General features: G+C 41.8%; 49 protein-coding genes (1 of these 49 only partly in view). 33 read left to right on the top strand and 16 right to left on the bottom strand.

All coding sequences use genetic code 11. From position 1 onward, the window contains the following. Positions 1-143 precede the first annotated feature (143 nt). The 3 genes from E0F88_RS29240 (at position 144) to E0F88_RS29250 (ending at position 2,261) form a co-directional block, all read left to right on the top strand. Entirely contained in the window at positions 144-1,121 is a 978-nt protein-coding gene (locus E0F88_RS29240; RefSeq protein WP_131961889.1) for a hypothetical protein, read from the top strand. 143 nt (positions 1,122-1,264) lie between these two features. Further along, entirely contained in the window at positions 1,265-1,846 is a 582-nt protein-coding gene (locus E0F88_RS29245; RefSeq protein ID WP_131961890.1) for a hypothetical protein, read from the top strand. Positions 1,847-1,913: 67 nt separating this feature from the next. Continuing rightward, a complete protein-coding gene (locus E0F88_RS29250) occupies positions 1,914-2,261 on the top strand; it encodes a hypothetical protein (protein WP_131961891.1) in 348 nt (115 codons plus the stop codon). A 57-nt stretch (positions 2,262-2,318) separates the two neighbouring features. Here E0F88_RS29250 and E0F88_RS29255 read toward each other — a convergent pair whose 3' ends face one another. Then, complete coding sequence (locus E0F88_RS29255) at positions 2,319-4,268, bottom strand: acetoacetate--CoA ligase (RefSeq protein ID WP_131961892.1); 1,950 nt, start codon at positions 4,266-4,268, stop codon at positions 2,319-2,321. A gap of 283 nt (positions 4,269-4,551) precedes the next feature. Between E0F88_RS29255 and E0F88_RS29260 the strand changes: the two genes are divergently transcribed. Continuing rightward, positions 4,552-6,216: a pseudouridine synthase gene (locus E0F88_RS29260; protein ID WP_131961893.1), complete on the top strand. Its 1,665-nt coding sequence runs from the start codon at positions 4,552-4,554 to the stop codon at positions 6,214-6,216. 75 nt (positions 6,217-6,291) lie between these two features. On the opposite strand, the gene E0F88_RS29265 is transcribed toward E0F88_RS29260, so the two are convergent. After that, positions 6,292-7,836, bottom strand: coding sequence for a Do family serine endopeptidase (locus E0F88_RS29265; protein WP_131961894.1), 1,545 nt, complete (start codon positions 7,834-7,836; stop codon positions 6,292-6,294). A 214-nt stretch (positions 7,837-8,050) separates the two neighbouring features. After that, complete coding sequence (locus E0F88_RS29270) at positions 8,051-8,479, bottom strand: Hsp20/alpha crystallin family protein (protein WP_131961895.1); 429 nt, start codon at positions 8,477-8,479, stop codon at positions 8,051-8,053. Positions 8,480-8,765: 286 nt separating this feature from the next. Between E0F88_RS29270 and E0F88_RS29275 the strand changes: the two genes are divergently transcribed. After that, on the top strand, positions 8,766-10,304 hold the full coding sequence (locus tag E0F88_RS29275; protein ID WP_229213950.1) for a sensor histidine kinase: 1,539 nt from the start codon (positions 8,766-8,768) through the stop codon (positions 10,302-10,304). Between the two features lie 50 nt (positions 10,305-10,354). Continuing rightward, on the top strand, positions 10,355-11,053 hold the full coding sequence (locus tag E0F88_RS29280; RefSeq protein WP_131961896.1) for a LytR/AlgR family response regulator transcription factor: 699 nt from the start codon (positions 10,355-10,357) through the stop codon (positions 11,051-11,053). 2 nt (positions 11,054-11,055) lie between these two features. On the opposite strand, the gene rnc is transcribed toward E0F88_RS29280, so the two are convergent. From rnc to E0F88_RS29295, 3 genes are read right to left on the bottom strand one after another with little or no spacing between them, the layout of a single operon-like run. Further along, on the bottom strand, positions 11,056-11,802 hold the full coding sequence (rnc, locus tag E0F88_RS29285) for a ribonuclease III (RefSeq protein ID WP_131961897.1): 747 nt from the start codon (positions 11,800-11,802) through the stop codon (positions 11,056-11,058). 14 nt (positions 11,803-11,816) lie between these two features. Then, positions 11,817-13,070: a beta-ketoacyl-ACP synthase II gene (fabF, locus tag E0F88_RS29290; protein WP_131961898.1), complete on the bottom strand. Its 1,254-nt coding sequence runs from the start codon at positions 13,068-13,070 to the stop codon at positions 11,817-11,819. 45 nt (positions 13,071-13,115) lie between these two features. Next, positions 13,116-13,352: an acyl carrier protein gene (locus tag E0F88_RS29295; protein ID WP_015813362.1), complete on the bottom strand. Its 237-nt coding sequence runs from the start codon at positions 13,350-13,352 to the stop codon at positions 13,116-13,118. A 229-nt stretch (positions 13,353-13,581) separates the two neighbouring features. On the opposite strand from E0F88_RS29295, the gene kdsA reads away from it, so the two are divergent. The 4 genes from kdsA (at position 13,582) to E0F88_RS29315 (ending at position 16,358) form a co-directional block, all read left to right on the top strand. Continuing rightward, positions 13,582-14,394, top strand: a complete 813-nt coding sequence (gene kdsA / locus E0F88_RS29300; protein ID WP_131961899.1) for a 3-deoxy-8-phosphooctulonate synthase — start codon at positions 13,582-13,584, stop codon at positions 14,392-14,394. After that, positions 14,391-15,122: a phosphatase PAP2 family protein gene (locus tag E0F88_RS29305; protein ID WP_229213951.1), complete on the top strand. Its 732-nt coding sequence runs from the start codon at positions 14,391-14,393 to the stop codon at positions 15,120-15,122. The genes kdsA and E0F88_RS29305 overlap by 4 nt, the downstream gene beginning before the upstream one ends. Positions 15,123-15,260: 138 nt before the next feature. After that, positions 15,261-15,719 carry a GyrI-like domain-containing protein gene (locus E0F88_RS29310; protein ID WP_131961900.1) on the top strand — a complete coding sequence of 153 codons (459 nt, stop codon included), beginning with the start codon at positions 15,261-15,263 and terminating at the stop codon, positions 15,717-15,719. Between the two features lie 99 nt (positions 15,720-15,818). Beyond that, positions 15,819-16,358, top strand: coding sequence for a DNA-3-methyladenine glycosylase I (locus tag E0F88_RS29315; protein ID WP_131961901.1), 540 nt, complete (start codon positions 15,819-15,821; stop codon positions 16,356-16,358). On the opposite strand, the gene E0F88_RS29320 is transcribed toward E0F88_RS29315, so the two are convergent. The 3 genes from E0F88_RS29320 to E0F88_RS29330 form a co-directional block, all read right to left on the bottom strand. After that, on the bottom strand, positions 16,355-16,894 hold the full coding sequence (locus tag E0F88_RS29320; protein ID WP_131961902.1) for a hypothetical protein: 540 nt from the start codon (positions 16,892-16,894) through the stop codon (positions 16,355-16,357). The two genes, E0F88_RS29315 and E0F88_RS29320, sit on opposite strands and share 4 nt — an antisense overlap. Positions 16,895-16,993: 99 nt before the next feature. Further along, complete coding sequence (locus E0F88_RS29325; protein ID WP_131961903.1) at positions 16,994-18,637, bottom strand: glycerophosphodiester phosphodiesterase family protein; 1,644 nt, start codon at positions 18,635-18,637, stop codon at positions 16,994-16,996. A 176-nt stretch (positions 18,638-18,813) separates the two neighbouring features. Beyond that, on the bottom strand, positions 18,814-19,731 hold the full coding sequence (locus tag E0F88_RS29330; protein WP_131961904.1) for a PfkB family carbohydrate kinase: 918 nt from the start codon (positions 19,729-19,731) through the stop codon (positions 18,814-18,816). A 240-nt stretch (positions 19,732-19,971) separates the two neighbouring features. Between E0F88_RS29330 and E0F88_RS29335 the strand changes: the two genes are divergently transcribed. The 4 genes from E0F88_RS29335 to E0F88_RS29350 all read left to right on the top strand — a co-directional run bounded on the left by E0F88_RS29335 (position 19,972) and on the right by E0F88_RS29350 (position 23,467). Continuing rightward, the gene (locus E0F88_RS29335) at positions 19,972-20,358 is read left to right on the top strand and encodes a DUF5618 family protein (protein ID WP_131961905.1); all 387 of its coding nucleotides are present in this window, start codon (positions 19,972-19,974) and stop codon (positions 20,356-20,358) included. A gap of 78 nt (positions 20,359-20,436) precedes the next feature. Beyond that, positions 20,437-21,939: a cysteine--tRNA ligase gene (cysS, locus tag E0F88_RS29340; protein WP_131961906.1), complete on the top strand. Its 1,503-nt coding sequence runs from the start codon at positions 20,437-20,439 to the stop codon at positions 21,937-21,939. Between the two features lie 3 nt (positions 21,940-21,942). Further along, complete coding sequence (locus E0F88_RS29345; protein ID WP_131961907.1) at positions 21,943-22,458, top strand: DUF192 domain-containing protein; 516 nt, start codon at positions 21,943-21,945, stop codon at positions 22,456-22,458. Further along, entirely contained in the window at positions 22,442-23,467 is a 1,026-nt protein-coding gene (locus E0F88_RS29350; protein ID WP_131961908.1) for a M28 family peptidase, read from the top strand. Before E0F88_RS29345 ends, E0F88_RS29350 begins: the two co-directional genes overlap by 17 nt. A 138-nt stretch (positions 23,468-23,605) precedes the next feature. Here E0F88_RS29350 and pbpC read toward each other — a convergent pair whose 3' ends face one another. After that, positions 23,606-25,927 (bottom strand): penicillin-binding protein 1C, encoded by a 2,322-nt coding sequence (gene pbpC / locus E0F88_RS29355; protein WP_131961909.1) that lies wholly within the window; start codon positions 25,925-25,927, stop codon positions 23,606-23,608. 600 nt (positions 25,928-26,527) lie between these two features. Between pbpC and glpK the strand changes: the two genes are divergently transcribed. From glpK to E0F88_RS29390, 7 genes are all read left to right on the top strand, one after another. After that, complete coding sequence (glpK, locus tag E0F88_RS29360) at positions 26,528-28,027, top strand: glycerol kinase GlpK (RefSeq protein WP_131961910.1); 1,500 nt, start codon at positions 26,528-26,530, stop codon at positions 28,025-28,027. A 168-nt stretch (positions 28,028-28,195) separates the two neighbouring features. Next, positions 28,196-29,005: a 3'-5' exonuclease gene (locus E0F88_RS29365; protein ID WP_131961911.1), complete on the top strand. Its 810-nt coding sequence runs from the start codon at positions 28,196-28,198 to the stop codon at positions 29,003-29,005. Between the two features lie 145 nt (positions 29,006-29,150). After that, positions 29,151-29,504 (top strand): NADH-quinone oxidoreductase subunit NuoK, encoded by a 354-nt coding sequence (nuoK, locus tag E0F88_RS29370; protein ID WP_131961912.1) that lies wholly within the window; start codon positions 29,151-29,153, stop codon positions 29,502-29,504. A 59-nt stretch (positions 29,505-29,563) separates the two neighbouring features. Further along, entirely contained in the window at positions 29,564-31,480 is a 1,917-nt protein-coding gene (gene nuoL / locus E0F88_RS29375) for an NADH-quinone oxidoreductase subunit L (protein ID WP_131961913.1), read from the top strand. A gap of 45 nt (positions 31,481-31,525) precedes the next feature. Beyond that, on the top strand, positions 31,526-32,974 hold the full coding sequence (locus tag E0F88_RS29380; RefSeq protein ID WP_131961914.1) for a complex I subunit 4 family protein: 1,449 nt from the start codon (positions 31,526-31,528) through the stop codon (positions 32,972-32,974). Between the two features lie 102 nt (positions 32,975-33,076). After that, positions 33,077-34,474, top strand: a complete 1,398-nt coding sequence (locus E0F88_RS29385) for an NADH-quinone oxidoreductase subunit N (protein ID WP_131961915.1) — start codon at positions 33,077-33,079, stop codon at positions 34,472-34,474. A gap of 151 nt (positions 34,475-34,625) precedes the next feature. Then, a complete protein-coding gene (locus E0F88_RS29390) occupies positions 34,626-35,714 on the top strand; it encodes an SDR family NAD(P)-dependent oxidoreductase (RefSeq protein ID WP_131961916.1) in 1,089 nt (362 codons plus the stop codon). Here the strand turns inward: E0F88_RS29390 and E0F88_RS29395 are convergent. Further along, positions 35,704-36,489: an L-fucose dehydrogenase gene (locus tag E0F88_RS29395; RefSeq protein ID WP_131961917.1), complete on the bottom strand. Its 786-nt coding sequence runs from the start codon at positions 36,487-36,489 to the stop codon at positions 35,704-35,706. The genes E0F88_RS29390 and E0F88_RS29395 overlap by 11 nt on opposite strands. A gap of 454 nt (positions 36,490-36,943) precedes the next feature. On the opposite strand from E0F88_RS29395, the gene E0F88_RS29400 reads away from it, so the two are divergent. The 5 genes from E0F88_RS29400 to E0F88_RS29420 all read left to right on the top strand — a co-directional run bounded on the left by E0F88_RS29400 (position 36,944) and on the right by E0F88_RS29420 (position 41,625). Beyond that, positions 36,944-37,717 carry an alpha/beta fold hydrolase gene (locus E0F88_RS29400; RefSeq protein ID WP_131961918.1) on the top strand — a complete coding sequence of 258 codons (774 nt, stop codon included), beginning with the start codon at positions 36,944-36,946 and terminating at the stop codon, positions 37,715-37,717. Between the two features lie 137 nt (positions 37,718-37,854). Continuing rightward, complete coding sequence (locus E0F88_RS29405; protein WP_310589736.1) at positions 37,855-38,499, top strand: CBS domain-containing protein; 645 nt, start codon at positions 37,855-37,857, stop codon at positions 38,497-38,499. Between the two features lie 90 nt (positions 38,500-38,589). Beyond that, positions 38,590-39,462, top strand: a complete 873-nt coding sequence (locus E0F88_RS29410) for an NAD kinase (RefSeq protein WP_131961920.1) — start codon at positions 38,590-38,592, stop codon at positions 39,460-39,462. A gap of 11 nt (positions 39,463-39,473) precedes the next feature. After that, complete coding sequence (locus E0F88_RS29415) at positions 39,474-40,484, top strand: dipeptide epimerase (RefSeq protein WP_131961921.1); 1,011 nt, start codon at positions 39,474-39,476, stop codon at positions 40,482-40,484. Between the two features lie 34 nt (positions 40,485-40,518). Then, complete coding sequence (locus E0F88_RS29420) at positions 40,519-41,625, top strand: aminotransferase class I/II-fold pyridoxal phosphate-dependent enzyme (RefSeq protein WP_131961922.1); 1,107 nt, start codon at positions 40,519-40,521, stop codon at positions 41,623-41,625. On the opposite strand, the gene tatC is transcribed toward E0F88_RS29420, so the two are convergent. Beyond that, positions 41,622-42,500: a twin-arginine translocase subunit TatC gene (gene tatC / locus E0F88_RS29425; RefSeq protein ID WP_131961923.1), complete on the bottom strand. Its 879-nt coding sequence runs from the start codon at positions 42,498-42,500 to the stop codon at positions 41,622-41,624. The genes E0F88_RS29420 and tatC overlap by 4 nt on opposite strands. A 224-nt stretch (positions 42,501-42,724) precedes the next feature. Continuing rightward, positions 42,725-43,756 carry a pyruvate dehydrogenase (acetyl-transferring) E1 component subunit alpha gene (gene pdhA, locus E0F88_RS29430; protein WP_131961924.1) on the bottom strand — a complete coding sequence of 344 codons (1,032 nt, stop codon included), beginning with the start codon at positions 43,754-43,756 and terminating at the stop codon, positions 42,725-42,727. Between the two features lie 128 nt (positions 43,757-43,884). On the opposite strand from pdhA, the gene recF reads away from it, so the two are divergent. Further along, positions 43,885-44,970 carry a DNA replication/repair protein RecF gene (recF, locus tag E0F88_RS29435; RefSeq protein WP_131961925.1) on the top strand — a complete coding sequence of 362 codons (1,086 nt, stop codon included), beginning with the start codon at positions 43,885-43,887 and terminating at the stop codon, positions 44,968-44,970. A gap of 290 nt (positions 44,971-45,260) precedes the next feature. On the opposite strand, the gene E0F88_RS29440 is transcribed toward recF, so the two are convergent. Continuing rightward, entirely contained in the window at positions 45,261-45,503 is a 243-nt protein-coding gene (locus E0F88_RS29440; protein WP_131961926.1) for a hypothetical protein, read from the bottom strand. 119 nt (positions 45,504-45,622) lie between these two features. Continuing rightward, entirely contained in the window at positions 45,623-46,690 is a 1,068-nt protein-coding gene (locus tag E0F88_RS29445; protein ID WP_131961927.1) for a mannose-1-phosphate guanylyltransferase, read from the bottom strand. 326 nt (positions 46,691-47,016) lie between these two features. Here E0F88_RS29445 and E0F88_RS29450 point away from each other — a divergent pair, with 326 nt between their 5' ends. Continuing rightward, on the top strand, positions 47,017-50,049 hold the full coding sequence (locus E0F88_RS29450; RefSeq protein ID WP_374756332.1) for a carboxypeptidase-like regulatory domain-containing protein: 3,033 nt from the start codon (positions 47,017-47,019) through the stop codon (positions 50,047-50,049). 88 nt (positions 50,050-50,137) lie between these two features. Here the strand turns inward: E0F88_RS29450 and upp are convergent, their stop codons facing one another. Beyond that, complete coding sequence (gene upp, locus E0F88_RS29455) at positions 50,138-50,782, bottom strand: uracil phosphoribosyltransferase (protein ID WP_131961928.1); 645 nt, start codon at positions 50,780-50,782, stop codon at positions 50,138-50,140. Positions 50,783-50,908: 126 nt separating this feature from the next. On the opposite strand from upp, the gene E0F88_RS29460 reads away from it, so the two are divergent. The 5 genes from E0F88_RS29460 to recQ all read left to right on the top strand — a co-directional run. Then, complete coding sequence (locus tag E0F88_RS29460) at positions 50,909-52,663, top strand: hypothetical protein (protein ID WP_131961929.1); 1,755 nt, start codon at positions 50,909-50,911, stop codon at positions 52,661-52,663. A gap of 91 nt (positions 52,664-52,754) precedes the next feature. Then, the gene (nadC, locus tag E0F88_RS29465; RefSeq protein WP_131961930.1) at positions 52,755-53,618 is read left to right on the top strand and encodes a carboxylating nicotinate-nucleotide diphosphorylase; all 864 of its coding nucleotides are present in this window, start codon (positions 52,755-52,757) and stop codon (positions 53,616-53,618) included. A 22-nt stretch (positions 53,619-53,640) separates the two neighbouring features. Then, positions 53,641-54,357, top strand: a complete 717-nt coding sequence (locus E0F88_RS29470; RefSeq protein ID WP_131961931.1) for a ComEA family DNA-binding protein — start codon at positions 53,641-53,643, stop codon at positions 54,355-54,357. After that, complete coding sequence (locus E0F88_RS29475) at positions 54,354-55,757, top strand: hypothetical protein (RefSeq protein WP_131961932.1); 1,404 nt, start codon at positions 54,354-54,356, stop codon at positions 55,755-55,757. The genes E0F88_RS29470 and E0F88_RS29475 overlap by 4 nt, the downstream gene beginning before the upstream one ends. Positions 55,758-55,787: 30 nt before the next feature. Next, positions 55,788-57,671 carry the 5' portion of a DNA helicase RecQ gene (gene recQ / locus E0F88_RS29480; protein WP_131961933.1) on the top strand. The gene runs 267 nt beyond the window's last position, so only the first 1,884 of its 2,151 coding nucleotides appear in the window; it begins with the start codon at positions 55,788-55,790; the stop codon falls past the right edge of the window.

The following is a 57,671-nucleotide window of genomic DNA, read 5'->3' on the forward strand; positions in this document are numbered from 1 at the left end:
AATGGTTGATGTATTGACAGTGAGCTTTTTATCATTTAGGTTTACCAAAAACAAAGCCGCCGGATAGCTTTCGGTTGGTCCCCACAGCTAAAGGCGGCTTTGCGACAGTTTAACTATTTCCACAATTAAACTAAGGTAAAATTATGAAAAAATTAGCCACCTTAATCCGTCATTCACTTATTCCTTTTGTCCTGCTGCTTATTTTAAGTTGTCAAAAAGAATTGGTTACTACTGAAACAGATTTATTAAATAAGTCACATGATTCGATATCAAATTTATCCATAGAGGAAGCAAAAAGGTATTTTGATACCAACTTCAGTTCGGCAACAATTAAAAAAAGTCATTCTTATAATGCAGAGCAGTTATTTGAACATAAATCAAGTAAATGGGAAAAAGCAGGGTACAAGCAGATATCATTTGGGGATGCGGTTGTTGTGCCCATGAGATTTGAAGAGTTAAATTTAGTCATTGATAAAAAAACTGGAGCTTATGTTCCATACGATCAGTTAAATTATTTGATGATGTATAAGGACAAGCAAAAAAACATAGTTACTGAATGGGTAACTCTGCTCCCCGATTCATCCTGGCTTTATGGAAAAAGAGACGTCTATACGGGTGATATAATGGTCAGAACATGGGAAGGGGAATATCTTAAAATGTACCGGTACAGCAAAGATGGTCAGGTTAAGGCATTCAACATTAATCCTTCAACTTTGCAGAATAGTAAAACTTCCGATTATAGTGCAGGAACATATACTGAGTGTATGCGTGTCAGAATAGCAGCAAACTGTACATGCATTGACAAATTTGACTGCGACATGTGTCTTATCTGCGCACCCGAATTTTGCTATACTGTCACCCTGGTAACAGATGATCCGGAGCCTGCTGGTGGGCAAGGTGATACCGGAGGCACTGGAGCTGGAAACACTAACAACAGCGGCGGAACCGGGACCTCATCTGGCAATGGAAGTAATTACACGCCTTCCTGCAATCCCAACATACCACCGGGAACCTGGGTACCAAGCAATCAGTTACCACCTTGTAATCCAACGACGCCTGTTGGACCAATAACGGTTAGATACCCAATTGATGAATCTTTTTTTACAATGATTCTGAGCTAGAAACAATTATTCAAAATTTAAATGACCCTATTACCGGGCAAGGTATTTCACTATTTCTTATTGAAAATTTCCGAGGCGCGAAATCAATAAAGGCAGTATATCGGCAAGTTGCCGGAGAGGAGTTAACTGTAGGAAGTTACACTTTGGCAAAAAACTATGACGTCAATGGCAACCTAATTAGTTACTATGCCTGGCGTAACTCTACTTATGGAATAGAATTTATGATCAAAGCTGACCAATTAAATTCATTTCAAGAAAATATTGAATATTATACTTCCGCAGCCAATTTGATATATCTGAATGGACCACCATCCCGGGCAATGATTGCTTTAATGAATGAGAACTATTTGGATGGTCTCCTTTCTATGTGGGATGAAGCTTTAAGAAGTCCATCTTACTACGTTTATGCTGCTAACATACTCGTAATGACTTCTACAAATTTAAAACCTAATAATATAACATTCACACACGTAACAAAAGGAATAAGCTCACCTAATTACTTAATTACTAGCCATTCTTACAGTCAATACAAAAATTTAATTCAACAAAAGCATGGCGGTTCCTGGCAAACAGTTGCTACCACTCCACAAGGACCTATTCAAATTTTAGAGGTCGGAGGAATTAAGTATAATGCTCGTCCAGTCGCTAGCAACCCTTATTATAAACTTACCATAGATTATTTTAGGGGCGGGAAAAAATTAGGAGAGTTTAGATTTAATAATTAGTAAATTAATCAGTATTGTGATGGCCAATGTCTTAAAGAAACAAGAGATTAACAATTTCGAGCTAATTATGGAACTGATTGCTACAGATCCTTTCTTCGAAAATATTAGTGATATTATCTTTTTACTGGATAGGCATGATAAATTAAGAGAATTGGAAGACCCTGAGCTAAAAAGAGCCGTATTCACAATTGTGCAAGAAATCATTGATAATGGAATTGCTAAACCTATTTTCGGATACTCTCCAACCGGGCCAATGCCGGATCCTATTCCTGAACGTGCAGAGGAGGTACTCAACTATCTTGACAAATACTGGGGAAAACCAACCGACCAGCATAATGACATCGGAAGGGCGTATCTGATTTTTTTCGCAAAAAAGGACGGCGACTTAGAACATAACTCCTTTAAGGCAAAATAACTATAAAAATAAAGGCGAGTCTGGTTGGCTCGCCTTTGCTGGTTTAATAGAAATATCTCAAACAAATTCCCCCAAAGACTCCGGATTGCGCATCGTATCAGGATTTACAACTTTGGCTGGATCCATTCCCATCAATATTTTTTTAACAGGTGCCTCCATTTTTTTTCCGCTGATCGTGTAAGGAATATCTTTCACCTGCTCGATGGTGTCCGGAATGTGGCGGGGACTATACTGGGTCCGAAGAATGTCTTTTATGCCGCCTTTAAGTTCTTCTGTTAATTCTTTGTCCTTTGCCAGCACAACAAACAAGGAAATCGTACCGCTGCCATCTTCTTTTTCAAGATAAACCGCCAGGCTGTCCTTGATATCCGGAATGCTTTCAACGGCGCTGTAAATTTCTGCGGTTCCAATTCTGACGCCGTCACGGTTTAGTGTAGCATCGGATCTTCCATAAATAATGACCGATTGCCGCGACGTAATTTTGATCCAGTCTCCATGCCTCCAGACGTCTGGATACATCTCATAATAACTGGCCATGTACTTTTCATTATCCACATCTCCCCAAAAAAGTACCGGCATGGAAGGCATTGGCTGGGTAATAACCATTTCACCCGTTTGATCAATTACAGAATTTCCGTCTTCATCAAACGCCTCAACCTTTGCACCCAGCATCCGGCACTGAATTTCTCCTGCATGAACAGGCAGGATCGGACAGCCTCCCACAAATGCACTGCAGATATCCGTTCCGCCGCTCAGTGAAATGAGCCAGACCTCTTTTTTTACATGACTGTAAATCCATTCAAAAGCTTCGGGTGTCAGAGGAGATCCTGTTGAACCTATTGTTTCCAGATGTTTAAGCCGGTCGGACGTGATACTTACGCCTGCTCTCATGGAAGCGATAAAATAAGCCGCCCCGCTTCCAAAATGTGTAATTTTAGCCTTTTCTGCCAATGACCAGAGCACTTGTGAAGAAGGAAAAGCAGGGGCTCCGTCATAAAGAACAAGTGTAGCACCGCAAAGTAAAGAGCTCAACGCATAATTCCACATCATCCAGCCCGTAGTCGAATACCAGAAATAGCGATCTCCGGGTTTAACATTCTGGTGCAGAACAAGTGCCTTCATGTGCTCAGTCAGGCAACCGCCAACACTATGCGTAATTGCTTTCGGCTTGGCTGTTGTGCCGGAAGAGTAAAGTATCCAAAGGGGATGATCAAAAGGAACGGCGTCAAAATCCAGACCGTGATTTGGCAAATGAAGTATATCTTCCCAGGAAGTAAAACGGTCGGGCTTAAATTCTGAGGTAATATTATCAATAAGAACAATATCTTTCAGGGAAGGCAGGGAAGAAGCGACCGACTGGATAAAACTTGTGCTGTCGTACGTTTTTCCATTGTAAACATGCCCGTTTGTTACAAATAGTACTTTTGGTTCTATTTGCTGAAACCGATCGATAACGGCGGATTTACCAAAATCAGGAGAACAGGACGACCATATTGCACCCACGGAACTCACTGCTAAAAATGCAACCACTGCCTGTGGAATGTTGGGCAAAACACCGCCAACACGATCACCTGGTTTTATTCCCCGCTGCCTCAGCCAGGTTGATACGGCGGCAACGTCGGCTTCAAGTGTTTCCCAGGATATTTCGGTTAAAGTATTTTGTTCCGACTGAAAAATGATGGCCGGACGATCCTTTGTTTTATTTCTGAAAATATGTTCGGCATAATTAAGCTTGGAACGGGTAAACCATTTCGTCCCGATCATCCCGCTTTTTGGTTTCTGAATTACTTCCAGATAAAGATCATGCGATTTGATATGAAAATAATTCCAAAGACTTTCCCAGAAATCTTCCAGGTCTGTCACCGACCATTCCCATAAATCTTTATACGATCTGAAATAAAGCCCCTTTTTAACAAACAGCCAGTCAATATACTTTTTGAGATTGGATTGCTCCATCAGACTCCGGCCTGGTTTCCAAAGTGGTGATTCTTTTGTTTCCGTTGACATATTCAGGTGAAGGATATTGGCTCTAAAAATCAGCTTTCGTTAATAGTATTTATAAACGCTGTTTGCTAAGATTTGGCATAAATTGAGACACAAATATTTAATTAGAAAATTATCGTATCTTTGCACCCTAATATATAAACAACTAGTACTCTGATCATCAGATACGTTCGTTAATGCGTTTTAGCATAAGGTTCAAACAGCAACGGCTGTGCCCCGCTAATCAATTGCGCGCTTAAAATTTGTAAAGAGGAAACAAAAATCCAGTAGTGATACTGCATTCCTAATGAGAAAAAGAATAAACAACTCCAAGGACTCGAGCTCCTCGCGTCCTTCAGGCGACGGACAGAAGTCTTTCCGTCGTTCATCCGGCAAAGCCCGTCCTGAGGCAGAAAGCCGTTTCAGCAAACCAAGTATTAAAAAGTCCAGTTTAAGAGTTGCAAGCGGTGGCTCAGCATCGGATAAACCTGCATCCTTCCGCCCACGTGCGTTCGATAAGGACACAAGTCCGCGTGATTTCAGGACAGATAGCAGAGGTGGAGCGGACAAACAGGGCTTCGATAAGCCGGGCCATGATAAGCCAAGATTTGACAAACCTCGTTTTGATAAACCGGGTATCGGCAAACCAAGATCTTCTGACAGCCGTGAGTTTAAGCCAAGAACCGGCGGAACAGACAAGCAGTCTTACGACAGACCTAACTCTGAAAGATCAGGTAGCGACAGACCGGGTCACGACAGACCACGTTACTCAGATCGTGACGCAGGTGCACGCCCGTTCCGTGCTAAAAGCGATTTTACCCCAAGAGAAAGAACAAACAGAGACGAATCATCAGAGAGACGTCCTGCAAGTGACAGACCTGCATACGATAAACCACGTTCATCCGACCGTGACAGAGCTCCCCGTGAGTTCAAACCACGCGGAGAATTTAATTCAGGTGAAAGATCTGGCTCAGAACGTCCGGGCTTCGATAAGCCGGGTTTCGATAAACCCCGTACGTATGGCAGTGACGCAGATCCGCGCGACTTTAAACGTGATGGTGAACGCCCTGCTTTTACAGGAAGAAGCGAAAAGCCAGGCTTTAAAAAAAAAGATGAGTCGGAACTAGATCAGGATTTTGCCCGTGAAGAAATGCCTTCGGACGAAGGCGCAAACCGTCGGGTTGGAAGATTTGAAACCGCACCTCACTATAAATTAGGGACTTACGAAAAAAAGAACGGTCTCAAAAAACGGAAGGATGAAAATCCGGAAATTCGTTTGAACCGGTATATTGCCAACGCCGGTATTTGTTCCCGACGTGAAGCTGATGATCTGATTGCAGCAGGACAGATTTCTGTTAACAATAAAATCGTCACAGAAATGGGTCACAAAGTGCTTCCGACCGATGTTGTAAAATACGGAAAGAAAACGCTGAACCCAGAAAAGTTTGTTTATGTGTTGATCAACAAACCAAAGGATTACATCACAACAACGGATGATCCGGAGGAACGTAAGACGGTTTTAGATTTAATCAAAGGAGCCTGCTCCGAACGTATCTACCCGGTGGGACGTCTTGACAGAAATACAACCGGTTTACTTTTGATGACCAACGACGGAGCGCTGGCGAAAAAATTGACGCACCCGTCTGGTAACGTTAAGAAGATTTACCAGGCCGAACTGGATAAAGCAATTACGAATGAAGATTTTGAAAAACTTCAAACCGGACTGACTTTGGAAGACGGTTTTATCCGTCCTGATGAAGTAGGTATCGTAACAGCAGACGCAATGGTGGTAGGGCTTGAAATTCACAGCGGACACAACCGGATCGTTCGCCGTATGTTCGAACATCTTGGTTATGAAGTTCAGAAGCTGGACCGTACTGTATTTGCGGGACTTGATAAAAAAGACCTGCCTCGCGGAAAATGGCGTTTCCTAAGTGAAAAAGAAGTTATCAAGCTGAAATACATGATGTAATCAGCCAAGGTGATGTAAAACAAACGGCCCGTCAGAAATTCTGAACGGGCCGTTTGTTTTTGCTTTAATCTAATATTATAATCTGAATCCGAAAGAGAAAACATCATAAGGAGCATCCGGATATAATCCTTCAAACTGAACCATAGATTCTTCTTTTCCTGCGATAGCACTTTCAAGTTCTTTTACTGAACGTACCGCTTTACCATTTACTTTGGTAATAATAAAACCTTCTTCAACCTGAGAACGGGCAAATTTACCACCCTGAATCGAAACGACTTTCACACCGCCATCTACTTTGTAACGAGTCAGACGTTGCTTTTCCTGGTCGGAAAGGTTGCCAAACTGCGCACCCAAAGTTGCCATTACAGCTGCAGACTCATCCTTTTTAAGTACATCCGAACCACCTGTGCGATTACGCAGCGTCACAGTCAGTTCTTTCTCTTTTCCGTCACGATTTACAGTAAGGTTTACTTTATCACCAGGCTTGTGCATACCGATTGATTGCTGCAGCTCAGGAACAGAATGAATATCAATTCCGTCAACTTTCACAATCACGTCTCCTTTCAGAGCGCCACCAGCCTTACCTGCGCTGTTTTCTGTAAATTCACGAACGTATACGCCGTCATTTACTTTCACTCCATATTCTTCCGCTTTTTTACTATCCAGATCGTCCAGGTAGATTCCAAGATAACCACGCTGCACATTACCAAATTTGATAATATCGCTTGAAACCTTTTTCACAATGCTTGTAGGCACAGCGAATGCATAACCTGCAAAACTTCCTGTCGGGCTGGCAATCGCAGTATTAATTCCAATCAGCTCACCTTTAAGGTTTACCAACGCACCACCACTGTTTCCCGGGTTTACAACTGCATCTGTTTGTATAAAGGATTCCAAAGGCGTATCGCCTGCTGTCATCGCTGCATTGGTTGCTCCGCCACGGCGATTTGACTGACTCCCAATAATACCCAGTCCGCGGCCTTTTGCACTAATGATACCTGCAGTAACTGTAGATTCCAGATTAAACGGATTACCAACTGCCACCACCCATTCTCCGACTTTGACTGCATCGGAATTACCTAAAACAATAGCAGGAAGATTTTTTGATTCAATTTTGATTACGGCGATATCCGTAGAAGGATCAGTTCCGATAACCTTGGCACTGAATTTACCTTTATTGTGCAAGGTAACTTCAAGTTCCTGCGCACCTTCCACAACGTGGTTGTTTGTAACGATATATCCATCCGGAGAAATAATCACACCGGAACCTGACGCCTCCTGAGGCTGGGATCTTCCGCCAAAGTCTTCACCGAAACCACCGCCAAAGAAATCACGAAGCGCGTCTTCCATCTGACTTTGTCTTCCGCCGCCACGGGATTGAGCTACTACTTTTGATTTGATGTGAACTACCGTAGGGGTGGTTGCCTCCGCTGCATAAACGAAATCTCCGGGAGCACCAGCCGGCATGCCTGTTGAAGTAAAGCGGGCAAGCGATTCCGCAGGCGCTTCTTTGATAATTACGTCGTTACCGCTATTTGTACCTAATAGTTTAAAACCAGCAAGAGTTGATGCACTTGAAATCAACCCAACCAGGACTAAACCTTTCCAATTTGTTTTCATATATAATGTTGGGGTTTTAATTTTTCGAATCAATAACGCAAAGTAAATAATAATCTATTCCTGTATTCCGCTCATTTAACATATTTTAACAAAGATATGTGATTCGGAAATTTACTAAAAATACTGTTCCTGCTTACAAAACAATTTATTAAAAACCTGGTTCACAAGAAAGGGGCGTTATCGCAAAATAACGCCCCCCGCCCAAATTTTAACCTTATGCTATTTCAATTTCACGGGCTGGTTTCTCTTTTGCTTCTTCACGTTTTGGTAAGCTCACGCTCAAAATACCATCAGCGTAGTTTGCAGCAATTTTTTCACCGTCCACAGAGTTTGGCAAAGTAAATGTGCGTTGGAAAGAAGCATACTTGAACTCCCTTCGGGTATATTTTTCGTTGTTATCTTCTTCCTTCTGTTCTTTCTGTGCAGAAATTGTCAGCTGGTTTTTTTCAAGATTTAATTTGAAATCACCTTTCTGTAAACCAGGAGCTGCCACTTCAATTTTGAACCCCTCTGTATTTTCTACTACATTAACTGCCGGCACACTTCCCGAGAATGCAGGGTTGTACAATTCATTAAATAAATCTTTTCCAAAGAATCCGTTGAAGTGTTTAGGCGCGAATTGTGTTTTTACTAAAGTGCTCATTGCTGTATGATTTTGTGTTTTTAGATTTTAACTTTTGAATACCACATCGGGTATGCGTAGATATTAACAACTTTTGTACCGTGCTAAAAAAATTAGAATTATAATGCCAAAATGTCTTCTTTTATCTAAAAAATGAAATTATCACGACAAAATGGCCGATTTCTCTCTTTTATTAGTGATCAAAACGACAGAATCTTAAAATTCACACCATCTTTCTGGCCGTTCACGTCATTTTATTCTTCCTTTTCTTTCATCTAAATACATTTGAAGAAAAAATCTATTAGTCATGAAAGAATTACAGATCGTCCGCAGGTATGAATGGGTGTTGGTTTTAGCTTCTACTATTGCTTATGTAGTGATAAGCCTGATGGGCAATGCCAGAAATTTTGACAATTACGTTGGGAGGTTACAGGAAGCAGGTGTACGTGTTTCTGTAATACTAAGTGATCTTCACACTTATGACAATGTACTTGACTACAACATTCCGGTAATCATTTCCGCCATTTTAACCTTTGCCGGATGGTCTGTATTTCACTACCTCGCATACCCGAAACTGGAAACCGACCGACGGAGTATTTCAGGCGGTTATTTTTTCGCTCTCACGGTTTTTCTGATTTTTTTAAGCAGTTTTATCCTTCTCCGTACCACACTTTATTTCGATTTTCGTTATGACGGCGACCATAATCCGGTTGGATTTAAAATTATGTCAGATTACCGGCTCCTCTCCGTGGCAACTGCTGCTTTATCTACGCTTACACTTTTCTTTTTATATGAAGTGTTATCACAGCTTTATTATAATTTTTGCAACCAACAGCGTTGGGAGGCTAACGCTAAATATTCAAACTATGTGATTATTGCCTGTGTATTAGCGCTGGATCTGTTCATTATTTTCAGTGGGGTGGTCAGCGCCATATTCGACTTCGGATTTCGACAAATGCTTAGTTTGTTTTTGGGAGCGATTATGATTTATGAACTCCGTAATTTTTTTTCCAAAGCTGTTATTATTCAAATGCATTCAAGCCCGGCATTTTCGGGTTATCTAAAAAACATGGCAGTTTATATTGTTCTTTGTCTTGGATGTTCTGTAATAGCCTGGGGATTATTTTCAAATTTTGGGCAATCCGTAAAACCTGGTGTTTTCTATGCATTCGCATTTATCGTACTAACCCTGGCGCCTATTTTACTTTCTTATATCAGCCAAAAAGAGAAAATTACACTCCAAACCTCGATCTCAAATAAATCAGCAGAACTATCCGGGCTTCGCTCGCAGATTAATCCGCACTTTCTATTCAACGCATTAAACAGTTTGTACGCAACCGCACTGAAAGAAAACAGTGAAAAAACAGCAGATGGAATACAAAAACTGGGAGATATGATGCGGTTTATGCTGCATGAAAACAATCATGACCGAATCCCGCTAAGTAGTGAAATTACCTATTTGCATAATTATATTGAGATTCAGCGAATGAGACTGGATGAATCCCAGAATATTGAGATCAGGATAAATATTCAGGAACCCGGCCCGGAAATATCGATTGCGCCGATGCTTTTAAATCCATTTATAGAAAACGCCTTTAAACATGGGATTAGCCTCAGAAATCCGTCATGGATTTATATCACACTGACTTTTGACGAAAACAGGATCTATTTCAAAGTACATAATTCTGTTCACGTGATGTCCGGTGGCGACCCGGAAGAAAAAAACAGTGGGATTGGATTGGAAAATGTAGAAAAACGACTAAAACTGATTTATCCGGCACGTCATGAATTGTACATCCAAAAATCAGCACAGGACTTTTTTGCTTCTCTTACTCTTGATTATTGATTTAAAATAAAATTGAAAGCGTAATTTCCCTTATCCATCCAACATGCCGTATGACCTTGAATGCAATTGCCATTGACGACGAACCCAAAGCACTGGAAGTAGTAAAAATGCATGCGGCGAAAGTGCCCTATTTAACTCTTAAAGCTTGTTTTACAAATGCATTTGAAGCAATTCCCTACCTGCAGACAAATCAAATAGACCTGATTTTCCTGGATATTAAAATGCCAGATATCTCCGGAATCGATTTTATCAATTGCCTGCAAAAAGTTCCTATGGTTATTTTTACCACAGCCTACTCAGAATATGCAGTACAGGGATTTGAGCTGGATGCGCTTGACTATCTTTTAAAGCCGTTTTCGCTTACAAGGTTTACCAAGTCGTGTAACAAAGCGCTGGATTTACATTTGCTGCGTAAACCGGTAAATCAGAATTTTATTTTTGTAAAAACAGGCTATGAGGAAGAAAAGGTACTTTTAGATGATCTCCTTTATGTAGAAGCAGAAGGAAATTATATTTCTTTTATTTTAAAAAATAAAAAATTGCTCAGCCGCCAATCGATGACCGAAGTAACATCACAACTTCCCGAAACCAGATTTATCAGAATTCACCGCTCCTACTTAATCGCAATCGATAAAATTGAAAAGATTTCCCGTCAGGAGTTAATGATAGCAGGTCAGGCGTTGCCGATCGGAGCGTCTTATGAAGAAAAAATCAATGAAATTCGTGAACGGATAAAAGAAAGAAAATAATATTATTTCAGTTCCAGAAGTAAACAGGCCTGTTCAGATGCAGACTGCTCGGCCTTTTTCTTTGTAAAGCCATTGCCGGTTGCGAAAGGCTCGTCGTTTACCAGAATCTGCGAAATGAATTCTCTGTGATGGCGTGTGCCTCGTTCTTCAAGAATTTCAAAACGAATTTCCTTTCCTTCTCTTTGTGCCCACTCAATGATAAGGCTTTTGAAGTTGGCATTATTCTGAATAATACTATCCAGATCGTAGTGGGTAATGAGTTTACTGATGATAAACTTTCGCGTAAAACGGAATCCTTTATCAAGATAAATTGCTCCTACAAATGCTTCCAGCGCATCACCGTACATAGATGAACGCGGAGACATTCCTCTGCGATTGCCATCATACTCGATTAGATTATCAAGACCCAGCTTGCGGGAAATTTGGTTTAACGACTCACGGTTAACAATACGTGAACGGATTTCGGTAAGGAAACCTTCGTCTTTATACGGATATTTGGTGAAGAGGAATTCAGCAACCACCATACCTAAAACAGCATCTCCAAGGTATTCAAGTCTTTCGTTAGACTCTCGAAAACCTTTTATGGCTGTCTCCCGGGAGGCAGAGGTATGCCTGAATGCCAATTGGTAAACACCCAGATTAGAAGGGCGGTCGCCAATTACATGGGCAATCGATTCTTTAAATTTTTTATCCTCAGCACTTCCTGTTCTGAAAAGAGAGAGTATCGGTATAAGAATTCGCTTTGCCAAGGTTAAATTTTTAATCAGCCTTCATACTTTTTGAAAATGACGGAAGCATTGTGACCGCCAAAACCGAAAGTATTACTTAGGGCAATATTGACCTTGCGTTTTTGTGCTTTATTGAAAGTGAGGTTCAACCGTGGATTGATCTCAGGATCAGGCGTAAAATGGTTAATCGTCGGCGGAATGATCTGATCACGAATGGCAAGGATACAAGCCGCAGCTTCAATGGCCCCTGCACCACCCAGTAAATGGCCCGTCATTGATTTTGTTGAGCTGATGTTCATGTTATAAGCATGTTCACCAAAAAACCTTTCAATGGCCTTTATTTCCTGCGGATCTCCGATTGGCGTGGAAGTACCATGGGTGTTGATATAATCGATGTCCTCAGGCTGAATGCCCGCGTTTTCGAGTGTATTCTTCATTACCATATAGGCACCTCTTCCTTCCGGATGCGGAGCTGTAATGTGATAAGCATCTGACGACATACCGCCGCCTATCATTTCTGCATAAATTTTTGCTCCTCTGGCTTTTGCATGCTCATATTCTTCAAGAATCAGAGCCGCTCCGCCTTCACCTAAAACAAAACCATCACGATCCTTGTCATAAGGACGGGAGGCTGTTTCGGGAGAGTCGTTTCTTTCCGATAATGCTTTTAACGCATTAAATCCGCCCATTCCGGCATTGGTAACGGCCGCTTCGGAACCGCCAGATATACATACATTCATCATACCCAAACGGATATAAAGAAAGGCATCAATCAAAGCGTTCGTGGCAGAAGCACAAGCTGAAACAGTTATGAAAGTAGGCCCGCGGAATCCGTATTTTATCGAAATAACACCGGATGCGCTGTCTGCAATCATTTTCGGAATGAAAAATGGATTAAAACGAGGATTCTTCCCGCCTTCGGCAAAGTTTAAAACTTCGTCTTCAAAAGTTTTTAATCCGCCGATTCCAGACCCCCAAATTACACCGGCTTTGTCAAGATCAAGCTTATCTGTGTCAAAGCCGGCGTCCTTCATTGCTTCATCTGCTGCAATTACGGCATACTGGGTGAATGGATCCATTTTACGTGCTTCCTGCCGAGGGATGTAATCATTGATATCCAGCCCTTTTACCTCACAGGCAAAACGGGTACGGAACCTCTCTGCGTCAAACCGGGTAATGGGAGCAGCACCGCTGACACCAGCAACCAAATTTTTCCAAAAGGTGGGAATATCATTACCAACAGGCGTTAATGCGCCCATTCCTGTGATTACAACTCGCTTAAAACTCATAAAATAAGGGACAGAAAGAAGATGATACTGTAAAGGAAACCTGAATTACTTCACGTTTTCTTCAAGGTAGGCAACCGCCTGACCAACTGTACCAATGTTTTCTGCTTGATCGTCCGGGATAGAAAGGTTAAATTCTTTCTCGAATTCCATGATCAATTCAACGGTATCTAGAGAGTCCGCTCCCAAGTCGTTCTGGAAGTTTGCTTCTGGCGTAACTTCCGACTCTTCTACGCCGAGTTTCTCGACGATAATTTGCTTAACTCTTTCTGCAATTGCTGACATTTTATAAACACTTTTTGGTTAAAATCGCAACAAAGAAAGATATTTCAGTTCACTTTGTCAAAATTTTTTTAACCCTTTAAATTTATTGTACACAAACAGGCCTAAATTAAAAAAACAGAAAATCAGTTGATTATCCGTATACGTTTCAATAAATCTATCAATTACCTAGAGAACATTATGGATAACTGTACATTCGCAAAAGATTTGACAACATCCGAATAAGCTGAATATGATTTCGATACCTAAATTAAAAAATACAGATTCACCTCTTTTCTTCCTCATGGCAGGTCCTTGTGCGATTGAAGGACGTGACATGGCTTTGCGCATCGCAGAACAAATTGTTACACTGACAGACCGCCTGAAAATTCCTTACATTTTTAAAGGATCCTACCGCAAAGCGAACCGTACCAAAATCGATTCCTTTACCGGAATTGGTGATGAAAAGGCATTAAAGATATTGCAGGAAATCAGTGAAACTTTTGGCATACCAACTGTAACAGACATACATGAGTCGCATGAGGCCGCATTTGCTGCTGAATATGTAGACGTACTTCAGATACCCGCTTTTCTTTGCCGCCAAACAGAACTACTTGCCGCTGCTGCAAGAACAGGAAAAGCAGTCAATGTAAAAAAAGGGCAGTTTCTTTCCGGCGCTTCGATGAAGTTTGCTGCTGAAAAAGTACATGAGGTCAATCCGGACTGCCAGGTGCTGCTTACCGACCGCGGCAACAGTTTTGGTTATGGTGATCTTGTTGTAGATTATCGCAATCTTCCTGAAATGCAGGCTTTTGGTGTGCCGGTAATTATGGATTGCACGCATTCCTTACAGCAGCCTAACCAAACTTCCGGTGTTACCGGCGGCAAGCCAAAATTAATTGAAACCATTGCCAAAGCCGCTATCGCCGTGGGTGCAGATGGACTTTTCATCGAAACCCATTTTAATCCCGCTGAGGCAAAATCTGACGGAGCTAATATGTTACCGCTCGATCAGCTGGAAGGGCTTTTGGAAAGACTGGTACGTGTAAGAGAAGCTATTTTATGAAAAATACGGCATTGGAAGAAGTTCGGAAAAGTGTTACAGAATTCAGATGTGGTCTGCGCTTAAAGTCAGGCGGTTCACTATTTTTTATGGTTCTGTTTTTTTGTCAGCCAATAACTTCTTCCTCTGCCTTCGCCCAATCTGATTCTACAAAACTTTGGGTTGTGAAGCCAATGGATGTTATTCCGCCGGTTTCGCTTGCTTTGGCGGGGTTAATAACACAGGGAAGAATAAGCCGTTCGCTGCAAAGAAACGTAGTGAAAAACTACCCTGGTTTTCATACCAATGTTGATGATTTCCTGCCGTATGCACCCGGTGTAGTTAGTTTGAGTCTTGCTGCTTCGGGAGTGAAGGGAAAACATAAGCTGGGGGATCAGATCATACTTGCTCTCTTATCTAATGTGATTGCACAGGGCGTTACGCAAAGTTTGAAAAGAATAATCGCCTATCCCCGTCCAAATGGTGAAGACAATCATTCATTTCCTTCCGGCCACGCTACAACTGCCTTTACAAATGCAACGATTCTGCATGAAGAGTATGGTGAAAGAAGTGTTTTATATAGTATCGGCGGATACACAACTGCCACTGCCGTTGGAACGATGCGTATCCTGAATAACAAACACTGGCTTGCGGATGTACTGATGGGTGCAGGTGTCGGAATTGGAGCGACAAAAGTTCTTTACATCAGTTATCCCTGGATGCAGCAAACCGTTCGCCGGGTGAAACACTGAAGGATTTTAAACTACCTGTGACATTTGAGATCACCTTAGCTCTTTATTTTTTTACAAAAACTAGAATTGAAAACACTGCTGACACAGGGTTGTCATTCACTGCTATTTAATTTGTCGTGATCATTAAACTTAAATTTTATGCAAATCAGGACAATTCAACCAATGCAGATATTCTGCTTCGAGACTGAAACGACGCTTAAGGATATTTCTCAATACATTCGTGTAATTGCCCGGCAGCTCTATTCAGAGGCAGTTAAAAACGAACTGGAAATTACCGGCCCGGTTTACTGGATCTACGACGGAGCAGATGGTCAGCCTGATACGAAATTTCGACTTACCATTGCTTTACCAATTTCACAGAATAAAACCCTTATAACCAATTCTGATTTTAAAATAAAAACACTCGATGCTTTTCGCTGCATGTCGCACAGACACGAAGGTTGCTGGAAAAGCCTGGGAGAAGCCTATGGTCTGCTTATTTTTGAAATACAGGTTAAAGATCCCGAAATGAGCGGTCAGAACAGGGAGATTTATTTAAATATGGATTTTGAAAACCCCGACGCAAACATCACCGAGGTACAAATCGGACTTCTTTAGTTGTAAGTAAACCATGATTTTAGATTTGAAATTTATATAACGTACGGAAAATCTATGTCAACAGCCTTTTTACTTTAAACTTTTACCCGTTCATCAGCGATGTCCTATTGTAGTTTTATACAAAATAATATTTCAGAACAATCTGATTATCTGCTAAATAAGCATTATCACGATAATCAGTACGGATTTTCCATAGAGGATGATGACGAACTTTTTGGGCGTTTTATCCTGGAAATCAATCAGGCAGGCCTGAGCTGGACGCTGATGCTCCGAAAACAGGAAAGTTTCCGGGTTGCTTATGATCAGTTTTCAATTGAAAAAATAGCTGCCTACACCGAATCAGACCGGGAAAGATTGCTGCTTGACCCCGGAATTATTCGTAACCGGTTGAAAATAAATGCAGCCATTGTAAACGCACAAAAAATACTGGACTTAAAAAAGGAATTCGGAACGTTCAAAAACTGGCTGGATTTTAACCGGTCTTTATCAAAAGTAGAATGGATAAAACTTTTCAAGAAGACTTTCAAATTTACCGGAGGTGAAATCGTCAATGAATTTTTAATGAGTACAGGATACCTGCCTGGAGCACATACGGAAGACTGTCCGGTGTATAAGACTATTTTTGGAGACAAAACTTAATACTCAATCTGATCCGGCGAAAGTAAAGCTAACCCCTTATCAATAGTTTTCAGGGCGCCGGGATGCATCTCTTTATTTCTCACAGCCTCTTCCATCAGATTATAATAACGGCAAAGAATGTGTCTTTTATCCCGGTGATGCCAGATTACTAACCAGGCAGTAGTGGCCCCTTCCTCCCCAAACTTGCTAAGTCCGGGCCAGCCATGATACTGAATTATTTTATCCAATAACTTTAAGTTCGCTTCATCGTTCGCTTTCAATTTTTGCAAATAAAAGGCTTCATGCTTTTTATCACCTATTTCCAAACTATCACGATACTGCTGATCTGTCTTGACCATCAGTTTTAACAGATTTTTCACTTCATTGATATTCATATTTTCAACATCTACCGAAGAATTTATATCTGCACCAATTTGGTTAAAAAGGCTTTTTGTCAACACAGAAGTATTAAGCGATTTTGTTTCAATCTGTTTTTCGGACTTAGAATTACAATTCCAAAGTATTAAAGCAAGAATTGAAAAGATTAGCTTTTGCACAGAGTTGCTGTTTAGGGATTTGAACAAAGTAACATTAAATCACATTGTAAATCAAACACTTAAACCTGATTTCTTGTAACAACGGCAGTACCTGGCAGCTCATTTCGCCGGATAAGTTTTTTCAAGCCAAACCAACAACTTACTCATCACATCGACCATGGAAGCTGCGCCCATGCCGTGTTTGTCGTGCGGATATAATTCGTATTGCGCAGGAACGCCCAGATCAATCAGCTTTTTATACAGATTTTCTGCCTGACTTACATGAACAAGCGGGTCTTCTCCGCCGTGAAAAAGAATTGTAGGCACGCCGGTTTCTTTTTTTAAATGGTAAGATGGACTGGCATCTTTGGCAATCTGCGCCTGCGGATCTTTTTCTCCCAAAAATCTTATTACCGTATTATCGGCATCGCTGCCGTCCGCCCGCACCATTTTGTCCGTCAGGTCTGTTGGCCCCCAAAGATCGATCACCGCTTTTACTTTCTTTTCAGGATCATAACCGTAAGCGTATAACATAGCCAGATGCGCACCCGCACTGCCCCCCATCAAGGCAAATTCATTTCCATTGTATTGATATTTTTTGGCCTTACCGGATAAAAACAGCAGCGCCTTTTTCACATCTTCAATCTGCGCCGGGAAACGGTCCTTACCTTCTTTTACCAAACGATAATTTATTGAAACTACGGCGTATCCGCGTTTCTCAACCAGTTCATCTATCAAAATTTGAGGAAATTCACTCTTATCACCACGGCTCCATGAACCACCGTGGATGTATACAATCAGTTTGGTCGAGTCTGTGTGATTTCGTGGGACAAATGCATCCAGCAAATTCTCGGTTCCTGGTGCATCGCCATACTTAACATCTTTGAGCGTTATGTACGTCGATTTTTTTCTGGAGATATCGGTCTTTGCAGAAACAGGCATTCCGTCGCGCCAGCCATTTTCTTTTAGATAGGAAATCAGCTCCGCTGGTTTATCCGTTTGAAGTCCCTGAACTCCTTTTTGCAAAGCTTCTTTCCACGAATCCGGACCTTCGGCAGGGTTTTGCACATCAAGCCAAACAGCTACGCCATTTTGATTTGCAACTGAAACCATTTCCGGATCGGCAATATTATCCAGCACCTCAATCTTTACCTGGCCCAGAAACATTCCGAGCTGTTCTTTATTTTTAACCTCATCAAAAAGACTGGTCATTAACGGAACCTGCGGAGCAATGTTTTTCCATTGTTTGTATTGAGAAGTTTTATTCAGATACACCACAACCTGCTTCTCCATTCCGCCTTCCCTGATCTGCTTCCAGGTTTCTGCTACGTCGGCTTCCTTAAAATCCAGATAGATGTTGATTTTTCCTTTGCAGACTTTCAAAACCTCTGAAAATTCAGGAATGTTGTAAGATTTTTTACTCCCGCTTTTTAGTTTCAATCCTTTCAAATCAGCCCGGGACATATCTGAAACATTGCCTTTGCCGTCTGTGGTCCGATCCACGGTTGCATCGTGCATTACAACCAAATGACCATCTTTGCTTGTCCGCAAATCAACTTCTACATAATCTGCGCCTGCTTTTATCGCTTCCTGAAACGAAGCAAGTGTATTTTCCGGAACCTCAACATGGTTGCCGCGATGCGCAATAACTACTAATTTATTTTTGCTTTGAGGTAAAAGCGCCTGTGATTTTACACTTGTCCAAGGTAAAAGGATAAGTATAAAGAAAAACGTAATATAACTTTTAGTGAAGAAGTTAAACATTCCTAATTTGTTTATGAAGTTATCAAATCAGGAGAAATACTGAATTAGTGTCCGGAAGGACTATTGGCGGGTAAATCAGATTCTCAAAGAAAATCAAAGGGAAAATGAAGAGTAGTTTGGTAGCTTATCTATGCATGGACTTAAATTATCCATACATAGATAAGCAAATGTTAAAATCAGTTGATTTCGAAACTCGACAGGTTCACGAATTGCTGTACACGTTCGTTGATTTCTTCCTGTGTAAGATTAACCAAACGCTCTGAACCAAATTTTTCCACGCAAAAAGATGCCATCGCAGAACCATAGATAATGGCGCGTTTCATGTTCTCGAAAGAAATGTCGTCCGTACTGGCAAGGTATCCGATAAAACCTCCTGCGAAAGTATCTCCTGCTCCGGTTGGATCAAAAACTTCTTCAAGCGGCAATGCCGGCGCAAAGAAGATTCGGTCGCCCTGGAATAACAATGCACCGTGTTCTCCTTTTTTGATGATCAGGGTTTTAGGTCCCATTGCCATAATTTTAACAGCAGCCTTGCGAAGCGAGTACTCGCCTGAAAGCTGGCGTGCTTCCTCATCGTTGATCGTCACCACGTCGACCATGCTGATAACCTCTTTCAAATCGTCAAGCATAATGTTCATCCAAAGATTCATGGTATCAAGCATGATCAGTTTCGGACGGTTTGCCATACGCTCAATAACCAGCTTCTGAGTTGCAGGAACTGTATTTCCCAACATAAGAAACTTTGTGGTCTGATACGATTCAGGAATGATCGGATCAAAATGTTCCATTACGTTCAGCTGAGTTTCGAGTGTATCCCGGGTGTTCATATCTTCATGGTATCTTCCCGACCAGAAAAAAGTTTTACCATCCTGAATAATCTCCAAACCTTCCGTATTGACACCGTGTTCTTCAAGCAGACTAATCATGCTTTGAGGAAAATCGCCGCCGACAACCGCAACCAGATTGTTTTCTTTTGTAAAATAAGATGCGGATAAAGTAATATAGGTAGCAGCGCCTCCAATGATTTTATCTGTTTTTCCAAACGGGGTTTCAAGAGCATCAAATGCGACAGATCCAACTGTTAGTAAACTCATAAAGCAGTATTGTATTGATTTTAAGTAGGTTTCAAATATAAATTTAATCCAAAAAACGCTGCGAAGATAAAGAAAACAGCTGAATAGCATATTCCTTATAATGGTATTGTGATAAACAGTTGGCAATCAATCATTGGTATTTGCTATTTTTGTGAGATTAGGGCGTTATGGAAAGTTGATTGACGTTACAGGAATTTTAAAAAATAAAATTTTATCAACGAACAAACACATACTTGTAAAATGGAAGCAATTTCAGAAGCTAAACGACACATTGACAACGCCAAGGATTTTTTAAGGAACCAGGCCAAAAAGGAAGACGGTTTGTACCATGACAAAAAGTATGTAAAGATTGCTGGTCATACAGCTTACACGGGTATACTGGTTGCGCTTGATGAACTCTTGGGAGAGAAAAAGAAGAAGACCAGAAAAAGTGTAGAATGGTATCAAAAGGAATTATCAGGTCTAGATAAAAAAATAACTTCCGATTTTGCAACTGCCTATGAAATTCTGCATTTAGCCATGGGATATGATGGCGCCCAAAGTGCAAAATTGGCTAAAATCGGCATGGAAGAGGCTGAAAAAATAATCGGCTGGGTTGAAAACAGACTTACAAATCAAACAAGATGAAAAAGCAATATTGTTGTCCGGGCTTCTGATAAACATACAGTTACCCAAAATTGATTTTTAAAGAAAGTAAAAATATTCATGGCCCAAACAACTTACCAGCCGCTCCGGATTTTCAATACACTTACGCGTAAAAAAGATTTATTCGAACCGCTTGCGCCTCCCTACGTAGGCATGTACGTCTGCGGACCGACGGTTTACAACAATGTTCATTTAGGAAACATACGTACCTTTTTATCTTTTGATATACTTTTCCGTTACCTGACGCATATTGGCTACAAGGTGCGGTACGTCCGGAATATAACCGACGTTGGCCACCTCGTGGGCGACGGAGAGGTTGGGGAAGATAAAATCGGTAAAATGGCCAAGCTGCAAAAGCTCGAACCGATGGAAATTGTGCAGCGGTATACCAATGATTTTCATGATGTGTCGGCTATTTTTAACCTTTTGCCGCCAAGTATCGAACCTACTGCAACAGGTCATTTAATTGAACAGATCGAAGCCGTTCAGAAGCTGATTGATAAAGGAATGGCTTATGAATCGAATGGTTCGGTCTATTTTGATATCAACAAATACCAGGCAGAAGGCAACGATTACGGAAAACTTTCAGGACGGGTTATTGAAGACCTTCTCAATGAAACCCGTGAACTCGATGGCCAGGCTGAAAAACTGAATCCGCTGGATTTTGCTCTTTGGAAAAAAGCAAGTCCTGAACATATCATGCAATGGGATTCCCCCTGGAGCATGGGCTTTCCTGGCTGGCATTTGGAATGTACCTGCATGAGTGCTAAATATTTAGGAAAACAATTTGATATTCACGGCGGTGGTATGGACCTGAAATTCCCGCATCATGAATGTGAAATTGCACAGGGAAAAGCACTTACCAACGTGGAGCCGGTAAGATACTGGATGCATACGAACATGCTGACCGTGAATGGACAGAAAATGTCAAAGTCTCTGAATAACTCGTTTTTACCGGCGGAACTGTTTTCCGGAAATCACGATTTGCTGGAACAGGCATACAGCCCGATGACGGTCCGCTTTTTCATGCTGCAAAGCCAGTACAGAAGTACGCTTGACTTTTCCAATGACGCACTCAAAGCTGCTCACAAAGGATATAAAAAACTCGCGAACGCACTGAGGATTATCAAAAGGATGACCTACTCAGAAGATGCCAACGCACAGGCGGACGAGAAGAAAATAGCGGATATTGAAAAATCGATTCAGGGTTTTTACGCTGCGATGAATGATGACTTGAACACAGCGGTGGCTTTCGCAAACCTTTTTAATATGGTGAAGTATGTAAATATGCTGAACCTGGGACAACTTCATACTGCTGCGCTCGGAGAAGAAGTTTTCACAGAACTCAAAACTAAATTCATCATATTCTTTGAGGACGTACTTGGTTTAAAAGAAGAGTTAAGCGAAGGAAACGCGGTGCTTGACGGAATGCTTAATTTATATCGTGAATATAAGTTAACCCGGAATTATGAAAAAGTGGATGAAATTCGCTCTTACTTTAAAAAGCAGGGACTGGCAATTCATGATACCAAACTAAGAATTGACTGGGCTTATGAGGAATAAATTATGAGAAATCGTCAGTCCATATTTGCCTATATTTTGCTGGCTGTTTTCCTGCTTGGTGGTCTAGCTTATATGCTGGCTCCGTGGCTGAACAAAAAAACGGTTTCAGAAAAGCCAGTTGTTTCCACAGAAATACCCTCAACTGTTTTTACAAAAGAAGGTGAAGTTGTTTTTAGCCGCGAAGGAAAACAGATCAGGAAAATTGACGTTGAAATCGCAGAAAATGATGCTGAACGTAACAAAGGATTGATGTACAGGCCATACATCCCGGACTCAACCGGGATGCTTTTTATTTTCCAGGAACCTCGTGAACTGGGTTTCTGGATGAAAAATACACAGATCCCGCTGGACATCATCTATGCAGATGCAGGCAAAAAAATCATTTCCATTCAAAAAAATACGAAACCTTTTTCCGAAGAAAGTCTTCCCTCCAACGGCGTAGCCAAATACGTGGTTGAACTAAATGCAGGATTCAGCGACCGTAATGATATAAAACCAGGCGATGCCATTTCCTTTTAATATTGTGTTTATAAAAAAGTTACCTCTTCTCTTTGCCGCGTGTTTTTTCTTTTACGGCTGTAAATCCAAAACCAATTCTGACGAAACGACCCAACAGGTTTTCAAACTCGCAGATAGTCCCGTTTTTAACGAAGATTCAGCTTACGCTTTTGTTCAAAAACAGGTTGATTTTGGTCCGCGTGTGCCCAATACTTCGGCTCATAAAAAGTGTGGGGATTTTTTGGTAAAAACACTTGAAAAATATGGCTTGCAGGTTACAGAGCAAACTTTTGAAGCAACAACCTACGACGGTAAAAAGCTCAATGCCAGAAATATCATAGGAAGTTTCAACCCAACTGCTTCAAAACGGATCCTGCTTACTTCGCACTGGGATTCCCGCCCTTTTGCTGATCAGGATTCATTAAATAAAAACAAACCGGTTCCGGCGGCTAACGACGGAGCAAGCGGCGTAGGTATTTTGTTGGAAATTGCAAGAACGTTATCTGTTTCAGCTAATAAACCGGATCTGGGTGTAGATATCATCTTTTTTGATGCCGAAGACTGGGGAAATTCTGATAAAGCAAAGGATAAGTTTAGTGGATATTGCTTAGGTTCTCAGCATTGGGCAGCCAACAAACATATACCCAATTACACTGCCTATTTCGGTATTTTACTCGACATGGTTGGCGCCAAAGGAGCCACTTTTCCAAAAGAAGGATATTCGGTTCAAATGGCTGAAAGTGTGGTGAAGGAAGTTTGGGATATTGCAAGAGAGCTGGGTTACAGCAATTATTTCCTGGATCAGCGGGGCTCCGGAATCACCGACGATCATGTACCTGTAAATGAAGTCGCCAAAATTCCAATGATCGATATCATTCACACACAACCGGATAACATAGCCCAAACTTTTTTCAAAGACTGGCACACTACAAACGATACGATGGAAAACATCGATCCAAAAACTTTAAAAGCGGTTGGACAAACGGTTCTGCAGGTTTTGTATCAGGAAGGTTCGCCGCAGGCTATGTAAACAGTCAGGGATTGTCACTAATAGCCGGGATGATCATTTGTGGTCGGGTGTAGTCATTAATTGTTTAGGAAAGCCGGAAACTATAAGTGACAACAAGTGACTATTTCCTGACAATTCCTGACTAACTCTGACATTTCCCTACATCCTGCTAACCTTAATCCACATATCGGAATTCCTTCCCTTATCATCACTGCATGAAATTTTAACACGTCCGAGAGGCGGATTGATAAAAACAGCTTCATTAGGTCCTGCCCTTTTGGCGAGTTTATCATTGATATACCAAAAAACCTCCTGAACATCGTTGGCTGGCTGACAAACCAGCTGAATTTGCTGTGGCTCATCTTTGCGTATATAATATTCGCTGCCCTCATTCGGACTCACGATCAGCGGCGCTCCGTCGTGAAAAACACGTTCGCACCTGGGATTATGCGGCGGTATTTTTTTATAGGGAATTTTCTGCTGTTCATAATAAGCGATCAACTCCGGAGCCAGATTGGGATAGGTCCTTTTTTCAAAATTGTTTTCCGGCAGACAATAGGTACAGTAGGAAATTTTGGCTTGCAGATCTGTGAAAACGTAACGCAGGTGCCTGCATTTATGATAAGCCGAAACGCCCATGATGTAATAACCTGTGATCTGGTGATCACAAAAATCTTCCGGGATATCTCCGCTGACCGCACAAACTTTCCTCAACGCAACATTCGGCGGCACCGCGTACCAGCCTTTTGGTGAATTGTAATCCAGTGAATTAAAAATGGAAAATAATAATGGCGTTGCTGTATTGGCGCCACTCAGTTCAGGTACACCTTCTCCGGAAAAATTGCCAACCCACACCCCGACCGTGTAGCGCTTATTATAACCAATGCTCCATGCATCCCGCTTCCCGTAAGAAGTTCCGGTTTTCCAGGCAATTTTTGGTAAATGGTAAGTATTGTCAAAATTGCTGGGAAGATCAGGCCGGGTGATCTGGGTTAATATGTCGGTTATCAAAAAAGACGCTTCCCTAGAGACAATGAAGGGTGGCTTTTGACTTTTTGGTTTGTTTGCCAGATAATTTAAAGGCCGGAATTCACCTTCATTTGCAAAAGATGCAAAGAGCCTGGTCAATTCTTCAAGCGTAACACCGCAACCACCCAGTATCATGGAAAGTCCAAGATCTTTTTCCTGTTTTTTGATTGTCTGAAAACCGGACTTTTTCAGTTGTCCCACCAATGTGGATGTACTAACCTGTTTTAAAATTCTGACTGCCGGAATGTTCAGAGAATTAGCGAGCGCAAATTCAGCAGTGACCGGACCGTTAAAGTGCAGGTCAAAATTCTCAGGTTCATAGCCGGCAAAATTTCCGGGAACATCGTTCATGACATTTTTCGGGGTAATGATCCCTTTATCAAAAGCAGTTGCATATAAAAGCGGTTTCAATGTACTCCCTGGTGAACGGACAGCACGAATTCCATCGACCTGTCCGCCGTCATAGGGATTATTAAAATCGGCAGAACCAACGTATGCCTCAACTTCCATCTTTTCATTGTTAACCACCATCACTGCAGCATTGTGAATATTCAAACCCTGCAGACGATTTACATAGTTTTTCACCTGTTCTTCAATCTGCCTTTGCAGCTGAATTTTCAGGGAAGTTTGTATCACAGGCTGGTTCGGAAAATCCTTTTGCAGCCTTAATGACAAATGTGGCGCCTGCCGCGGAGAATACTGTCTTTTAATGCTTAAAGGTTCAGTCAGCGCATCTTTAATAATATTTTTTTGAAATAAACCTTCTTTTTGAAAACGCAGCAACCATTCATTTCGGGCTAAAACCAGTGCTTCGTTACGCGTTCCGGGTCGCAGGCTGGAAGGTCTGTTTGGAACGATGGTCAAAGCAGTTATTTCAGCCAGGCTTAATAACTGTGGTGGTTTTCCAAAGTACAAAAGTGACGCCGCTTTAATACCTTCAATGTTTCCACCATAGGGCACCAGATTAAAATAAAGCTGCACGATCTCATCCTTGGAAAAATGAAGTTCAAGCTGCAATGCGCGGAAGGCTTCAATGATTTTGTTAAAATAAGTACGAGGTCCGGGTTTCAATAAACGCACCACCTGCATCGTGATCGTGGAGGCGCCGGAAGTTCGCCTTCCTGTAAAAATATTTCGAAAAGCTGCCCTTGTGATGGCAAAAAGATTGATTCCCGGATGATAGTAGAAATATTGATCTTCCTTGTAAATCAATGTTTTACGCAGTAGCGGAGTAATTTCATTATTGTTTGTATAAAGTCTCCACTTGTCGTCTTCACTTAAAAAGGCATGAATGACCGTACCATCTTTGTCGGTGATTTGGGTGGAGTACTGAACGTTTGGATTGAAGGGAAAGAGGAGGTCGAGGAGTAGGAAAGAGATCAAAATAACCGCGGACACGAAAATGATTTTTCGGGTTCTGGTTTTAGGAAAATATTTTGTGCTCAGTTTCATGTAGTCAATATTATTCAAAGCTATCGACAAATTTGATGAGCGTTTATAAAAATTTCCATTCATCCATTCTATTCAACCCCGTTGGGGTTGATGCGCTGTGTTTGATTCTACAACCACCCAATTGCATTGGGGGCTATTCGAATTTAACCCTTCCAGGGTTTGTAAAACTGACTCTTGTTTTTTCCCAGACAATGTTAGTTCGCATTAAAAAGAAGCCCAACGGGCTTCACTTTGAATAGCTCAGGGTATAACCCGGGGTTAAAATACCAAAATGTGTACCGACAACCCTGAATGGGTTGAACGTTTTCGCCGAGATACCGTTCAGCCTGCTGCGCATTCAGACCAGATCCTGTCGCGCTGACAAAAAAAAGCCCAACGGGCTTCAATTTGAATAGCTCCGGGTATAACCCGGGGTTAAAATACCAAAATGTGTACCGACAACCCTGACGGGGTTAAACGTTTTCGCCGAGATACCGTTCAGCCTGCTGCGCATTCAGACCGGGTCGCGCAGACCGGGTCGCGCAGACTCAATTTGTCCTTTACAATTAAATTTCACTACTTACTTCCTTTATTGCAAAATAAGCCAACCATAATACCATTATGTCAAAATATATTGCTGCAATTGATCAGGGAACAACCAGTACGCGATGTATACTTTTCAACCATCAGGGAAATATTGTTTCTGTCGGACAAAAGGAACACGAGCAAATATATCCGCAGCCAGGCTGGGTGGAGCATAATCCGGAAGAGATCTGGAAAAATACGCTGGAAGTAATTGCTATTGCCAGAATAAATGTTTCCGCAACTTCGTCTGATATTGCAGCAATAGGAATAACAAATCAGAGAGAAACTACTGTTGTCTGGAATAAACGAACCGGGCGACCTTATTACAATGCCCTGGTCTGGCAGGATACACGCACAACTGATCTTGTAGCTAAATATGAAAAAGAAGGCGGACTTAACCAGTTTCGCGATAAAACCGGGCTGCCGGTGTCAACCTATTTCAGCGGATTGAAATTGCAATGGCTTTTGGAAAATGTAGAAGGTCTTCGTTCCGATGCAGAAAAAGGGGAGGCTATTTTTGGAAACATCGATACTTTCCTGATCTGGAATTTGACCGGTGGCCCACATGGCGGCATACATGTTACCGATGTTACCAACGCAAGCCGTACGCAACTGATGAACCTGCATAGCCTGCAATGGGATGAAGATATGCTTTTGGCTTATAATATTCCCGGAAAAATGCTTCCTGCAATAAAAAGCAGCAGTGAAATTTACGGAACCGTAACCAATGAAGTTTTACCGGGAGTGCCGGTAGCCGGTGATCTGGGAGATCAGCATGCTGCATTGGTTGGCCAAACCTGTTTTGAACCCGGAATGGCTAAAAACACATACGGAACAGGTTGTTTTCTCGTCATGAATACCGGGAGTGAAATTAAAATGTCGGAACATGGCTTGCTCACCACAATTGCCTATCAATTTGGAAATGACCCGGTTCAATATGCGCTTGAAGGAAGTGTTGCCGTAACGGGAGCGCTGGTTCAATGGGTACGTGACAACATGGGTTTGATTAAAAAAAGCAGTGATATTGAAAAACTGGCCCGAACTGTGGAAGACAACGGCGGTGCTTATTTCGTACCGGCATTTTCAGGTTTGTATGCTCCGTACTGGCGTAATGATGCACGTGGCGTAATTGCAGGACTAACCCGCTACGTAAACAAGGGACACATTGCCCGTGCTGTTCTTGAAGCAACGGCCTACCAGACATTAGATGTAGTGAATGCCATGGAACAGGATTCCGGCATACAGCTTTCTTCTTTACGCGTCGATGGCGGCATGGTCATGAACCAGCTTCTGATGCAGTTTCAGGCCGACATGCTGGATACACAGGTTGTTTCCCCGGCAGTTGCAGAAACAACCGCTCTTGGAGCGGCTTACGCAGCAGGTCTGGCAGTGGGCTATTGGAAAAATACAGATGAATTGAAACAAAACTGGGCAGTAGCTCATACCTGGAATCCGGATATGGAGGCAGCTAAACGAGAGGAACTGTATAAAGGTTGGCAAAAAGCCGTTACAAAATCATACGCCTGGATGGAATAATAAAGTTCCTTAGTTAACAGACTGGTTCGTGAATCCGGGTATGATTGCCGTTTTCCGAATTTAGAATGAATATAAAAAAGAATGCTAAAAATTGAAACTCTCCTCTTCTTTTGCGCTGTAAACATGTAAAGCGTAACTTCGCCCCATTAAAACTAACCGGAGTGCCTTATGCATACCCTTCATCTGAAAAAGCCCCTTGCTTTTTTTGATCTTGAAACCACTGGAGTAAACATTGCCCGCGATCGTATTGTGGAGTTATCCGTGGTAAAGGCTTTGCCTAATGGTGAAACTGAAGTCCGTACAAGAAGGGTTAACCCTGAAATGCCGATACCGCTGGAAAGCAGTCTGATACATGGCATTTACGATGAAGATGTAAAAGACAGCCCTACTTTTAAAAGTATCGCAAAAAATCTGGCTGTTTTTCTGGAAGGCTGCGACCTTGCCGGATTTAACAGCAATCGTTTTGATATACCCATGCTGGTTGAAGAATTCCTGCGTGTGGGTGTTGAATTTGATGTAAAAAACAGAAAATGTGTTGATACGCAGCGAATCTTTCACATGATGGAACCGCGGAATCTTGCTGCTGCTTATAAATTCTATTGTGGTAAAACCCTCATTGGAGCGCATGGCGCAGAGGCCGATACACTGGCAACATTCGAGGTATTGCAGGGACAAATTGCCAGATATGAAGGCGTCAAAGTCCTTGATCCGAAAGGAGTTGAGTTTGAACCGGTTAAAAATGATGTCGCTGCACTTCATGAACTCACCGCTTCAAAAGTCATTGATTTCGCCGGAAGAATGGTTTTCAATGATAAAGGAGAAGAAGTTTTTAACTTTGGAAAACACAATGGAAAAAAAGTGGCAGACATTCTGAAAAACGAACCGTCGTTTTATGACTGGATGATGAAAGCTGAATTTCCCCTCGATACAAAAAGAAGACTTACCGAAATCAAACTGCGTGCTTTTACGCAGCGGTAACAGAAGTATAATTTTACAATTGGCACAAAGAAGTATTTATACCTATTTTTGCTGAAATACATTGAAATTCTGAGTGGCACACTTGAATTTGCCTGAAAAATAAGTAACAACTAGTTAATCCGAATACCCATTAAGGTTATCAGCTATGATTCCAAACCCTGCATTACCGGAAGTTAATATACCAGAGGTTATTCAGAATATCCCCCTTCAGCATTATCTCATTCTCAGCACATTACTTTTCGTAATTGGTATCATTGGCGTATTGACACGCAGAAATGCCATCGTCATTTTTATGTCGGTTGAATTGATGCTGAATGCTGCGAACTTGCTGTTAATTGCCTTTTCCTCATATCGTTCGGATCCGTCGGGGCAGGTATTTGTATTTTTTATTATGGCCGTCGCTGCTGCGGAAGTAGCCGTTGGTCTGGCAATTATTGTAATGATTTACAGGAATACCCGTAATACTGATATCAGCTTCCTGAATAAACTTAAGTGGTGAGATAAGTTTTTAAGATCTTATCAATCAAACGAATAACTTTTAAAGTTTTAAATAAAGACATGTCTCCAACCTTACTAGTCCTTATTCCATTATTACCTCTAATCGGGTTCCTGGTCAACGGGCTCGGATTTCCAAGTTTACCAAAAGGCGCTGTCGGATTTATTGGCTGTCTGGCCGTTATTGGTAGTTTTGTTTTATCACTGCTTACTTTCAATGCATTTCTTGCAAGCGGAAGCCAACCAATTATCGTTCCTCTTTTTGACTGGATCACTGTTGGAAGCCTGAATATTCCGTTTTCATTTCAGGTCGATCAGTTGTCCTTGCTGATGCTGATGATCATAACCGGAGTAGGTTCGCTGATCCATATTTATTCAATCGGCTACATGCATCATGATCCCGGATTCGGTAAGTTTTTTGCTTATCTGAATCTTTTCCTGTTTTTCATGCTGCTGCTGGTATTGGGTTCCAATTATGTCATCATGTTTATCGGCTGGGAAGGCGTAGGACTTTGCTCTTACCTGCTTATCGGATTTTGGAATAAAAATACAAATTACAACAATGCTGCGCGTAAGGCATTCATCATGAACCGTGTAGGGGACTTAGGTTTTTTACTGGGAATATTTACAATCATTACCACATTTGGCTCTGTTGAGTATCTGGAAGTTTTCAGCAAGGCATCTGCATTTCAGGTAGGTGATCCGATTATGATTACCATCACTGCCTTCCTTTTTATTGGAGCAATGGGAAAATCGGCACAGATACCGCTTTATACCTGGCTTCCTGATGCGATGGCCGGCCCGACACCTGTTTCCGCTTTGATTCACGCGGCAACAATGGTTACAGCGGGGATTTATATGGTGATCCGCTCCAACGTGCTCTATTCGCTGGCACCTTCTACACTTGAAATTGTCGGTATTATCGGTGGAGCTACTGCTTTGTTTGCCGCATCCATAGGTGTTTTACAAAATGATATTAAAAAAGTACTGGCTTATTCTACGGTTAGTCAGCTGGGTTATATGTTTATGGGTTTAGGGGCAATGGCTTACTCGGCCTCCATGTTCCATGTTATTACCCACGCTTTTTTTAAGGCTTTGTTGTTTCTTGGCGCCGGTAGTGTCATTCACGCCATGTCCGACGAGCAGGATATCCGTTCAATGGGAGGTTTAAGAAAAAAACTGCCCATTACTTTTCTTACATTCTTTATAGCAACCTGGGCGATTTCAGGTTTACCGCCATTCTCCGGGTTCTTCTCCAAAGATGAAATTCTGGCGCATGTATTTGAACACAATAAGCTGCTTTGGGTAATTGGTGTTCTGGGTTCATTAATGACCTCTTTTTACATGTTCCGTCTTTTGTTCCTTACTTTTTTCGGAACCTTCCGAGGAACCCACGAGCAGGAGCATCACCTGCACGAGTCACCTGCGACGATGACTATTCCATTGATCGTTCTCGCTGTACTTTCTGCGGTTGGCGGTTTTATTGGTGTTCCCGAAGCATTACACGGATCGCATCATCTGGCTGAGTTTATGAGTCCGCTGTACGATGCGGCTCGTCAGGCTAATCCAGCTGCTTTCCTTCCGACGACATTATCTCATTCCGAAGAATATATATTGATGGCAATTTCTGTTGCTGTTGCAGCTGTTGCGGCAATTATTGCTTATGTTATATATGTACAAAAAGCAGCAGTTCCTGCTCCGGATTCGGAAGAGAAATCAGCAATTCAAAATCTTGTTTACAACAAATATTATGTTGATGAACTGTATGACACTGTTTTTGTGAAATCAACAAAGACTCTTTCCAATGCCTTTTATAGTTTTGGAGAATTTTTTGTAGACCTGTTTGTAAACGGGGCAGCACGCCTGATCGGTTTTCTGGCTGGTTTATTACGTAAAACACAAACCGGGTCTACCGGTGATTATGTATTTGCCATGGTTTTGGGCATTGTAGTCATTTTATTCTGGAAGCTGTTACTTTGATATTTATACCGTTCACCATCTGTTGCTGACCGTTGACTTGAAAATATGCTTACTCTTCTTTTAATACTTTTACCCATTGCAGCCGCTGTTCTCACATTGGCTACCGGTGCACGCATTGCCAAACAGGTTGCGTTAATCGGAGGTCTTGCCGAATTGGGACTTGCGGTTTTTACCTGGTCACAGTTTGATCCGTCCGCCGGATCTCAGTTTGGATTTAAATATCAATGGCTTGCTTCTGCCGGCATTTCCTTTGCCGGAGGAATTGATGGAATCAGCATGGTGCTGGTTTTACTTACCGCATTTCTGGTACCGTTTATTATTCTTTCCGCATTTGGTCATGATTATAAAAACAGTGCTACCTTTTATTCTCTGATCCTTTTCATGGAAGCGGCACTGATTGGTGTCTTTACGGCAACGGATGCATTCCTGTTCTACCTGTTCTTTGAAGCTGCGCTGATTCCTGTTTATTTTCTTGCTGCTGTCTGGGGCGGAGAAAACAGAGCGAAAGTTACTTTTAAGTTCTTCATCTACACCATGTTCGGAAGTCTGTTCATGCTTGTGGCCCTGGTATTCCTGTATTACAAAACACCGGGTACGCATACATCAGAACTCACTGCATTTTACGATCTTCAGCTAAGCGCACAATCTCAAGGATTTATCTTCTGGGCGTTTTTTATTGCCTTTGCTATCAAAATGCCTTTGTTCCCATTCCACACCTGGCAGCCTGACACTTATACCGAATCGCCAACACAGGCTACAATGCTGCTTTCAGGAATTATGTTAAAAATGGGAGTTTACGGTTTAATCCGCTTGCTTTTGCCTATTGTTCCATTAGGTGTTGAAACCTGGGGACTTCTGGCTGTGATACTATCTGTGATTGGAATTATTTATGGTTCAATCATCGCGATACAGCAGCGTGATATGAAAAGGCTAGTAGCCTACTCTTCATTTGCACACGTTGGATTAATGTCAGCAGGTGTTTTTTCTTCCTCTGCGAATGGATTACAGGGAGCGATGGTTCAGATGCTTGCCCACGGAATAAATGTGGTAGGCATGTTTTACATCGTTGATTTGATTTATACAAGAACCAAAACGCGTTATCTGGATCAATTGGGTGGAATATCACAGACATCACCGAAGTTCAGTATTTATTTTATGATACTGCTTCTGGGAAGTGTGGCGTTGCCGCTGACAAATGGATTTGTAGGTGAATTCCTGCTTCTTTCCGGCGTATTCAACTACAATGCCTGGCTTGGTGCCATCGCAGGTGTAACAATCATTTTGGGTTCGGTTTACATGCTTCGTTTGTACCAAAAATCTATGTTCGGACCAAAATCCAACTGGGTGGAAGGTTTTAAAGATCTTTCTGTAACCGAAAGTGCGGTCCTGATCCCATTGGTTATTATGGTTTTCTGGATAGGTATTTATCCAAATACTTTCCTTAAAATATCAGAGCCTGCCGTGAATCAGATTTTACAGATTATAACGCATTAAGTCCGTAAACCGGTAAAATTAACAATCATTACAGCAGGGTGCCGAAAGCTGACAGCCGGAAGCCAATAGCTATTAACAGTGACTAACGATAATAAGTAATATATGTATCCCATTGTATTGTTGTCAGTTTTTGGAATCGTAGCGCTCTTTTTGGGGTTCTCGAAATCTAAAAATATCCTTCTTCCTTCTACATTACTTTTTCTGGCCATCGCATTGGCGGGAAACTTTTACGAATGGAACAAGGGGCCATTGCTGTATTTCTATGACATGTTCCGGGTTGACAACCTAACGCTTGCATTTAATGGAATCGTACTCATTTCTGCTTTTATGATCGTTGCTATTTCCGGAGGTTTTCAGGACAATGCCGATTCGGAGCCCGCTGAATATTATGGTTTGATGCTGTTCTCGCTGGTCGGAGCGATCATGATGATAGGTTTTGAGCATTTGATCATGTTATTTCTGGGTGTGGAAATTTTATCCGTCGCTATGTATGTGCTTACAGGGAGTAACAAAAGAAACCTCCGCTCTAATGAGGCTGCGCTGAAATACTTTTTGATGGGTGCTTTCGCAACGGGCTTCATGCTTTTCGGTATGGCTTTGCTTTACGGCGCAACGGGTTCTTTCGATCTTTCCCATATTCAATCCTTCGTTACAACCACACATGCCGGTGCCCCTTCTTACATACTGTATGCAGGTTTATTACTGCTTTTGATCGGTATGTTGTTTAAGGTATCAGCTGCTCCCTTCCATTTCTGGACGCCGGATGTTTACGAAGGGGCACCAACGATTTTTACAACATTTATGTCAACCATCGTAAAAACCGCCGGATTCGCTGCTATTTACAGATTGCTTGAACATTCCTTCTCCGGTATTTACAGTTTCTGGTGGATTGTTATCGCAGCCATTGCTGTACTCACTTTACTTGTTGGAAACATCGGTGCAACAAGCCAGAATAGTTTTAAAAGAATGCTGGCTTACTCAGGTATATCGCATGCAGGTTATCTGCTCATTGCCATTACTGCGATGTCAAAGCCTTCGCAAAACGCAATTGTCTTTTATTCTCTTGCCTACTCATTATCTACAATCTGCGCCTTCGGTATTTTGATGCTGGTTTCAAAAGAAAAAACGGTGGAAGGCCAACCCGACGAGCGTTACGAAGCATTCAACGGTTTGGCTAAAAACAATCCTTTTCTTGCCTTTGTACTTACTGTTTCCATGCTGTCACTGGCAGGGATTCCGTTAACAGCTGGTTTCTGGGGTAAATTTTTCATATTCACCAGCGCGGCGGACAGAGGTATCATCTGGATTACGGTAGTTGCCGTTTTAATGTCCACAGTTGGAATTTACTACTATTTCCGCGTGATCATTGCTTCTTATCTGCGGGAAGGAAATGTGGACGCAATACGCGTTGCACCTTTTTATAAAGTAATACTTGTTTTGGCTACATTCCTTACACTGCTTTTTGGTTTGGCACCTGGAATTTTAGAAGGCATCATATAAATCCGATTTTACTTCGGGAGGGAAGAGCTGCACATTGTGTGGCTCTTTTTTTGTTACCTAATTTCCAAAACGGCGTATGTAATATAGCAACTCAAATCTGGGTCTGGAAACTCATATTTTATCCTTCATCGATACACCTAAACTATTGAATATGGAACGATTACTTATCCGCGAAAGAATAATTCTGGATACCAAAAACATTAGTAAACACATCAAAGATAAGCGCATTCTGGTAACCGGTGCTGCCGGATCTATCGGACGCGAATTGGTAAGGCATATTCTGAGTTATGATCCGGCAAGTCTTTGTCTTGTAGATCAATCTGAGCTGGGTATGTTCAACCTGATGAGTGAACTTGGAAAACAGGACCATATCCAATACGAGTTGATGGATATCACAAATAAGGAAACGCTTGAACGTTTAATATCTCAAATAAAACCACAGATCATATTTCACACCGCCGCCTACAAACATGTGCCTCTCCTCGAAAGTCAGCCACATGCTGCTGTTGAAAATAATACATTCGCTACACATGCCCTTGCAGACCTTTCGGTTGTTTACGGAGTAGAACAATTTATATTTATTTCTACGGATAAAGCTGTCAATCCGGAAAATGTGATGGGAATTACAAAACGGCTATCTGAGTTATATCTGCAGCGTATTAATGAGGAGCAATCGGTTACCCGGTTTATCATCACCCGATTTGGCAATGTAATGGGTTCAACAGGATCTGTTTGTTTTACTTTTGTGGAACAGATTCTGGACGGTGGACCGGTAACTGTAACACATCCGCAAGTTTCGCGATATCTTATAACACGTTACGAAGCTTCCCAACTTGTGCTGGAAGCCGCCGCAGTCGGTCTTGGTGGTGAGATTTTTTTATTTGACATGGGTAAGCGCGTATCAATTTTAGACCTGGCAAACAGAATGATCAAGCGTTATGCCATGGGAAAAAACATTGAAATAAAGTTCACCGGCCTGCGTGAAGGAGAAAAACTGCACGAAGAACTTGTTTACAAAGATGAAGAGGTCTTCACCACAAGCCAGCCCAAACTTAGAATTGCAAAGCAAAAACCAGGCTTACAATTTAATATTCGTGATAAAATAGGAGCACTTAAAAATGCCATGAAGGACAAAAATAAGGACCAGCTTTTGCTGATCCTGAAAAATTTGTTGAAAGACGATAATGAAAAAGCAGAAATAGTCACAGACGTTATTTCGTCCGTTTCAACTACTCACTAATCGCACGATCAAGATGAACATATCCTCCGTCTACGTGAATGAGCTGACCGGTTGTATGGCTTGATCTGGGCGAAAGCAGAAACGCCGTCATATTGGCAATTTCCTCGGCAGTAGTCATCCGGTTTTCCAATGGAATCTTACTCACGATCGATGCCAGTTTTTCTTCCGGATTTGGAAGCGTGCGAATCCATTTTTCATACAAAGGCGTGTAACATTCTGCCACAATGATTGCGTTAACCCGGATTCCATAAGGCAGGAGCTCAACAGCCCATTCCCTGGTCAGGGCATTTCTCCCTCCATTGGCAGCTGCATAAGCAGAAGTTCCGCCCTGTCCGGTTTCCGCCGTTTTTGAACCAATATTTAAAATAGCCCCCTTCGATTCCTTTAATGCCGGAAGTGCATGATGTACGATTAAATAATAGTGTATCAGGTTGCTGTGCAGGCTTTGGATAAATTTTTCATAGTTCCCGCTTTCCAGGCCAACTCCGTCATTGACCCCGGCGTTATTGACGACCCCTTCAATCCTGCCAAACAGGCTCAAAACTTCCTGAACCACTTTTTCACATTCTTCAGGTTTTGATAACTCTCCTGTTACCTGGTAAACTTTCAGCCCCTCTGTATCAAGAGTGTCCACAGCTTCCAGGTTATCCGGTTCATTCCGGCCGACGATAACCGGTATAGCGCCTTCTTTTGCAAGCACCTCCACAATCCCACGGCCAATGCCTTTTGCACCACCCGTGACAATAATAACTTTATCTTTTAAGAGTAAATCCATGTGCAATGATGATTCTAATATAATTCTAATCTAAATAACAGGTTAAATAATTCCTTTTTTCGGTTATACAATGTAGAAGTTGTTTGATCTCGTTTATAATGATTATGTACAAGCCTCAATTTATAACATATTCATCTATTCGTATCAAATGAAGGCGGGGGCCAATCTTTTTTACCCTTCATAAAGAGAGGAATTATCAAATGATTAACAATTGGTTTGAATAAACATAATTGTAACATTCAATGTTAATCATCTATTAATTGATCTAAAAATATAATATTTACAAGAAAATAAAATCAGGTTTATTACCTCAGGCTCTTTTTCAATCAAAAAAAATAGCTAGTTTTGTATAATGGCAAAATGGTGCACTAGTTTCTTTGATGCGTTATAATCGGATTTTAAACACTATTTCATTTACATCTCCATAATAATACTCAAACCCAACACCAACAGAATGAAATACTCAGTACATGCAGAAGGCAAGTTTCAATTTATCGATGAGGGAAAAGGCGAAACATTATTGCTTTTACATGGCCTTTTCGGTGCTTTAAGTAACTGGGACGGTATTATTGATAATTTTTCTGACCGTTACCGCGTCATTATTCCATTACTTCCAATATATGAACTGCCTCCCCGTGAAGCAGGTTTAGAAGCACTTCTTGCATTTCTGGAAGAGTTTGTAGCCTTTAAAAATCTCAATAATGTAACCGTTATTGGTAATTCACTTGGTGGCCATATCGGTTTGTTATATACTTTAAAAAATCAGGAAAACGTTCACAAACTTGTGCTTACCGGTAGTTCCGGCCTGTTTGAAAATTCAATGGGCGGTTCATTTCCAAAAAGAGGAAGCTACGACTACATACGCGAAAGGGTTGCTTACACGTTTTATGATCCCGAAGTGGCTACCAAAGATCTGATCGACGAAGTATTCGAAACGACTTCAAGTATCCCCAAATGTATGAGTATTGTGGGAATTGCCAAGTCTGCACAGCGACATAATCTTGCAAAAGATCTGCACGAAATTAAAGTACCGACTTTGCTTGTATGGGGTTTAAATGATACGATTACACCACCTCATGTGGGTTATGAATTCAACCGTTTGATAGCTGATTCGGAATTACATTTCATAGATAAGTGCTGTCATGCGCCGATGATGGAACATCCGCACGAATTTAACGTTATACTGGAAAGCTTTTTAGAAAAACATGTTTCTGTTCAGGTAGCATAATTTTAAAGAGCCATAAATGGCTCTTTTGTTTTTTAAGGAGTTTTGTTTTTTTAATGAAATTTGACACATACTAAGTTTTTTTATACATTCGAGAAATTACATCACTAAATATGCTGGCTGCTACACTTATAAATCCAATGATCCCTGTACTGAAACTTACCGACACGGTGAGTACGGCACTGGATTGGATGGACGAGTTCCATACCAGTCAGTTGATTGTAACTGATTCCGGTGTCTACAGAGGAATTGTGTCAGAAGATATTTTATTCGACATCGCCGATACGACCGAGCTGCTCGGCAAAGTGATCATTCAGCACAAAGACATTTTTGCTTCTGAAGATCAGCACCCTTATGAATTGCTAAGATTGGTAAATCAGTTTGGTTTATTAATTATCCCTGTTGTCCATGACGGTAAAGTTCTTTCGGGAAGTATTCTGGTAAGTGACCTGGTAGAACATTTTGTGAATGAATTAGGCGTTCAGGAAAAAGGTGCAGTTATTGTTTTGAAAATTGCCGAGAGGGATTATTCTCTCGCCGAAATAAGCCGGCTGATCGAATCAAATGGTACGCGGGTACTTAGCAGTTACTATTCATCTTCTGAATCGGCGCATCCGCTGCAGGAATCGCGGCTTACTTTAAAACTGAACCGCACGCATATTACACCCATTATTGCCACCCTCGAACGGTTCGGTTACGACATTGAAGAGGCTCATGCCAATGATCCGATCGAAAGCGTGGACCAGGAAAGGTTGGACATGCTCATGCGTTACCTCGCAACCTAGTCTATTCCGGCATAAATACTACTGCGTTTTTGAATCGGCACTTTTGTCTTGTATCTTTCGGAAGAAACAAGATGATTTACTTTTTCTTTCATGAAAATAGCAATTCACGGACGCAACTTCAATGAGTCCGCCCGCCCGTTTATTGAAAGTATGTTCAAAGAACTGGCGCGCCGGGAAATTGACGTGCAGCTTTCCCGGGAATTCCGTATTTTCCTTGACCAACAGGGCGTCGAGCACAAATCCACTTCTGTATACGAAAAGCCTGTCGACCTTTTTGACGCCCGTTTGGTTGTGAGTATGGGTGGTGATGGCACGCTACTCGAAACCATTTCACATGTAGGTGCAAGACAAATTCCTGCAATTGGTATCAATGTCGGACGCCTCGGCTTTCTGGCAACGGTATCTCCCGAAAGAATTTCAGATATGATTACTGCGCTGGATAACGGTCAGTTCCGGATAGATGAAAGAACACTGGTAGCTATAGATAATGTTGACCTCTTCGATGGGCTGAACTTTGGTTTGAATGATTTTACGATCACCAAAACCGATACTTCTTCGATGATTACCGTGCATACCTATCTTAACGACGAATTCCTGAATTCATATTGGGCGGACGGACTGATAATTTCGACACCAACTGGTTCAACAGGATATTCTTTAAGTTGCGGCGGACCGGTTCTTGTTCCGCATTCCCAAAATTTTATTGTAACGCCAATCAGCCCGCACAATCTTAACGTTCGTCCGCTCGTGGTGGAAGACACTGCGGTTCTGCGCCTGGAAGTTAAAAGCCGAAGTAACAACTTTCTCGTATCTCTGGACGCGCGTTCAAGAGTGGTCGATGAAAATACCCAGCTTACAATCCGAAAAGCTCATTTCAGGGCGCGATTGATAAAAATGCTTGATGATAGTTTTCTTAACACTTTGCGCAGCAAATTGTCCTGGGGACTGGATATGCGTAATTAACATATATTGACATGCAGCTCATCTTCCATACTTTTAATCTTCTGCTAAAACACACTTTTACCATCGCACACGATTCCCGCGATGTGCAGCCTACGCTTATTGTAGAGCTGAAAGATGGTAATTTTAGCGGCTTTGGTGAAGCGACTTCCAATCCTTATTACGGAGCGACGATTGATAAAATGACCCAGTCTCTGGAGGAAGTAAGATCAATAGTGGAAGATCGGCAATTTGCAACTCCGGAAGAACTCTGGCAGGAGACTCACCATGTTCTTAAAACAAATCCATTTGCCCAATGCGCCCTGGACGAAGCCGCACAGGATTTGTTTGCAAAAAGAAAAAACCTGAAACTGTATGAGAACTGGGGCTTGTCACCCGACCATAATCCGCTTACCAATTTTACAATTGGCATAGATACGGTTGAGAAAATGGTGGAAAAGATGAAGGAGCTTCCCTGGCCAATTTACAAGATAAAACTGGGAACCAACGAAGATCTTCGTATAGTAAAAGAATTAAGACAAAATACCGATGCAAGGTTTCGAGTAGACGCAAATTGCGCCTGGACAGCTGAGCAAACAATACAATTCGCTCCCGAATTAAAATCGCTTGGCGTTGAATTTATTGAGCAGCCGCTGCCTGCGGAGGATACCGATGGCATGAAAAAAGTTTTTGCCGAAAGTGCCTTACCTGTACTTGCCGATGAGAGCTGCATCGTGGAGGAAGACGTACTTAAATGCCAGGGATTATTTCATGGTGTCAATATAAAGCTGACAAAATGCGGCGGACTTACACCCGCATTGCGAATGATTGCCGAAGCTAAAAATCTGGGCATGAAGACAATGGTCGGCTGTATGACAGAAAGCAGCGTTGGTATTTCAGCAATTGCACATCTGCTACCGCTGCTTGATTATGTGGATATGGATGGCTCACTCCTGATCAGTAATGACCCTGCCACAGGAATTACCTTCGACTTTGGAAAAATCATCTATTCCAAAGAAAATGGAACTGGTGCTGCCTTAAAGTAAAATGCTTTTCCCTTTCCAAATTATCTCATCAGGAATGCAGAAGTTTCTCACAAACCAACTTCCGGATCGGACAGTCGTACTTGAAGATGGAAAGAAATACCTCTGGTTTAGCGGAACAGACTACCTTGGTATGGGCCACAACGAAGAATTTCGTACTTATCTAAATGAAGGTTTTTCCAGGTTTGGAACCCATTTTGGTAGTTCAAGAAATAACAGTCTGCAACTTCCTATCTTCTCTCAAACAGAGGAAAAGCTCGCTGCGTTTTTCCATGCTCCCGACGCCATAACAGTATCTTCCGGCATGTGGGCCGGACAGCTTTTGATGAAGGAAATTGAAAACATTGTTAAAAGAAACTCTTGCTCAGATAAGATTCAATTTCATTATGCACCAGGTGTTCACCCTGCCCTTTGGGGAAATCACTATGTCACACAGAATGATCCTTGGAATAAATGGGCGGTGGCGACCGTTGGTATGGTTACGGACAGTCCACAAAATTTGTCGCACATCATATGTACTGATTCCGTGGGTTCTCCCCGTGTTGAAGAATATGACTTTTCTATATTCAAAAACCTGCCTGCCGGCAGAGAAGTCTGGCTCATTGTGGACGACTCACATGGGATCGGAGTAACGGGTGAATCAGGAAATGGCATTTTTGAGATGGCCACTTCCTTAGAAAATGATAAGGTTATTGTTACTGCTTCGTTAAATAAAGCAATGGGTATTCCTGCTGGTATTATTCTTGCCGAAAAAGAAGTAACTGAACAACTGCGAGCATCTCCCTGGTTTTCCGGTGCATCACCATTTGCACCTGCTTATAGCTTTGCACTCAACCTACTTTTAACCAATGGTATCTATCAGCAGACTTATGAAGAACTGAAAGAAAATATCCGGTATTTTAAAAACCACCTAAACGGGCTCAAACTGATCACAGCCATTGATGATTATCCGGTTTTTTGTAGTGAAAATCCGGCTCTTTTTCAATATCTGTTGGATAAAGGAATTATGGCGTCCTGCTTCCCGTACCCTCTTTCCACTGACTTGCCGACTACAAGACTGGCTATCACAGCAAGACACAAAAAAGAAGACCTCAACCGATTGGCCGAGGTCTGTAAACAATTTGAAATTGCTAATCCTTCTTAGTCGTTCATTTCAGTTCCACCGAGTGTAGCGAGTCTTTTTTCTTCTCTCAACTTTTCTCTCTCCACTTTTGCAGAAACCATGATACTGATTTCATAAAGTAACAGAAGCGGAATTGCTACCAGTATCTGGCTGTAAAGGTCTGGGGAAGGCGTAATAATGGCAGCTACGATCAGAATAACGATCATCGAATGTTTGCGATATTCTCTCATAAAACTTGGTGTAAGCACACCTACTTTTGACAAAACAAAAACCACGATTGGCAACTGGAACGCTACCCCGCAGGCCAAAGTCAATGTCGCAACGAGTGAAATGTAAGACGCAAGACTGAACTCGTTGATAATAGATTCATCCAGTGTATAGTTCGCTAAAAAGTTGATTGCCAGCGGACTAACTATATAGTATCCGAAAAGCACCCCGGAAAAGAAAAGAAATGTTACATAAAATACAGCACCACGTGCTGAACGTCTTTCTGATGGTTTGAGACCTGGGCTGATGAACCTCCATATTTCCCAAAATGCATAAGGAAAGGCAAATATTAAGCCTGCAATTACCGCGGAAGTCATACTCATCGTGAATGAATCCCCCATTCCGATTACCTGCAGCTTAAAATTAAGCGCCTTAACACATAGCTCGTCGTAACCAACAACATCAGCAAGCTTACACAACATCCGGTAAGTCCAGAAATCGGGCTGTGACGGAGCAATGATCACGTAGTGGTAAATTTCCTTAATGTATACAAAAGCGACAATGGCAAACACCAGAATGGATCCTACTGCCCGAATGACATGCCATCTTAATTCTTCTAAATGTCCAATAAAGGACATTTCATTGCCTGTTCCTTCTTCTTCGTTTTCTAAATCCTGGTCTAAGGGCATACTCTAAAATAGAAAGTAGGTTTTAATTATGAATAATCAGCTGTCTTTGAAAAGCAAGACCTTTCGCATTCTATACTTAACAAACCTACGTATTGTTAACGTTATTTAAATCTATACGTGAAAATGTGATCCTAAGATCATTTATATTTTCAAAAGTCAAAATTACTTAAAAAACCCGCCGGATTCTTTCGACGGGTTTTTTTAATATAGTTATAAAAATGAACTTAGTCCATTACAAACGGATAGTCATTTTCTACATATACATCTGTGTATGCTTCACTTGCATCCGGGAAATCAGATTCCTCGGCAAATTGAACAGATTCAGCAACGATACCTTTTACTTTTTGGTCAATTGCTTCAAGCTCTTCTTCGGTAGCAAGTTTATTTTCAAGAATTACAGCACGGATCTGCTCAATCGGATCTCGGTGTTTATATTCCTCAACCTCTTCTTTTGAACGATACTTTTGTGGATCCGACATGGAGTGTCCACGATAACGGTATGTACGGAATTCCAGGAATGTTGGTCCGTCACCTTTACGCGCGCGTTCGGCAGCACGGGAAACCGCTTCGTGAATTGCTTCAACACTCATTCCGTCAACAGGTTCGGAAGGAATGTCATACGCTTCGCCCAAAGTATAAAGTTCAGTGACGTTTGAAGAACGGGCAACGGATGTTCCCATCGCGTAACCGTTGTTTTCAACAACAAAAATGACAGGCAGTTTCCAGTTCATCGCCATGTTAAGCGCTTCATGAAAAGCACCCTGGCGAATCGCTCCGTCTCCGAAGTAACAGATGCAAAGCTTACCGGTTTTGTTATACTTTTCGGCAAAAGCGATACCCGCTCCCAAGGGAATCTGGGCACCTACAATACCATGTCCTCCAACAAAGCCATTCTCTTTATCGAAAATGTGCATAGATCCGCCCTTTCCTTTGGTCGTTCCTGTTTTCTTTCCATAAAGTTCAGCCATGATCGCCTTGGGATCTGTTCCCAGAGCAAGCGGAATACCATGGTCACGGTAAGCAGTGATGTACTTATCTCCTTTTGTAAGCGCACTGGCCGCTCCCGAAGAGCAGGCTTCCTGGCCTATATAAAGGTGACAAAAACCACGAATTTTTTGCTGACCATAAAGCTGTCCGGATTTCTCCTCGAACCGGCGTTGCAAGAGCATATTCTCGAACCAGAACATATATTGTTCCTTCGGATGCTGTAATTTTTTTGGAGCTGATGCTTTCTTTTTTTCAGTAACGGTGGCCATGTATTTGGTTCTCGTTTATAAAGACAGAACTTTGTCTTAAAGTTAGTGGTTTGAACAGAGTCTGTTTTTTGCCGTACTCACGCAAATGATTTGCGAAAATAAGCATAAACATTATAACAAAGAAGTTCATGTGGCTAGAAAAGCTCCATCTTACATACTTTAAAAATTATGAGGAGAGAGCATTTGTGTTTGGAGAGCACGTAAATTGTCTTGTTGGGGAGAATGGAAGTGGTAAAACGAACCTTTTGGACGCGATTTACTTCCTTACGCTTACAAAAAGCGCATTTCAAAACCAGGATGCACTGGGCATAAGACATGCGAATGATTTTTTTGTTTTGGATGGAATATTTAAGGATTCAGGCAGAAATATTCAGATTACATGCAGCCTGCAGCGTGGTCAGCGTAAGATTTTCATGGCCGACAAGAAAAACTATGAACGACTCAGCGACCATATCGGCCTTTTTCCGTTGGTACTTATAGCACCAAATGACACCGATCTGATCCGTGACGGGAGTGAAGAGCGGCGCCGTTTTTTTGATGGTGTACTCGCCCAGGCAACACCGGACTATCTTCAGGATTTCCTGCAATACAATAAAATTCTTACACAGCGCAACGGATTACTGAAACTCTTTGCTGAAAGGAATTATCTGGATGAAGATCTTCTTGAAACTTACAACGAGCCGCTTATTTCCCTGGCGATAAGAATTTACGGGCACCGCCGCCAGTTTATGGATCGTTTTTTACCTTTGTTTCGAAAGTACTATGCTTTTCTGAGCAGCGGAAAGGAAGAAGTCGAGGTGTTATATGAAAGTGAAGTATCATCGTCTGACTTTGCTTCTGAATTCCGGAAAAACCGTTCTCGCGACCTTCATGCACAGCGCACCGGCAAAGGTGTGCACAAAGATGAATACGTGTTTGAAATCGATGGAATAACCCTGAAAAAGTTCGGATCACAAGGGCAGCAAAAATCATTTGTCATTGCCCTGAAACTAGCTCAGTTCGAACTGTTAAAAATCGAAAAGGAGAAAACACCCATACTTCTGCTGGATGATATTTTTGATAAACTGGATGACCGGCGGATTCATAAACTGATCGAACTCATCGACACCGGTTTTCTGGGCCAAGTGTTTATCACAGATGCCAGACCGGAACGCTCCGAAAAAATTCTTGAAAACGTAAAAGCAGATGTGAGGTATTTTGAGATTGGCAGATGAGTATCAGCTTTGATAACATTCAGATCAGCGAATCATTTTACTATCCATTACATGTAAGATAACAATGTCATTTTCTACAATCGTGTAAAAAAGAACCTGATGTTTATTGATTATCAACTGTCTGACAGAAGAGAGTAACGGATGCTGTTTTCCTATAAAAGGAAAATTTTAAAGGTAGCTTAGCCGTTTCTGTAATTCCTCAGTGAATTTTATGGCGCTGGCTTCGCCCCAAGTATCATAAAGAAAATCCACTATCTCCCGATAATTTTCTTTTCCCGGAGGTGTCCACTTTATTTCGTAAGCCACGTCTTCGTTGCTTTCTTTATTTCTTCATTGGATAGCAATTTATCCCGATCAATCCCTCGCAAAGATTCATTCAGAGTTATAACCAAATCCGGAGAAATGTTATCAATCTCAGGCGACTCCTGCTGTTCTATAAATAACTTAATGGAAGACAGCAGATCTTCCATTAAATTATCGTCCATTCCGTTTACCAGACGAATCACCTCCGATTTTAACCCAGTTGCTGACATAAAATGTTGAATTACATTAATTTAGTAATACAAATTTAAAAATTTGAGCTATAAATGGGTAGACAAACTTCTGAAATTTTGTCCGCACTGGTAAAACATAGTCTGCACATTTATAGCAATTATACAAACCTGGCATCCAATTCTTTCGCCTGCGCCACAAATTCCTTAACCTTCTGCTCGTCTTCTTTTTTGCAGATCATAAGCACTCCATCGTACTCCGCCACAATAAATCCTTCCAAACCGTTGATCACAACCAATTTATCCGAAGGCATTTTGATGATGGAGTTCGTCGTATTGTGCAGGATCAGATTACCCTCTTTAACATTCTGATTTTGATCCTTTTCCGAAACTTCATATAAAGATTTCCAGGTTCCCAGATCCGACCATCCGAAGCTGCTCAGGACAACATGGACGTTATCTGCTTTTTCCATAATGCCGTTGTCAATCGAAATGCTGCCGCAATGCTGATAAGCTTTATGGATAAAAGACTCTTCTAATTCGGTATAATAATGCTCGTGTCCCTGTTCGAAAATTTCAGCTATATCCGGCTGGAATTGTGAAAGGGCTTTCTTAAAGGAGTTTATATTCCAAATAAAAATTCCTGCGTTCCAGAGAAAATCTCCGCTATCCAGAAACTGCAGGGCAAGTTCAAGCTGAGGTTTTTCAGTAAAAGACTTCACCTTTTTAACCATCAACTTATCCGGTATGTACTGAATATATCCATAGCCGGTATCGGGCCGAGTTGGCTGAATACCGAGCGTAACCAAAATGTCCTCCGTACGGGCAGCACCCAATGCAATTCGCACGGTATCCCTAAAAACTTCTTCATTCAAAATGATATGATCTGCCGGTGCTACAATCACATTCGCATCCGGATCACGGGAAGCAATTTTATAACATGCGTATGCAATACAGGGTGCCGTGTTTCTCCGGTGCGGTTCCAGAAGTATCTGGTCGTCAGTTAAAAAAGGAATTTGTTCTTTTACCAAATCCTTATATTCCTGACTGGTAACAATGTAGATATTTTCAGGAGGACAGACTCCTTCAAAACGATCAACGGTTTGCTGTAAAAGTGTTTTTCCGGTCCCCAGAACGTCATGAAATTGTTTGGGGAAACTAGCCCGGCTAAATGGCCAGAAACGCGTACCAACCCCTCCTGCCATTATAATTACGTATGTTTCCTTCATTGTGAAAAGTCAAATGTATGTTAGCATGAATGATTCCGCAAAGCTAAGAACTAAAGGTAAATATGAACGATATCTGAACGACTTATGAAGGTCTCTTACCCAAAACATCCTCATCAAATAATTTTCTTTTTTATTTTTCAAAAATTGAAAAAATACGGTTTCACGACCGCTAAGGCGTTTTTTTATGAATTGTATTTTAGAAATGACGTCATCTTAAAAAGTATAATTTTTTTAATATTTTGAGAAAAAATAGCACATTACTATAATTTGTCACCTTTATTATTTTAACTTGCTTCCATAAGTAAAAATCCATCAAATTAAAAACCATGAATAATAACTTTACTGGCAAAAAGATGTGCTGGGTGCTTCTGATGACACTTTTCAGTACCTGTGCATTTGCGCAAACAAAACTGGGAGGCCAGGTAACTGAGACCTCTTCCAACGAACCGCTTGCCGGCGTCAGCATTCAGATAAAAGGAAAAGTGATAGGAACAATTACGGATGCCAAAGGAAATTTCAGTTTTTCTGTTAATTCGCCGCCTCCGTTTACACTCGTTATTTCCTCGGTTGGGTTCCAAACTCAGGAGATTAATGTTTCCGGCGGACAAACTGACTTTCAGATAAAACTTTCCGAGCAGGTAATTCTCGGTCAGGAAATTGTTGTTTCGGCATCGCGGGTTGAAGAAAGTGTGATGAAATCTCCCGTTGCAGTCGAAAAAATGGATATCCGTGGAATTCGCGAGACGCCATCTCCTAATTTCTATGATGCACTTGCCAACCTGAAAGGTATTGACATGGCCACACAGGGTGTCTTATTCAAATCCATCAATATGCGTGGTTTTGGCAGTACAGGAAATCCAAGAACCGTTCAGATGATCGACGGTATGGACAACCAGGCACCAGGGCTGAATTTTCCGCTGGACAATATTATAGGTATGTCAGAACTGGATGTAGAAAGTGTTGAAATACTTCCTGGAGCTGCATCAGCACTTTATGGTCCGAATGCAATTAACGGCTTGATATTAATGAATAGTAAAAGTCCGTTTTTATATCAGGGACTGAGCGCTAATGTCAAATCGGGTGTTATGCACGAATCGCACCGTTCCAAAGCAACGACGCCTTTTATTGACGGTACAATCCGTTATGCAAAAGCATTTAATAATAAACTCGCCTTTAAGGTTAACCTTTCATATATCAAAGCAAAAGACTGGGAAGCAACCAATTACAGCAATCTAAACGTGGGAGGAAACGCAGATCCAACCCGTGGAGCAGGTACCGACGTCGATTATGACGGAGTGAACAGTTATGGCGATGAGGTACAGACCAATATCAATGCAGTTGCACAAACGCTTGCTGCAAACGGACTTTTGCCTTCTGCTGCTGTCGGACTCGTTCCAAGTACTTTTGTGAGCCGCACCGGTTATCTGGAAAAAGATCTGGTGGATTATAATACCAAAAGTTTTAAGGCCAACGCGGCGATTCATTACCGTATCAGTGATAAAATTGAAGCTATCGCACAGATCAATTATGGCTACGGAACTACGGTTTACACGGCAACCGGACGGTATTCCCTGCGTAATTTCAACTTGACACAGGCTAAACTTGAATTACGCGGTGACAATTTTACGGTACGTGCATATACCACACAGGAACGTTCCGGCAAATCTTATCTGGCCGGATTAGCCGCGGTATCCATGCTGAATGAAATTAAACCGCATGCAACCTGGTTTGGACAATATACCGGTGCTTTTGCAACTGCCCGCGCTCAGGGAGCTAACGAAGCGGATGCACATCTCGCTGCGAGAAAAACAGCTGATGCGGGAATGCCCGCTCCCGGAACCGACGCTTACCGCCAGTTACTTGACAAATACCGTAACATGCCAATCGTGAACGGTGGCGGCGGATTTGCTGATAAAACAAATCTTTATCATGTAGAGGGTTTTTATAATTTCAAAAACCAGATCAAATTTATTGAATTATTGGCGGGAGCAAACTTTAGACAGTATCAGCTCCGCTCTGGCGGAACGTTGTTTTCTGACCAAAAAGAAGGTCGGGACGGAACAATTCCAATAAATGAATTCGGTGCTTTTGTACAGGCGGGTAAAAGCCTTTTAAGCAATCATTTAAAACTTTCCGGTTCAATCAGATATGATAAAAATGAAAACTTTGATGGGCAGTTTACACCCCGCTTGTCCGCAGTAACCACTTTTGGAGAACACAATATTCGTTTATCTTACCAAACAGGGTTTCGTATCCCAACTACTCAAAATCAGTATATTGACTTGAAAACACCGTCGGGAACGCTTATAGGCGGTTTGCCGGAATTTGATGCCCGATACAACCTTGCAAACGGGATTTTAAGACAGAATTTATCGACTGAAAATATCTTAAAAACGATACAAGGCGATCCTTCAATCATTCAAAGTGCTACTGCTTATGCAACCGCTGCTGTAACGCAGGCTGTAACTGCGGCAGTAACTACTCAGGTTAATGCAGCTGTTGCCGCCGGACAAATACCAAATGTACCTGCTGCCATTCAGGCTGCTGTAACTGCCGGTGTTCAGGGTGCTTTGCCTGCTGCGCTGCAAGCCCGTGTTCCTGGCTTGGTTACGCAGCTAGCTCCGGCGTTTGCGCTTGCCAAATTACCTAAATACCAAACAACCAAGCTAAGGCCGGAACGAATTGCTTCTTATGAAATAGGGTATAAATCTGTAATTGCTAAAAAACTTTTTATTGATGCCTATTACTATATCAGCAAGTATACCAACCTGATTGGCGGTACCGTAATCGTAGTACCAACAGCCGCCGCACAGCCTGGCCTTCCTATTGAATCGGGTATTGGTGCAGGGAACTTCAACGGCTACTCACGAACTGTAAATACTTCGGAAACTATCACCACGAGGGGTTTTGCATTGGGACTTAATTATGCTCTACCAATGGGATTCAATGTGGGCGGTAATTTGGCAAATAATGAGTTATCCGATTTTACACCTTCGCCGGAAGTTCAGTATTCTCAATTTAACACGCCTAAGTACCGCTACAATCTGAGTTTTGGAAAAAGAATTACTAGTACAAGTATGTTTGGGTTTAACCTGGCCTACAAATATCAGCAGGCTTTCTTATGGGAATCAAGCTTTATCCTGCCTTCGGGAACGGATGTTCCGTTATTCTCAAATACAACAGTGCCGTCCATTAGCAATTTAGATGCGCAGGTTAGTATGAAGGTTTCTTCAATTAAATCTATTATCAAATTAGGTGGTACCAACTTATTTGGCAAATCATACATACAGGCTTACGGCAGTCCGAATGTCGGTTCTACCTATTATGTATCGATTACTTTTGATGAATTGTTAAACTGATTTTAAATACATTCCTTTCAACATATAAAACGGACCGGTAGATTTTCTGCCGGTCCGTTTTTCTTTTACAAAATATTGTAATATTGAATTATTTCTCCCCAAACGCAAGATCCCCTGCGTCACCTAATCCGGGAACAATATAAAATTGTTCGTTCAGTTTTTGGTCAATTGCTCCCAGCCATAACCTGCATTGCGGAATTCTTTGCTGGAGATAATTTACACCTTCCGGGCAGGCGATCACGGCCGCGATATGTGTCTGTGCCGGTATACCAAATCGTAATAATGCATGATATGCTTTTTCAAGGGAACTGCCCGTGGCGAGCATCGGATCAACAAGAATGAGCGTTTTACCGGTAAGATCCGGACTTGTAATGTAATCCATTTCCACTTCAAACTCCTCATCTTCACCAATGTTATGCCCACGATAAGCGCCTATAAATGCATTATCAGCATGATCAAAAATGTTGAGAAAACCCTGATGCAGAGGCAGGCCGGCGCGCATAATCGTTGCCAGAACCACGGGCTGAAGAAGTGATCTGGAAGGTGCCATACCTAACTGAGTCTCCACTTTTTCTGACCGGAATGTCAGCGTTTTTGAAATTTCATAGGCTAATAATTCACCGACACGTTCCAGATTTCTCCGAAATTTCATCCTGTCTTTCTGAATGTTAATGTCACGAAGTTCCGCAAGATAATGATCGGCAATGGAAGGTTTTTGAGAAAGTAAAAACATAAATGTGAAAGTTTTTTAGCCCGGTGAATGCAAGATAATACAAATTCATTGACGTAATTTGAACCACTAATTCGAAAAATTATCCGCAATAGGTAAAATTATGTGGATAAAAGAATTTTATCCACTATGAATCAACGATTTACAGAATTTTTTAGAATCTCCTTTATTATTCTGATATCGGTATCATACGCTCAGGCTCAAAGCTCTTTCATTCCTTTAAACGACGACTATTATCATCTGATCGACAGGCTGGAAATCAAACGAGGGAAATTCACCGAGGGTTTTCATTCTGCCGTAAAACCATTTGAGAGAAAAGCCGTTGTAGCACTGACCGATTCCATATTAAAAGAAGGTGATGTCCCTTTAACCAACAGAGACTGGGAAACAATTGATTACTTGCGTGAAGACAGCTGGGAATGGGCTCCGAAAATGGTTTCGACCGACTCAGCTCATTATAACAATCTTGCCCGGTTAGGATGGTTCAGATCTCCTGCCGTAAATAAAAAAAGAAAGTTCTGGGAACATGCGGCCGATCTTTACAGCATTCACAATAAGGACTTTGACCTGCACTTCAATTTTGTCACAACCAATTTTCTGGGAAAAGATAATAACACCAATTCCTCTCTCTGGTTTACAGGCCGGGGCGTTGAAATCAGAGGAATGATCAGCGAAAAACTGGGTTTTTATACTTTTGTTACTGATAGTCAGGGATTATTTCCAAAGTTTGTCCGGGATTTTGCGCCTGAATTTACTTTTCCTGGAGAAGGTTTGGCAAAAAAAAGTATTAAAAACAACAGCGTCGATTTCCTGACTGCACGTGGATATATTACTTTCCGGCCGATTAAAAACATCAATGTTAAGTTTGGTCATGATCACAATGTTTTTGGAAGCGGCTACCGCTCGCTGATCCTGTCTGATAACAGCAGTCCATATCTCTTTTTAAGACTTGACACACAGCTTGGCCGGTTTAAATATACCAACCTTTGGACCAGTATGTTAAATAACGATGGCAACTCATGGAGTGATGGGCTGAGAGGTAAAAAATTTGCAGCCATTCACCATTTGAGTGTCAATCTTACTGAGAAAATTAATTTTGGTGTATTTGAAGCTGAGGTTTTTAACCGTGATTCTGTTGGCGGCGGTTATGACCTCAATTACCTGAATCCGATCATCTTTTACCGTTATGTCGAATCCTACATCGGCAGCCAGGATAACGCATTGCTGGGTTTTGATTTCCGATGGCTGCTGGGTAAAAAGACTTCTATTTACAGTCAATTCGTACTGGATGAATTTCTTACAAAATATCTTTTCAACGGAAGTAAATCCTGGACGAATAAGTACAGTTTTCAGCTGGGAGGAAAATATGTTGATGCTTTCGGAATACCAGACTTAGACTTACAGGGAGAGTACAATCTGGTTCGCCCTTATACTTATGCGCACAAAGACGGTGGCAGAAACTATGCACATTACGGACAATCACTTGCACACCCGCTTGGTTCTAACTTCCGGGAATTTGTAGGAATTATACGTTACAAACCCACTTCCCGGCTTTCGGTATATGGTACAATCATGTTGGCAAATAAAGGAATGGACCCGAATTCCACTTACAATTATGGGGGAGATCTTCAGAAAAACTACGAAACAAGAAGGCGGGTGGAGGATGGTGACCGTGACATAGACCATAAAATCGGCCAGGGTATTTTAACAAAAAATACATACACCGACTTGCGGTTAAGTTATTCTCTTGCTCATAACCTTTTTGTGGACGGCCGTTGTCTGGTTCGTAATGTAAAATCAGAAAATGTTGATTTTACTCAAAAATCCAACGTATTTTCAATAGCAGTGCGTTACAACATGGCTTATCGTCAGCAAACATTTTGACCTTTCGATATTTACCTAAATATTAAACTGGTTAAACTATAAATCAAACAATTTTCAGGTGCCATAAACACGCCCGATCATACAATTGAATATGGAAACAGATCCCCATCAAATTCGTGATTTAATACGCCTTGCTTTACTTGAAGATATCGGCGACGGCGATCATTCTTCTCTTTCATCTGTGCCTGCCGATGCCACCAAAAGGGCTAAGCTTTTAGTGAAGCAGGATGGAATTTTGGCAGGTGTGGAAGTTGCGCTTATCATATTTGAAGAGACAGCATCCCTTTATAACGACCCTGCTCTTGAAATTGAAGTGTTACTTCATGACGGAACCGAAGTCAAAAGAGGCGATATCGTTTTGACCGTAGAAGGAAGTGCAAGACTGATTCTAAAAGCGGAAAGGCTCGTACTCAACACCATGCAGCGCATGAGCGGCATTGCAACTTATGCAAACCAGATGGTAAGCCTGATCCAAGATCTGCCTGTAAAGCTGCTCGATACCAGAAAAACAACTCCGAATTTCAGGCTGTTTGAAAAAATGGCCGTAAAAATCGGGGGAGCTGTAAATCACCGGATGGGTCTTTACGATATGATCATGTTAAAAGATAATCATGTGGATTATGCCGGAGGAATAGAAAAAGCAATTACAGGGGCAAGAAAATACCTCAGCGAAACAGGCAAAAAATTAAAAATCGAAATAGAAACACGTAATCTGGATGAAGTAAAAGAAGTATTACGTGTTGGCCAGGTTGACATTATTATGCTTGACAACTTCTCTATCGAAAATATGAAGCAAGCCGTTGAGCTTATTGGAGGACGTTTTGAAACAGAAGCTTCGGGAAATATTACAGAAAAAACGTTACGTCAGGTAGCCGAAACAGGTGTCGATGGAATTTCGAGCGGCGCTTTGACGCACCAGGCGCGAAGTCTTGATCTAAGTTTAAAAGCCTTCTAACCTCTCATCAATCTCCGGGCGTATGCAAAGATTTTACATACTCAAATACGTCCTGAAAGATACGCCGGCAAGAATAGCTTTAATCCGGCTATTGCTGCCGGCGCTTTTTTTATCAAATACTTTAAACGCTCAGGATCCCCCCAAACAGGAAATAGATATCAGTCAGTTTATCCAAAACCTGTTTCCTTCTCCGACCGAAGACTCCAATTATGAAGATTTATACGAATCTTTATTTCAATTATATGCCAATCCGCTCGATCTGAATACAGTTACCAGTGATGAGCTCACGGCAACTTTTATTCTTACCGAAAAGCAAATTGCATCACTTCTGGCTCACCGCAACAAGCTCGGCCCCTTTTTGTCGCTGTATGAGTTGCAAGCAGTTCCTGATTTTGAGTTAACCACAATTTACAGGATACTTCCATTTGTAACCGTCGAACCAAAATTGATTTCGCTGCGTGAAAATCTAAAAAATCCAACCCAGCACTTTTTAATGCTCAGGTCAGGAAGATTGCTCGAAAAGCAAAAAGGATTTTCTGAAACCGACACCGCTTCACGTTCAACATCGCGTTACAAGGGTCAGCCATTGTCCGGTTATCTGCGTTACAGGAACGCTCGAACCGGTGTTTACAGTTTTGGATTAAGTCTCGAAAAAGATTCAGGAGAAAAATGGTGGGAATGGAAACCAAAGAATCAGATTTTTGGAGCTGATTTTTCATCATTCATGCGCAAATTATGAACAGAGGAAAATTGAAAAATCTGATTATTGGCGATTTCCAGATGCAGGCCGGACAGGGAATGGTAATGGCAGCAGGTTTTTCGCTGGGCAAAGGATCAGAAGTAATCCGCACTACATACCGGAGTACTCTGGGACTTCGCCCATACACTTCTGTTTTGGAAGCAAACTTTTTCAGAGGTATTGCCGCCACTTATGCTTTTTCAAAACAACTTGATATATCCACTTTTTATTCCCGAACCAAAAGGGATGCAAGTCTTGACGACAGTTCCGCTGATGAAATGATTATTTCGTCCTTGCTAATCTCAGGTTATCACCGGACACCCACTGAGCGTGCAAAACACAATATCATTCCTGAACAAAATATTGGTTTTCACGGACTTTACAGATTGCCTTCACAACGTGGGCAAATAGGGCTGACTTTACTGAATACAAATTACGCATCGTTTCTCCGGAAGAAAGATGTGCCATACAATCACTTTGAATTTTCCGGCAAACATAATTTAGTAATTGGTTTGCATGGAGATTACCGATGGCAGAACCTGCATTTTTTTGGAGAAGGAGCACGTTCAAAAAGCGGTGGAATCGGCGGGATAGCGGGTCTGATTGCCGGTTTGGGTAAAACATTTGATTTTACCTTTCTGATACGGCACTACGACCGGAACTTTCATACATTTTACGGTAATTCCATTGCTGAGTCTACCAGGCCGATCAATGAGTCAGGAAGTTACTGGGGCTTGCGTTATACGCCAAACCGCCGATGGCAATTCAGCGGTTTTTATGACCGGTTTACTTTTCCATGGTTAAAATATCAGGTCAGTGCCACGTCCGACGGACACGATTTTTATCTGCATGTTTTATATAAACCAAACAAACGGTTCAACGCTTATGCACTCTTTCATGAAAAACATAAGCCGCATAACTTTCCTGATGACAATGATCCGCTGCCACCGGTTGCAGAAACCATCCGGCGAAGTGTTACAATAAATGCCGAATATGAAGTTCCGCTTCGTTTTTCAATTCGGACAAGAATACAGGGAGGCGATTTTGCTTATAAAGAAAATCCGGCATCCAGAGGTATTACGATTGTGCAGGATATAACCTGGCATTTACGAAAGTTAGAGCTAAGTGCCAGAGTGGCCCTTTTTAAAACCGACAATTACGATAGCCGCCAATATGTTTATGAAAAAGATATGTTGTACGCTTTCTCACTCCCAGCCTATTATGACAAAGGCACGCGGCATTATCTCATGGCAAGGTTTAATTTATCCAAAAAATTGAAAGTATGGCTGCGCTGGTCGCAAACAAGGTATGGCAAACTCGATACAATAAGTTCAGGCTTAGCAGAGATAAAAGGAAATAAGCGTAGCGAATTGAAAGCGCAGATGATGTACCAGTTTTGAATCATTACTTTTGCACCAAATTACATGGCAATGAGCATCACCAAACAAGACGTTTTAAAAAAATACTTTGGATACGATTCTTTTCGCCCGCAACAGGCCGAAATTATAGATAAAGTAATGGATAATCAGGATTGCCTCGTCCTGATGCCAACAGGTGGCGGAAAATCGGTTTGTTTCCAGATTCCTGCAATTCTCCGTGACGGACTAACCGTTGTCATTTCGCCATTGATTGCTTTGATGAAAGATCAGGTTGAAGCTTTGAGAGGAAACGGGATAAATGCTGCCTTTTTAAATTCATCGCTATCATCTGCTGAACAGGATCAGGTGATGTGGCAGGCCAAAGTAGGCGAACTGAAGTTGCTCTACATAGCTCCTGAACGCCTTTTTTCAGGAAATACTTTTGATTTTTTACGGGAATGGAACGTTCAGTTATTTGCTATTGACGAAGCACATTGTATTTCTTCCTGGGGACATGACTTCCGTCCTGAATACCGGCAGCTGAGTAATTTGAAACTACGTTTCCCCGATGTATCGGTTATAGCACTCACTGCGACCGCAGACCGGGTAACCCGACGCGACATTTTAAAACAGCTCGGCATCGAACATGCTGAAACTTACATCGCCAGTTTTAACCGTCCCAACCTCAGCTTAAATGTACTTCCGGGCAGAAAACGGATCCAGCAGATACAGAGCTTTGTTTACAAACACGACGGCCAGCCTGGAATTATCTATTGCCTGAGCCGTAAAGGGACCGAAACGGTTGCGGCCAGTTTACAAAATGCCGGTTTTAAAGCAGCGTTTTATCATGCCGGACTTCCATCCGAACAGCGTTCAAAAGTTCAGGAGCAATTTTTAAAAGATGATATTCAGGTCATTGTAGCAACCATAGCCTTCGGAATGGGCATCGATAAATCCAACGTCCGCTGGGTGATTCACTACAATCTGCCCTCGAATGTTGAAAGTTTCTACCAGGAAATCGGGCGTGCAGGACGGGATGGTTCACCTTCCGATACGGTGCTGTTTTACAGCTATATGGATATCATTACGAGGCAGGATATGATAAACAATTCGGAACAATCCGAAGAACAGAAAGAATTGCTCCATGCAAAGTTGAACCGTATGAAACAGTACGCCGAAGCCGATATTTGCCGCCGGAGAATTCTGTTGAGTTATTTCAATGAAGCGGTGGAAAAAGATTGCGGAAACTGCGATGTCTGCCGGAATCCGAGAACCCGGTTTGATGCAACGGTTATTGCCCAAAAGGCGCTTTCAGGCATTGCCCGTACGGATCAGAAGGTGGCAATGGGTATGCTGATAGATATTTTGCGCGGAAGCCGCAATCGTAATGTGCTGCAATATGGCTACGACAGACTCCCGACGTTCGGTGTCGGGCACGATCTGCGAGGCGAGGAATGGGCTGAATACATCAGCCAGCTTTTGAACTCCGGCGTAATGGATATTGCTTATGATGAAGCACATGCATTTAAGCTTAATGCAGCTAGCCGACAAATCTTAAAAGGAGAACGCAAAGTGGAACTGGTTAAATTCATTCCGATATCCGAACGGAAAGCGAAAGAAGAAGAGCTGGCCCCAAAGGAAAAACCAAAACAGGAAATTATTCGTGATGCACTTTTTGAAAGGTTGAGAATATTAAGAAAACAAATGGCAGATGCACTGGCGGTTCCGCCTTATGTTGTCTTCAGCGATGCCACGCTTTCCGAAATGGCCCAGAAAAAACCGGTTTCAGAAGCACAGATGAAAGCAGTGTCGGGGATAGGTGCCGAAAAATTCAGGCGTTACGGAGAAACTTTTATTAATGAAATTGTCGCATTTGCCAGGGAAAACACGCAGCCGGGCACACGGATCGTGAAAGGAATGACCTACATTGAAACGTTGGATCTTTACAAGGCAGGA

The organism is Dyadobacter psychrotolerans, assembly GCF_004349265.1.
GTDB classification, from domain to species: domain Bacteria; phylum Bacteroidota; class Bacteroidia; order Cytophagales; family Spirosomataceae; genus Dyadobacter; species Dyadobacter psychrotolerans.

What these genes read in the sequence shown, in the direction of transcription:
- E0F88_RS29240 (WP_131961889.1), top strand. Translation starts at nt 144, where the DNA reads ATGAAAAAATTAGCCACCTTAATCCGTCATTCACTTATTCCTTTTGTC.
- E0F88_RS29250 (WP_131961891.1), top strand. Translation starts at nt 1,914, where the DNA reads ATGGAACTGATTGCTACAGATCCTTTCTTCGAAAATATTAGTGATATT.
- E0F88_RS29255 (WP_131961892.1), bottom strand. Translation starts at nt 4,268, where the DNA reads ATGTCAACGGAAACAAAAGAATCACCACTTTGGAAACCAGGCCGGAGT.
- E0F88_RS29260 (WP_131961893.1), top strand. Translation starts at nt 4,552, where the DNA reads ATGAGAAAAAGAATAAACAACTCCAAGGACTCGAGCTCCTCGCGTCCT.
- E0F88_RS29265 (WP_131961894.1), bottom strand. Translation starts at nt 7,836, where the DNA reads ATGAAAACAAATTGGAAAGGTTTAGTCCTGGTTGGGTTGATTTCAAGT.
- E0F88_RS29270 (WP_131961895.1), bottom strand. Translation starts at nt 8,479, where the DNA reads ATGAGCACTTTAGTAAAAACACAATTCGCGCCTAAACACTTCAACGGA.
- E0F88_RS29275 (WP_229213950.1), top strand. Translation starts at nt 8,766, where the DNA reads ATGAAAGAATTACAGATCGTCCGCAGGTATGAATGGGTGTTGGTTTTA.
- E0F88_RS29280 (WP_131961896.1), top strand. Translation starts at nt 10,355, where the DNA reads ATGACCTTGAATGCAATTGCCATTGACGACGAACCCAAAGCACTGGAA.
- fabF (WP_131961898.1), bottom strand. Translation starts at nt 13,070, where the DNA reads ATGAGTTTTAAGCGAGTTGTAATCACAGGAATGGGCGCATTAACGCCT.
- E0F88_RS29295 (WP_015813362.1), bottom strand. Translation starts at nt 13,352, where the DNA reads ATGTCAGCAATTGCAGAAAGAGTTAAGCAAATTATCGTCGAGAAACTC.
- kdsA (WP_131961899.1), top strand. Translation starts at nt 13,582, where the DNA reads ATGATTTCGATACCTAAATTAAAAAATACAGATTCACCTCTTTTCTTC.
- E0F88_RS29305 (WP_229213951.1), top strand. Translation starts at nt 14,391, where the DNA reads ATGAAAAATACGGCATTGGAAGAAGTTCGGAAAAGTGTTACAGAATTC.
- E0F88_RS29310 (WP_131961900.1), top strand. Translation starts at nt 15,261, where the DNA reads ATGCAAATCAGGACAATTCAACCAATGCAGATATTCTGCTTCGAGACT.
- E0F88_RS29315 (WP_131961901.1), top strand. Translation starts at nt 15,819, where the DNA reads ATGTCCTATTGTAGTTTTATACAAAATAATATTTCAGAACAATCTGAT.
- E0F88_RS29325 (WP_131961903.1), bottom strand. Translation starts at nt 18,637, where the DNA reads ATGTTTAACTTCTTCACTAAAAGTTATATTACGTTTTTCTTTATACTT.
- E0F88_RS29330 (WP_131961904.1), bottom strand. Translation starts at nt 19,731, where the DNA reads ATGAGTTTACTAACAGTTGGATCTGTCGCATTTGATGCTCTTGAAACC.
- E0F88_RS29335 (WP_131961905.1), top strand. Translation starts at nt 19,972, where the DNA reads ATGGAAGCAATTTCAGAAGCTAAACGACACATTGACAACGCCAAGGAT.
- cysS (WP_131961906.1), top strand. Translation starts at nt 20,437, where the DNA reads ATGGCCCAAACAACTTACCAGCCGCTCCGGATTTTCAATACACTTACG.
- E0F88_RS29345 (WP_131961907.1), top strand. Translation starts at nt 21,943, where the DNA reads ATGAGAAATCGTCAGTCCATATTTGCCTATATTTTGCTGGCTGTTTTC.
- E0F88_RS29350 (WP_131961908.1), top strand. Translation starts at nt 22,442, where the DNA reads ATGCCATTTCCTTTTAATATTGTGTTTATAAAAAAGTTACCTCTTCTC.
- pbpC (WP_131961909.1), bottom strand. Translation starts at nt 25,927, where the DNA reads ATGAAACTGAGCACAAAATATTTTCCTAAAACCAGAACCCGAAAAATC.
- glpK (WP_131961910.1), top strand. Translation starts at nt 26,528, where the DNA reads ATGTCAAAATATATTGCTGCAATTGATCAGGGAACAACCAGTACGCGA.
- E0F88_RS29365 (WP_131961911.1), top strand. Translation starts at nt 28,196, where the DNA reads ATGCATACCCTTCATCTGAAAAAGCCCCTTGCTTTTTTTGATCTTGAA.
- nuoK (WP_131961912.1), top strand. Translation starts at nt 29,151, where the DNA reads ATGATTCCAAACCCTGCATTACCGGAAGTTAATATACCAGAGGTTATT.
- nuoL (WP_131961913.1), top strand. Translation starts at nt 29,564, where the DNA reads ATGTCTCCAACCTTACTAGTCCTTATTCCATTATTACCTCTAATCGGG.
- E0F88_RS29380 (WP_131961914.1), top strand. Translation starts at nt 31,526, where the DNA reads ATGCTTACTCTTCTTTTAATACTTTTACCCATTGCAGCCGCTGTTCTC.
- E0F88_RS29385 (WP_131961915.1), top strand. Translation starts at nt 33,077, where the DNA reads ATGTATCCCATTGTATTGTTGTCAGTTTTTGGAATCGTAGCGCTCTTT.
- E0F88_RS29390 (WP_131961916.1), top strand. Translation starts at nt 34,626, where the DNA reads ATGGAACGATTACTTATCCGCGAAAGAATAATTCTGGATACCAAAAAC.
- E0F88_RS29395 (WP_131961917.1), bottom strand. Translation starts at nt 36,489, where the DNA reads ATGGATTTACTCTTAAAAGATAAAGTTATTATTGTCACGGGTGGTGCA.
- E0F88_RS29400 (WP_131961918.1), top strand. Translation starts at nt 36,944, where the DNA reads ATGAAATACTCAGTACATGCAGAAGGCAAGTTTCAATTTATCGATGAG.
- E0F88_RS29405 (WP_310589736.1), top strand. Translation starts at nt 37,855, where the DNA reads ATGATCCCTGTACTGAAACTTACCGACACGGTGAGTACGGCACTGGAT.
- E0F88_RS29410 (WP_131961920.1), top strand. Translation starts at nt 38,590, where the DNA reads ATGAAAATAGCAATTCACGGACGCAACTTCAATGAGTCCGCCCGCCCG.
- E0F88_RS29415 (WP_131961921.1), top strand. Translation starts at nt 39,474, where the DNA reads ATGCAGCTCATCTTCCATACTTTTAATCTTCTGCTAAAACACACTTTT.
- E0F88_RS29420 (WP_131961922.1), top strand. Translation starts at nt 40,519, where the DNA reads ATGCAGAAGTTTCTCACAAACCAACTTCCGGATCGGACAGTCGTACTT.
- tatC (WP_131961923.1), bottom strand. Translation starts at nt 42,500, where the DNA reads ATGCCCTTAGACCAGGATTTAGAAAACGAAGAAGAAGGAACAGGCAAT.
- pdhA (WP_131961924.1), bottom strand. Translation starts at nt 43,756, where the DNA reads ATGGCCACCGTTACTGAAAAAAAGAAAGCATCAGCTCCAAAAAAATTA.
- recF (WP_131961925.1), top strand. Translation starts at nt 43,885, where the DNA reads ATGTGGCTAGAAAAGCTCCATCTTACATACTTTAAAAATTATGAGGAG.
- E0F88_RS29440 (WP_131961926.1), bottom strand. Translation starts at nt 45,503, where the DNA reads ATGTCAGCAACTGGGTTAAAATCGGAGGTGATTCGTCTGGTAAACGGA.
- E0F88_RS29445 (WP_131961927.1), bottom strand. Translation starts at nt 46,690, where the DNA reads ATGAAGGAAACATACGTAATTATAATGGCAGGAGGGGTTGGTACGCGT.
- E0F88_RS29450 (WP_374756332.1), top strand. Translation starts at nt 47,017, where the DNA reads ATGAATAATAACTTTACTGGCAAAAAGATGTGCTGGGTGCTTCTGATG.
- upp (WP_131961928.1), bottom strand. Translation starts at nt 50,782, where the DNA reads ATGTTTTTACTTTCTCAAAAACCTTCCATTGCCGATCATTATCTTGCG.
- E0F88_RS29460 (WP_131961929.1), top strand. Translation starts at nt 50,909, where the DNA reads ATGAATCAACGATTTACAGAATTTTTTAGAATCTCCTTTATTATTCTG.
- nadC (WP_131961930.1), top strand. Translation starts at nt 52,755, where the DNA reads ATGGAAACAGATCCCCATCAAATTCGTGATTTAATACGCCTTGCTTTA.
- E0F88_RS29470 (WP_131961931.1), top strand. Translation starts at nt 53,641, where the DNA reads ATGCAAAGATTTTACATACTCAAATACGTCCTGAAAGATACGCCGGCA.
- E0F88_RS29475 (WP_131961932.1), top strand. Translation starts at nt 54,354, where the DNA reads ATGAACAGAGGAAAATTGAAAAATCTGATTATTGGCGATTTCCAGATG.